The organism is Actinoplanes sp. NPDC051346 (genome assembly GCF_040682215.1).
Taxonomy (GTDB): Bacteria; Actinomycetota; Actinomycetes; order Mycobacteriales; family Micromonosporaceae; genus Actinoplanes.
The window spans coordinates 1-55,726 of sequence record NZ_JBFBAJ010000020.1; the positions used below are offsets into that span (position 1 = coordinate 1).

General features: G+C 71.9%; 57 protein-coding genes (1 of these 57 cut by a window edge). 17 read left to right on the plus strand and 40 right to left on the minus strand.

The genetic code is table 11. The features are described from left to right. Positions 1–111: 111 nt before the first annotated feature. The 7 genes from AB0M36_RS33930 to ftsY all read right to left on the minus strand — a co-directional run bounded on the left by AB0M36_RS33930 (position 112) and on the right by ftsY (position 10,088). Positions 112–1,155 (minus strand): class I SAM-dependent methyltransferase, encoded by a 1,044-nt coding sequence (locus AB0M36_RS33930; RefSeq protein WP_364166228.1) that lies wholly within the window; start codon positions 1,153–1,155, stop codon positions 112–114. Positions 1,156–1,219: 64 nt separating this feature from the next. Next, the gene (locus tag AB0M36_RS33935; RefSeq protein WP_364166230.1) at positions 1,220–3,730 is read right to left on the minus strand and encodes a glycosyltransferase; all 2,511 of its coding nucleotides are present in this window, start codon (positions 3,728–3,730) and stop codon (positions 1,220–1,222) included. A gap of 72 nt (positions 3,731–3,802) precedes the next feature. Further along, positions 3,803–6,028 (minus strand): [protein-PII] uridylyltransferase, encoded by a 2,226-nt coding sequence (locus tag AB0M36_RS33940; protein WP_364166232.1) that lies wholly within the window; start codon positions 6,026–6,028, stop codon positions 3,803–3,805. A gap of 19 nt (positions 6,029–6,047) precedes the next feature. Next, positions 6,048–6,386, minus strand: coding sequence for a P-II family nitrogen regulator (locus tag AB0M36_RS33945; protein WP_071805723.1), 339 nt, complete (start codon positions 6,384–6,386; stop codon positions 6,048–6,050). 25 nt (positions 6,387–6,411) lie between these two features. Then, complete coding sequence (locus AB0M36_RS33950) at positions 6,412–7,803, minus strand: ammonium transporter (RefSeq protein ID WP_364166234.1); 1,392 nt, start codon at positions 7,801–7,803, stop codon at positions 6,412–6,414. Between the two features lie 211 nt (positions 7,804–8,014). Beyond that, complete coding sequence (locus AB0M36_RS33955; protein ID WP_364166235.1) at positions 8,015–8,827, minus strand: aminoglycoside phosphotransferase family protein; 813 nt, start codon at positions 8,825–8,827, stop codon at positions 8,015–8,017. 70 nt (positions 8,828–8,897) lie between these two features. Beyond that, positions 8,898–10,088, minus strand: a complete 1,191-nt coding sequence (gene ftsY, locus AB0M36_RS33960) for a signal recognition particle-docking protein FtsY (protein WP_364166237.1) — start codon at positions 10,086–10,088, stop codon at positions 8,898–8,900. Between the two features lie 35 nt (positions 10,089–10,123). Here ftsY and AB0M36_RS33965 point away from each other — a divergent pair, with 35 nt between their 5' ends. From AB0M36_RS33965 to AB0M36_RS33980, 4 genes are all read left to right on the plus strand, one after another. After that, entirely contained in the window at positions 10,124–10,324 is a 201-nt protein-coding gene (locus AB0M36_RS33965; protein ID WP_364166239.1) for a hypothetical protein, read from the plus strand. Then, on the plus strand, positions 10,321–12,009 hold the full coding sequence (locus AB0M36_RS33970; RefSeq protein WP_364166241.1) for an alkaline phosphatase D family protein: 1,689 nt from the start codon (positions 10,321–10,323) through the stop codon (positions 12,007–12,009). Before AB0M36_RS33965 ends, AB0M36_RS33970 begins: the two co-directional genes overlap by 4 nt. An 89-nt stretch (positions 12,010–12,098) precedes the next feature. Beyond that, positions 12,099–12,383, plus strand: coding sequence for a hypothetical protein (locus tag AB0M36_RS33975; protein ID WP_364166243.1), 285 nt, complete (start codon positions 12,099–12,101; stop codon positions 12,381–12,383). Next, a complete protein-coding gene (locus tag AB0M36_RS33980) occupies positions 12,380–12,799 on the plus strand; it encodes a hypothetical protein (RefSeq protein WP_364166245.1) in 420 nt (139 codons plus the stop codon). The genes AB0M36_RS33975 and AB0M36_RS33980 overlap by 4 nt, the downstream gene beginning before the upstream one ends. 96 nt (positions 12,800–12,895) lie before the next feature. Here the strand turns inward: AB0M36_RS33980 and AB0M36_RS33985 are convergent, their stop codons facing one another. The 4 genes from AB0M36_RS33985 to AB0M36_RS34000 form a co-directional block, all read right to left on the minus strand. Next, positions 12,896–13,462 carry a nitroreductase family protein gene (locus AB0M36_RS33985; RefSeq protein WP_364166247.1) on the minus strand — a complete coding sequence of 189 codons (567 nt, stop codon included), beginning with the start codon at positions 13,460–13,462 and terminating at the stop codon, positions 12,896–12,898. Positions 13,463–13,516: 54 nt separating this feature from the next. Then, positions 13,517–14,134 (minus strand): HAD-IA family hydrolase, encoded by a 618-nt coding sequence (locus AB0M36_RS33990; protein WP_364166248.1) that lies wholly within the window; start codon positions 14,132–14,134, stop codon positions 13,517–13,519. 123 nt (positions 14,135–14,257) lie between these two features. Continuing rightward, complete coding sequence (gene smc / locus AB0M36_RS33995; RefSeq protein WP_364166250.1) at positions 14,258–17,839, minus strand: chromosome segregation protein SMC; 3,582 nt, start codon at positions 17,837–17,839, stop codon at positions 14,258–14,260. Between the two features lie 317 nt (positions 17,840–18,156). Beyond that, positions 18,157–18,351 carry a hypothetical protein gene (locus AB0M36_RS34000; protein ID WP_071805696.1) on the minus strand — a complete coding sequence of 65 codons (195 nt, stop codon included), beginning with the start codon at positions 18,349–18,351 and terminating at the stop codon, positions 18,157–18,159. A gap of 373 nt (positions 18,352–18,724) precedes the next feature. Between AB0M36_RS34000 and AB0M36_RS34005 the strand changes: the two genes are divergently transcribed. The 5 genes from AB0M36_RS34005 to AB0M36_RS34025 all read left to right on the plus strand — a co-directional run bounded on the left by AB0M36_RS34005 (position 18,725) and on the right by AB0M36_RS34025 (position 23,249). After that, on the plus strand, positions 18,725–18,985 hold the full coding sequence (locus AB0M36_RS34005; RefSeq protein ID WP_364166251.1) for a hypothetical protein: 261 nt from the start codon (positions 18,725–18,727) through the stop codon (positions 18,983–18,985). Positions 18,986–19,091: 106 nt separating this feature from the next. Next, a complete protein-coding gene (locus tag AB0M36_RS34010; RefSeq protein WP_364166253.1) occupies positions 19,092–19,886 on the plus strand; it encodes a CAP domain-containing protein in 795 nt (264 codons plus the stop codon). Between the two features lie 131 nt (positions 19,887–20,017). Then, positions 20,018–21,505 (plus strand): DUF3492 domain-containing protein, encoded by a 1,488-nt coding sequence (locus AB0M36_RS34015; protein ID WP_364166255.1) that lies wholly within the window; start codon positions 20,018–20,020, stop codon positions 21,503–21,505. Further along, a complete protein-coding gene (locus AB0M36_RS34020; RefSeq protein ID WP_364166257.1) occupies positions 21,502–22,668 on the plus strand; it encodes a hypothetical protein in 1,167 nt (388 codons plus the stop codon). The genes AB0M36_RS34015 and AB0M36_RS34020 overlap by 4 nt, the downstream gene beginning before the upstream one ends. Then, positions 22,665–23,249, plus strand: coding sequence for a spherulation-specific family 4 protein (locus tag AB0M36_RS34025; RefSeq protein WP_364166259.1), 585 nt, complete (start codon positions 22,665–22,667; stop codon positions 23,247–23,249). Before AB0M36_RS34020 ends, AB0M36_RS34025 begins: the two co-directional genes overlap by 4 nt. Here AB0M36_RS34025 and mutM read toward each other — a convergent pair. The 9 genes from mutM to rsmD all read right to left on the minus strand — a co-directional run bounded on the left by mutM (position 23,185) and on the right by rsmD (position 29,677). Next, positions 23,185–24,039, minus strand: coding sequence for a bifunctional DNA-formamidopyrimidine glycosylase/DNA-(apurinic or apyrimidinic site) lyase (gene mutM / locus AB0M36_RS34030; RefSeq protein ID WP_364166261.1), 855 nt, complete (start codon positions 24,037–24,039; stop codon positions 23,185–23,187). The two genes, AB0M36_RS34025 and mutM, sit on opposite strands and share 65 nt — an antisense overlap. A gap of 10 nt (positions 24,040–24,049) precedes the next feature. Next, on the minus strand, positions 24,050–25,255 hold the full coding sequence (locus AB0M36_RS34035; protein WP_364166263.1) for a hypothetical protein: 1,206 nt from the start codon (positions 25,253–25,255) through the stop codon (positions 24,050–24,052). Beyond that, entirely contained in the window at positions 25,252–26,079 is an 828-nt protein-coding gene (rnc, locus tag AB0M36_RS34040; RefSeq protein ID WP_364166265.1) for a ribonuclease III, read from the minus strand. The genes AB0M36_RS34035 and rnc overlap by 4 nt, the downstream gene beginning before the upstream one ends. After that, positions 26,076–27,068 carry a phosphate acyltransferase PlsX gene (locus AB0M36_RS34045; RefSeq protein ID WP_364166404.1) on the minus strand — a complete coding sequence of 331 codons (993 nt, stop codon included), beginning with the start codon at positions 27,066–27,068 and terminating at the stop codon, positions 26,076–26,078. Before AB0M36_RS34045 ends, rnc begins: the two co-directional genes overlap by 4 nt. A gap of 103 nt (positions 27,069–27,171) precedes the next feature. Continuing rightward, on the minus strand, positions 27,172–27,345 hold the full coding sequence (gene rpmF, locus AB0M36_RS34050; protein WP_364166266.1) for a 50S ribosomal protein L32: 174 nt from the start codon (positions 27,343–27,345) through the stop codon (positions 27,172–27,174). 5 nt (positions 27,346–27,350) lie between these two features. Next, the gene (locus AB0M36_RS34055) at positions 27,351–27,956 is read right to left on the minus strand and encodes a DUF177 domain-containing protein (protein ID WP_364166268.1); all 606 of its coding nucleotides are present in this window, start codon (positions 27,954–27,956) and stop codon (positions 27,351–27,353) included. Between the two features lie 80 nt (positions 27,957–28,036). Further along, positions 28,037–28,534, minus strand: coding sequence for a hypothetical protein (locus AB0M36_RS34060; protein WP_364166270.1), 498 nt, complete (start codon positions 28,532–28,534; stop codon positions 28,037–28,039). Between the two features lie 91 nt (positions 28,535–28,625). Then, complete coding sequence (gene coaD / locus AB0M36_RS34065; RefSeq protein WP_364166272.1) at positions 28,626–29,105, minus strand: pantetheine-phosphate adenylyltransferase; 480 nt, start codon at positions 29,103–29,105, stop codon at positions 28,626–28,628. After that, complete coding sequence (gene rsmD, locus AB0M36_RS34070) at positions 29,102–29,677, minus strand: 16S rRNA (guanine(966)-N(2))-methyltransferase RsmD (protein WP_364166273.1); 576 nt, start codon at positions 29,675–29,677, stop codon at positions 29,102–29,104. Before rsmD ends, coaD begins: the two co-directional genes overlap by 4 nt. A 618-nt stretch (positions 29,678–30,295) precedes the next feature. On the opposite strand from rsmD, the gene AB0M36_RS34075 reads away from it, so the two are divergent. Continuing rightward, complete coding sequence (locus tag AB0M36_RS34075) at positions 30,296–31,780, plus strand: LPXTG cell wall anchor domain-containing protein (protein WP_364166275.1); 1,485 nt, start codon at positions 30,296–30,298, stop codon at positions 31,778–31,780. Positions 31,781–31,837: 57 nt separating this feature from the next. Here the strand turns inward: AB0M36_RS34075 and AB0M36_RS34080 are convergent, their stop codons facing one another. From AB0M36_RS34080 to AB0M36_RS34105, 6 genes are all read right to left on the minus strand, one after another. Then, entirely contained in the window at positions 31,838–32,872 is a 1,035-nt protein-coding gene (locus AB0M36_RS34080) for an aldo/keto reductase (RefSeq protein ID WP_364166277.1), read from the minus strand. After that, a complete protein-coding gene (locus AB0M36_RS34085) occupies positions 32,869–33,285 on the minus strand; it encodes a MerR family transcriptional regulator (protein ID WP_364166279.1) in 417 nt (138 codons plus the stop codon). The genes AB0M36_RS34080 and AB0M36_RS34085 overlap by 4 nt, the downstream gene beginning before the upstream one ends. After that, positions 33,279–33,797 carry an isochorismatase family protein gene (locus AB0M36_RS34090; protein ID WP_364166280.1) on the minus strand — a complete coding sequence of 173 codons (519 nt, stop codon included), beginning with the start codon at positions 33,795–33,797 and terminating at the stop codon, positions 33,279–33,281. Before AB0M36_RS34090 ends, AB0M36_RS34085 begins: the two co-directional genes overlap by 7 nt. 74 nt (positions 33,798–33,871) lie before the next feature. Continuing rightward, positions 33,872–34,219: a DUF952 domain-containing protein gene (locus AB0M36_RS34095; RefSeq protein ID WP_364166282.1), complete on the minus strand. Its 348-nt coding sequence runs from the start codon at positions 34,217–34,219 to the stop codon at positions 33,872–33,874. After that, entirely contained in the window at positions 34,216–36,420 is a 2,205-nt protein-coding gene (gene recG / locus AB0M36_RS34100; RefSeq protein ID WP_364166283.1) for an ATP-dependent DNA helicase RecG, read from the minus strand. Before recG ends, AB0M36_RS34095 begins: the two co-directional genes overlap by 4 nt. Continuing rightward, positions 36,417–38,138 (minus strand): DAK2 domain-containing protein, encoded by a 1,722-nt coding sequence (locus AB0M36_RS34105; protein ID WP_364166285.1) that lies wholly within the window; start codon positions 38,136–38,138, stop codon positions 36,417–36,419. The genes recG and AB0M36_RS34105 overlap by 4 nt, the downstream gene beginning before the upstream one ends. Positions 38,139–38,325: 187 nt before the next feature. Between AB0M36_RS34105 and rpmB the strand changes: the two genes are divergently transcribed. Continuing rightward, complete coding sequence (gene rpmB, locus AB0M36_RS34110; protein WP_023561910.1) at positions 38,326–38,517, plus strand: 50S ribosomal protein L28; 192 nt, start codon at positions 38,326–38,328, stop codon at positions 38,515–38,517. A gap of 77 nt (positions 38,518–38,594) precedes the next feature. Here the strand turns inward: rpmB and AB0M36_RS34115 are convergent, their stop codons facing one another. After that, on the minus strand, positions 38,595–39,056 hold the full coding sequence (locus AB0M36_RS34115) for a GNAT family N-acetyltransferase (protein WP_364166286.1): 462 nt from the start codon (positions 39,054–39,056) through the stop codon (positions 38,595–38,597). 22 nt (positions 39,057–39,078) lie between these two features. Then, on the minus strand, positions 39,079–40,017 hold the full coding sequence (locus tag AB0M36_RS34120; RefSeq protein ID WP_364166406.1) for a thiamine-phosphate kinase: 939 nt from the start codon (positions 40,015–40,017) through the stop codon (positions 39,079–39,081). A 273-nt stretch (positions 40,018–40,290) separates the two neighbouring features. Here AB0M36_RS34120 and AB0M36_RS34125 point away from each other — a divergent pair, with 273 nt between their 5' ends. Further along, the gene (locus AB0M36_RS34125) at positions 40,291–40,524 is read left to right on the plus strand and encodes an Lrp/AsnC ligand binding domain-containing protein (protein ID WP_071805731.1); all 234 of its coding nucleotides are present in this window, start codon (positions 40,291–40,293) and stop codon (positions 40,522–40,524) included. Position 40,525: 1 nt separating this feature from the next. Continuing rightward, positions 40,526–41,173, plus strand: a complete 648-nt coding sequence (locus AB0M36_RS34130) for a DUF3515 family protein (RefSeq protein ID WP_364166287.1) — start codon at positions 40,526–40,528, stop codon at positions 41,171–41,173. An 86-nt stretch (positions 41,174–41,259) separates the two neighbouring features. Here AB0M36_RS34130 and AB0M36_RS34135 read toward each other — a convergent pair whose 3' ends face one another. From AB0M36_RS34135 to AB0M36_RS34170, 8 genes are all read right to left on the minus strand, one after another. Continuing rightward, complete coding sequence (locus AB0M36_RS34135; RefSeq protein ID WP_364166288.1) at positions 41,260–42,363, minus strand: D-alanine--D-alanine ligase family protein; 1,104 nt, start codon at positions 42,361–42,363, stop codon at positions 41,260–41,262. A 146-nt stretch (positions 42,364–42,509) separates the two neighbouring features. Next, positions 42,510–43,175: a hypothetical protein gene (locus tag AB0M36_RS34140; RefSeq protein WP_364166290.1), complete on the minus strand. Its 666-nt coding sequence runs from the start codon at positions 43,173–43,175 to the stop codon at positions 42,510–42,512. Further along, on the minus strand, positions 43,172–44,038 hold the full coding sequence (locus AB0M36_RS34145; RefSeq protein WP_364166291.1) for an ABC transporter ATP-binding protein: 867 nt from the start codon (positions 44,036–44,038) through the stop codon (positions 43,172–43,174). Before AB0M36_RS34145 ends, AB0M36_RS34140 begins: the two co-directional genes overlap by 4 nt. Next, entirely contained in the window at positions 44,035–44,391 is a 357-nt protein-coding gene (locus AB0M36_RS34150) for a GntR family transcriptional regulator (protein ID WP_364166293.1), read from the minus strand. The genes AB0M36_RS34145 and AB0M36_RS34150 overlap by 4 nt, the downstream gene beginning before the upstream one ends. An 83-nt stretch (positions 44,392–44,474) precedes the next feature. Continuing rightward, the gene (locus AB0M36_RS34155) at positions 44,475–44,834 is read right to left on the minus strand and encodes a hypothetical protein (RefSeq protein WP_364166295.1); all 360 of its coding nucleotides are present in this window, start codon (positions 44,832–44,834) and stop codon (positions 44,475–44,477) included. 16 nt (positions 44,835–44,850) lie between these two features. Then, the gene (locus AB0M36_RS34160; RefSeq protein WP_364166408.1) at positions 44,851–45,948 is read right to left on the minus strand and encodes a cystathionine gamma-lyase; all 1,098 of its coding nucleotides are present in this window, start codon (positions 45,946–45,948) and stop codon (positions 44,851–44,853) included. Positions 45,949–46,118: 170 nt separating this feature from the next. Continuing rightward, positions 46,119–47,114 carry an NAD(P)H-dependent glycerol-3-phosphate dehydrogenase gene (locus tag AB0M36_RS34165; protein WP_364166297.1) on the minus strand — a complete coding sequence of 332 codons (996 nt, stop codon included), beginning with the start codon at positions 47,112–47,114 and terminating at the stop codon, positions 46,119–46,121. Beyond that, a complete protein-coding gene (locus AB0M36_RS34170) occupies positions 47,111–47,839 on the minus strand; it encodes a lysophospholipid acyltransferase family protein (RefSeq protein ID WP_364166299.1) in 729 nt (242 codons plus the stop codon). Before AB0M36_RS34170 ends, AB0M36_RS34165 begins: the two co-directional genes overlap by 4 nt. 136 nt (positions 47,840–47,975) lie before the next feature. Here AB0M36_RS34170 and cofC point away from each other — a divergent pair, with 136 nt between their 5' ends. From cofC to AB0M36_RS34190, 4 genes are read left to right on the plus strand one after another with little or no spacing between them, the layout of a single operon-like run. Then, positions 47,976–48,641 (plus strand): 2-phospho-L-lactate guanylyltransferase, encoded by a 666-nt coding sequence (gene cofC, locus AB0M36_RS34175; RefSeq protein ID WP_364166300.1) that lies wholly within the window; start codon positions 47,976–47,978, stop codon positions 48,639–48,641. Between the two features lie 10 nt (positions 48,642–48,651). Next, positions 48,652–48,849 carry a cold-shock protein gene (locus AB0M36_RS34180; protein ID WP_364166302.1) on the plus strand — a complete coding sequence of 66 codons (198 nt, stop codon included), beginning with the start codon at positions 48,652–48,654 and terminating at the stop codon, positions 48,847–48,849. Positions 48,850–48,895: 46 nt separating this feature from the next. After that, complete coding sequence (locus AB0M36_RS34185) at positions 48,896–51,169, plus strand: RNA degradosome polyphosphate kinase (protein WP_364166304.1); 2,274 nt, start codon at positions 48,896–48,898, stop codon at positions 51,167–51,169. Positions 51,170–51,174: 5 nt separating this feature from the next. Beyond that, positions 51,175–52,056, plus strand: coding sequence for an NUDIX hydrolase (locus AB0M36_RS34190; protein WP_364166306.1), 882 nt, complete (start codon positions 51,175–51,177; stop codon positions 52,054–52,056). Here the strand turns inward: AB0M36_RS34190 and AB0M36_RS34195 are convergent. From AB0M36_RS34195 to leuC, 4 genes are all read right to left on the minus strand, one after another. Next, positions 52,013–52,519: a hypothetical protein gene (locus tag AB0M36_RS34195; protein ID WP_364166308.1), complete on the minus strand. Its 507-nt coding sequence runs from the start codon at positions 52,517–52,519 to the stop codon at positions 52,013–52,015. The two genes, AB0M36_RS34190 and AB0M36_RS34195, sit on opposite strands and share 44 nt — an antisense overlap. A 108-nt stretch (positions 52,520–52,627) precedes the next feature. Further along, positions 52,628–53,437, minus strand: a complete 810-nt coding sequence (locus AB0M36_RS34200; protein ID WP_364166309.1) for an HU family DNA-binding protein — start codon at positions 53,435–53,437, stop codon at positions 52,628–52,630. A gap of 259 nt (positions 53,438–53,696) precedes the next feature. Further along, complete coding sequence (leuD, locus tag AB0M36_RS34205) at positions 53,697–54,284, minus strand: 3-isopropylmalate dehydratase small subunit (protein ID WP_364166311.1); 588 nt, start codon at positions 54,282–54,284, stop codon at positions 53,697–53,699. Between the two features lie 16 nt (positions 54,285–54,300). Next, a protein-coding gene (leuC, locus tag AB0M36_RS34210; protein ID WP_364166312.1) for a 3-isopropylmalate dehydratase large subunit crosses the window boundary here: on the minus strand, positions 54,301–55,726 show its 3' portion. 20 nt of this gene lie beyond the right edge of the window; the window shows 1,426 of its 1,446 coding nt (coding positions 21–1,446); the start codon falls outside the window, past its right edge — the gene reads right to left on this strand; it ends in the stop codon at positions 54,301–54,303.

Genomic DNA, 55,726 nt, shown 5'->3' on the forward strand with positions numbered 1-55,726 from the left:
GCAACCCGTACTACACGCAGGAGTTCGGCAGCCGCTGACCCCGCACCGAATGCTTTTCCCGCCCCCCGAAAGACCGGCCGGCATGCCCCCGCATGTCGGCCGGTCCTACTTTCACACGGGTACGGAGGCAGGCGCGCCGCTGCGCGAGTACGACAGCACGGCGTGCCGCCCCAACAGCTGCGGCTCGACGGTCAGACCGCTGACGTTCTCGGTCCAGCGCCGGACTGCGTCCTGCTCGTCAGGCCGGTTGACGTCGTCGAGCACCACCGTGGCCACCGCGGCCAGGCGGCTCTCGCACGCGTGCAGCGCCGGGTAACGCGCGTCCGGCCCGGTCGACGCGGGCGGGCCGTCGATCAGCAGCAGGTCGATGTCGCGCACGTCGGCGAGCTTTTCGACGTCGTACCAGCGATAGCTCGTGCCGTCCACGGACAGATCCGCCAGCGGCGCGGTGCGCACCTCCGCCACGGCCGACAGCCCGTGCGCGTCGAGCTGCTCGCGGGTACGCCGCGCGTAGTCGGCGTCGTGGTCGAGCGAGACGAGCCGCCCCCCGATCGACTCCAGGGCGTACGCGAGCCACACCGTCGACGTGCCGCTGCCGAGCTCGACCACGAGCTGCGGCCGGCGCAACCGCACCAGGTGCAGCAACTCGAGCAGGTCCGTCGGGTTGAGCGCGAAGTCTCCGGACGACGGCATCGGAGCCCGCGGCCTGAACTCGGCGAAGAGCTGGAACATCGCCTCGATCTCCCGGCTCTGCGCGCGCAGCAGCAGGTCGTTGCCGTGCCCGTGCTGGCGCAGGCCGCGGGTGAGGATGCGGGTCAGCTCCTGGTGCCGGTCGCCGGCGGTGAGCCGTTCCTTCTCGACGCCCGCCACCACCCGGCGCTGCATCTGTTCCACGACGATCCTCAGGTCGCGGTGTGCGGCCTGGTTGGCGCGATAGAGCCCGGCCATCCAGCGCGACAGGTGCAGGATGCCGAGCAGCACGCCGAGCAGCAGCACCGCGACGAGCGAGGTGGCGAGGCCCGCGTGGCCGGAGCCGGCCGCCGTCCAGATGCCGGCGACGAGCGCCAGCACCGCCATGAGCACCACCGCTTGCGGGCGGGTCAGGCTTCGCAGCCGTACCGCCAGCCGACCGCCGAACCGGGTCAGGCCGCTCATTCGCTCAAACCTCCGATGTGCGCGCGTCTCAACACGTCCCCTAACTCCGGCGCCTCCCCACCCGTTACGCACAGGAGGGCTCGGGTGTGCGCTGACTGGGCGTCGCGTGGTGCGGCGCGTGCACCAGGCTCGCTATGCGGTCCACGTACGCTTGCGGGTGGTGTGCGTTGGCCACGACGGCCCGGGCGCGGCGGCTCTGCTCGGCGAACAGCACCCGGTCCCCGGCGTAACGCTTGATGAGTCCCGCGACCTCGGTCGGCGCACAGTAGACGGCGGCGTCGCCGAAGACCGCGGCATGCCGTTCCTGGGTGACCACCACGCACCCCTGCGCCGCCGCCTCCATGGCGGGACGCGAGAAGGTCTCCACCGTGGCCGGGTGCGGGAAGTGCAGATAGAAGTCGAGCTGGTGCAGGAAGGTCCGAAGGTCCAGGTCGCCGGCCTCATAGACCAGGTGCGCGCGCGGACCGCTGAGGCTCACGTCGACCCTCGGCCAGTCCGGCAGCCGCAGCCGCACGTCCACCCGGCGCAGGTCGTCGAAGACGTACAGCGAGTCCCGGGTGTCCCGCGGCCACACTCCCTGATCGCACAGGTCCGTGCCGGCCACCGGGACGTCGCGGGTGGCGGCGTCGCGCGGCGCCGTCCACCGGCCGGGGCCGATCGCCACCGGCAGGTCGTAGGACGTCAGCTCGATCGACGGGTACGCGCGCAACGCGGCCCGGATCTCCGGATCCTGCGGGCACCACTCCACGGGCGCCTCGAACAGCCGCGCGGCCGTCCGCGTGCACGCCACCGGCTCGTAGCGGTGGTCGAGGTCGTCGCCGCGCACCGGCGCCTGGTCCGCGACGATCAGCACCCGCCGCGGCCGCAGCAGGCACTCGTCGTCCGACGCGAACTGCAACGCCGCCGCGTGCCGGACGACGACCAGCGCCGCCTTGTTGACGTCGCCGGGCAGCACCTGGGTGATCCGGCCCGCGTTGATCAGCCGCTGGATCGGGCCGGCGAGCGGGTGGCGCCGCCGGGCCATGGGCCGCAGCGATTCCAGGTGCAGCACGGCCACACGCAGTCCCCGGTCCGCACACGCGACCATCTCCTCCACGGCCGAGAGCTGCGGGCCCTGCAGGAATCGCCAGTCGCCGGCCATCACCACGTCGAACTCCGGGCGTGGCGGTGCCTCATCCCGGGCGTACCGGAGGTGGTCGGGTGCGGCGAACGGCCGGTCGCCGCCCTCCCTCGGCAGGTAGGGCTTCGCGGCCCGGGCCGCGATGCGGCCGTGCCACAGCTGGTACGCCGAGGAGTACGCGACCCGTGCCGGATGCATCCAGTACGCCCGGATCTCCGAGCGCGACAGCGACCCCTGCGACAGCCGGATGAGCGCGAGCGGCTCGGAGTCGACGTGGCGAACGGCCCGCTCTCCGTAGACCGCCCGCATCCGTCCGATGTACTCGGAGTCGGCCGCCTTGCGAACCCCGTCGAAGTAGCCGATCCGGTCGAGCACGAGCTGCCTGCGGAACATCAGCGATGACGGGTTGAAGCGGCCGCGCCGCACCGCCGGACGGGTCAGCACGAGCTGCTCGGTCACGGCGAGCCCGTCCGTGGTGGTGGCGACGATGCGGGCGTTCTCCAGCATCGGCCGCACCTGGAGCTCGAGGCGGCGCGGATGGGACCAGTCGTCGGAGTCCTGGAAGGCGATGAACTCGCCCTCGGCGGCATCGAGCCCGGCGTTGCGCGCGGGGTAGGTGCCCTGGTTGTACGGCTGCTTCACCACCCGGATCCGCGGGCCCAGCGCCGCCGCCCGCTGCAACACCTCGTCGTATTCCGGCGGCGAGGCGTCGTCGACGATGACGATGTCGACGTTGCGCCAGGACTGGGCGAGGATCGAACGGACCGCGGTGATCAGGCCCTCGTCGGGGTGGAACGCGGTGACGATGACCGAGATCCGGTGCGGTTCGTCGACCGGCACCGGCTCGGCGGAGACGGTGAGCCGATCGAACGGTGTCAGCCCGTTGGCCGGGTCGAGCGCCAGGTAGGGCTTCGGCATGAGCCGCTGGAACGCCGCGAGCCACGGCGCCACCGGCAGTTCGCCGTCGCCGGCGAACGGATTCGCCACGTCGATCTCGAGGTCGGCGCGGACGGCCTCGCTCATCCCCGGGTACGCGCGCAGCAACGCGCCCGCCGCCACCGCTCCCCGCCAGGTGTACGTGAGCTGTGCGTGCAGCCCCTGGTGCGCGCCCGGCAACGCGTGGGCGCCCAGCGCATCACGGACCAGGTCGTAGATGGCCAACGCGTCGGTGCGGTCCGCCGGGAGCATGTCCTGCAACGCCAGCGTCTGCGCCAGCCCGGCGAGCACGGACGGGCGGACGTCCCGCCTGATCCGTCGCAGCCATCGCGTGTCACCGCCGCGGGCGGCGGCGAGCAGATCCGCGTACGTGGTCCCGGTTCCCCGCAGCGCGGTGTACGCCAGCAGCCCCCGCATCTCCAATGAGCGCAGCCGGATCGCCGTGGGCGGCACGGCCCGCTGCACGTGGTACCGGGCGATCCTCAGGTAGTCGTCGAGCAGACCGGCTGGTTCCCCCATGCGGCAACAGACCTCTTCTTAAGCCCGGAGAATGTCACTAAGGCAACGCCGCCGCCGCGCGGGAGGTGACGGTCAGGCCACGGCCAGCACGGCCGCCTCGACCCGGGCCCGTGCCTGCGGGTCCGCCCAGGCGCCGACGAGGTAGAAGGCGTCGACCACGTCGCCGCCGAGCGTCGAGATGCGCGCGGCACGCACCTCGGCCCCGGCCTCGTCCAGCGCCCCGGCGACCCGGTGGAGCAGTCCGGCAGAGTCGGCCGCGCGCAGCTCCAGCACCACCGCGTCGGTGGCGGCGGCGCGCAACCAGACGACCCGCGGGGCGGCGCCGTCGCGGGCCGGCGCCGGACGGGTCCGCAGCCGCTGGGTGACCGACACGTCGCCGGCGGCGACGCGGCGCAGGTCGGCCGCGAGCGCGAGCGGGTCCGCCGGCGAGCCGTACCGGGGCTGGGTCACGAACTCGACGATCGCCCGGCCGTCGACGGTCGTCGCGTCCGCCGCGACGACGTCGAGGCGGTGCAGGGCGAAGCAGGCGGCGACCGCGCCGAGCAACCCCCGGCGGTCGGCCGCGGCCACGGCGACCCGGTCGCCGTCGAGGTGCACGGCGGGCAGGTCGCCCGTACGCAGCTCGGGACCGGGCTCCGGCGGCGCGGGCAGCTCCCCGGTGTCGAGCGCGGTGTGCACCCGGCGGACCAGCTCCGCCATCAGCCGCCCCTTCCAGTCCGACCACGCGGCCGGTCCGGTGGCGTGCGAGTCGGCGCGGGCGAGAGCGTGCAGCAGGTGCAGGGTCGCGGTGTCGCCGACCTTCTCTGCCACCGTGGAGATGGTCACCGGATCGCTCAAGTCGCGCCGGGTGGCCTCGTCCGGCAGCAGCAGGTGCAGCCGCACGAGCCGCTCGACGGTCGCGACGTCGGCGCCCGGCAGGCCGATCCGGGCGGCGATGCCGGCGGCGATCGGGGCGCCGACCGTGCTGTGGTCGCCGGGCAGCCCCTTGCCGACGTCGTGCAGGAAGGCGCCGATCAGCAGCAGGTCGGGGCGGTCCACCTCGCGGGCGTACGCGGTCGCCTCGTAGGCGGCCTGCACGAGATGCCGGTCCAGGGTGAACCTGTGCACCGGGTGGTGCTGCGGCAGGCTGCGCATCCGGGCCCATTCGGGCAGCCAGGCGTCGATGAGGCCGTACCGGTCGCAGGTCTCCCAGGTGGGCAGCAGCCCCGGCCCGGAGCCGAGCAGCGAGACCAGCGCGGAGCGGGCGGCGGCGGGCCACGGCGTCGGCAGCGGCGGGCAGAAGGCGGCGAGCCATTCGCAGGTCGCGCGGGCGATGGGCAGCCGCACGGCCGCGGCCGCGGCGGCGACCCGCAGCGAGAGGGTCGGATCCGGCACGGGACCGATCGCGGTCCGGGCGAGCACCAGCTCACCGTCCTGCTCGACCACGTCCCGGGCGACGGGCCGCCGCACGGGTGCGCCGGGGGCCGTGCCACGCCGGCGGACGCCGCGCAGCCGGTCGGCGGCACGCCAGGCGTCGTCGAGGGCGTGCGCGATGGTCCGGGCGTCGCCGGAGACGCGGCGCAGCAGCGCGTCGGCGTCCTCGACGTCCAGCAGAGCGGCCACGGCCGCGCGTTCCTGGGCGACCAGCCGGTCGACCCGGCGACCCGTCGCCAGGTGCAGGGCGTCGCGGGTGTCCCGCAGGTGCAGGGCGGCGGCGCGCACCGCCGGCCGCAGCGTGTCGGCGAACCCGGCACGGCCGATGCCGCGCAGGATCGTCAGGTCGCGAAGCCCGCCGGCGGCTTCCTTGAGATCGCCCTCGAGCAGGAACGCGAGCTCGCCGTGGGTCGCCCACCGGGTCGCGGTGAGCTCCCTGAGCTGCGGAAGCAGGCGTACGACGGTGCGCCGCCACTGGTCGCCGGCGGCCGCGATCAGCTCGGCCGAGAGGGCGGCGTCCCCGGCGACGTGCCGGGCGTCGAGCAGCCCGAGCGACACCTTCACGTCGTCGTGGGCGACCGAAAGGGCCTCGGGCAGCGTGCGCACCGAATGGTCGAGGCCCAACCGCGCGTCCCAGATCGGATACCAGAGCGCTGCGGCGATCCGGTCGACCCCGGCCGTGCCGCGATGCAGCAGCACCAGGTCGAGGTCGCTGTGCGGTGCGACGTCCCGCCGCCCCAGCCCGCCGACCGCCACCAGGCTGACGCCCGGCACATGGCTGGGGAACACGGAGGTGAGCCACGCGTCGAGCGCCGCGGCCCGGGCATCCCGGGCCGCGGCGCCCACGTGTCCCCGGAGATCATCCGGCGAACCGCCGGACGGCACCCGAGGCGCCGCCGGCGACTCAGAGCGCGTCGAGGCCGCGTTCACCGGTACGGACCCGGACCACGTCGTCGACCGACGTGACCCAGACCTTGCCATCGCCGATCTTGCCGGTACGGGCGGAGTTCACCACCGCGTCCACGACCTTCTCGACGTCGATCTCGTCCGTCACCACTTCGACCTTGATCTTCGGTAGGAACTCCACCGTGTACTCGGCACCCCGGTACACCTCGGTGTGGCCCTTCTGCCGGCCGTATCCCTGCACCTCGCTCACGGTGAGCCCGGCGACGCCCAGGGCGTGCAAAGCCTCCTTCACCGCGTCGAGCTGGTATGGCTTAATGACCGCGGTCACCAGCTTCATGCTCAGTCCTTCCATGTCAGAGAACTTAACCGGCGACCTTCTCCGCCGACGCCGTCTTGCCGTCGACGTCCGCTGCTTCGGGCTTGGTGCTGGTGAGCCCGGCCATCGCGAAGGCGCCGCCGCCGCCCGCGCCGCCGCTCGGGGTGAGCTCGTAGCCGGTCTCGCCGTGGTCGGCGATGTCGATGCCCGAGATCTCGGCCTCCGTGGAGACCCGCAGGCCCTTCGCCGCCTTGATGATCAGGGCGATCGCCGCGGCGATGGCGAAGGAGTAGAGCGTCACGACGAGGCTGCCCAGGGCCTGGCGGCCGAGCTGGGTCACGCCGCCGCCGTAGAACAGGCCCTCGCTCGCGTTGAGGATCTTGGGATCGGTGATGCCGGCGTTGACCTGCGCGGTCGCGAAGAAACCGATCGCCAGCGAGCCGATCCAGCCGCCGACGAAGTGCACGCCGACGACGTCGAGCGAGTCGTCGTAGCCGAGCCGGTACTTCAGCCCGACCGCGAGGGCGCAGACGGCACCGGCGATCAGGCCGATCAGCACCGCCGGCACCGGTGCGACGAAGCCACAGGCCGGGGTGATCGCGACCAGGCCGGCGACCGCGCCGGAGGAGGCGCCGACGAGCGTGGGCTTGCCGTCGCGGATCCACTCCACGACGACCCAGCCGACCAGGGCGGCCGCCGTGGCCACCTGGGTGTTGATGAAGGCGAAGACGGTGGTGCCGTCGACGGTGAGCTCGGATCCGGCGTTGAATCCGAACCAGCCGAACCACAGCAGGCCGGCGCCGAGGGCGACGAACGGCACGTTGTGCGGGCGCATGTTCTCCCGCGGCCAGCCCACACGCTTGCCGAGGATGAGGCACAGCGCCAGCGCGGCGGCACCGGCGTTGATGTGGACCGCCGTGCCGCCGGCGAAGTCCAGCGCGCGGATCTTCGAGCCGATGAAGCCGCCGCCCCACACCCAGTGGGCGACGGGGACGTAGACCAGGGTGAACCAGGCCAGCGCGAAGATGACCCAGCCGGCGAACTTCATGCGGTCCGAGACCGCGCCGCTGATCAGGGCGACGGTGATGACGGCGAACATCATCTGGAAGCCCATGAAGGCGTAGGTGGGGATGCCGGTGGAGGCGCCGAAGAACAGCCACTCCTCGGTGATCCCGTCGGTGCCCGTACCGAAGTACGAGAAGTTGCCGATGACCGTGTTGAGACCCTCGCTGCCGTTGACCCCGAAGGCCAGGGTGAAGCCGTAGAGAACCCAGAGGATGGAGATGAGCCCGATGCACGAGAAGCTCATCATCATCATGTTCAGTACGCCCTTGGACCGGTTCAGGCCACCGTAGAACAGCGCGAGACCCGGAGTCATGAGCAAAACGAGCGCAGACGACAGGAGCAACCAGGCGGTATTGCCGGTGTTGATCTCCACGCTGCCTCCTCTCGGATAGGTGTCCTTCAGCGCTTGCCCACGGCGCGGGGGCCGTGCGGGCAACGCGGGTCCGGCTCCGAGGCAGCGTTGCGCCGGTCGACCGGTGTGTGGCGCAGCCTTCCGGTCGGCTGTTTCGCGCAGGGTCAACGCGCGATTTCCAGCAGGTCACCGTTTGTTTCGTACGTGTGAAGAAACTCTCACAAGCGGCGGCTCACCGCAGGGCGTACTCCAAGGTGTGACGCTCGTAGTCGAGCAGGCGGAGGTCCCGCATCGGGCGCCGCAGATGCCCCTTGTGCACGATGCGCACGAAGGCCGGGTCGCCGGCGGCCGCCATCCTGCGGATGCCCTCGACATGGTCGACGATCCGCTTACGGATGGTCCGCACCAGGCGGTGCCGGTCGCGCGGGATCAGACCGTACGCGTCGGCGAAGAGCCGCAGCCGCCGCGGCCGGTTGGGCCGCTTCCACCCCAGCGTGTAGGAATCCCGGTCGCTGAACAGCGGCACCCAGGTCCAGGCCGCGTACGCGACGTCGTAGATCCGCGCGCCCGGCGAGGCCAGGTCGAAGTCGATCAGGGCGAGGGTGCCGTCCGGCCGCCAGACCACGTTGTGCGGTGCGGCGTCGTGGTGGCAGATCACCTCGGTGTCCGGCGGGGGCGGGCCGAAGCTGCGCCAGACCGCGCCCGGCGGCGGCTGGAAGCCGTACTGCGCGTCGTGGAACATGCGCAGCATCGTGGCGACCGTGACCAGCGCCTCCTCGGTCGTCCAGTGCGGGGCGAGCGGGTATTCCCCGCACTCACCGTCCAGGTACGACAGGACCTCGCGGCCCTTCTCGTCCATGCCGAGGGCATGCGGAGACCCCGTGAAACCCACCTGCTGCAAGTGGTTCAGCAGCGAGTGCACGGCCGGCGTCCACGGCCCGGCGTTTCGGCGCACCGTGTCGCCGAGCTTCGAGACCGTGCTGACGTTGCCGCCGTGCAAGGGGATCTCGCGACTGCTGTCGGGAGCGCTGCGCTCCTGCGTCACCCACGACCTCCCCTGGAAGTTCCCCGTCTCACGGGCTTGCCGCCCCTTCACGGGCTCACCGCTCTCGAGCCTACGCGTCGGCGCCAAGCAGGGCCTCGACGAAGGCGGCGGGCTCGAACGGCGCGAGATCGTCCGGGCCCTCGCCCAGACCGACCAGCTTGACCGGGATGCCCAGCTTGCGCTGCACGGCGATGACGATGCCGCCCTTGGCGGTGCCGTCGAGCTTGGTGAGCACGACGCCGGTGACGTCCACCACCTCGGTGAACACCCGGGCCTGCTCGAGGCCGTTCTGGCCGGTCGTCGCGTCCAGGATCAGCAGGGTCTCGTCGACCGGGCCGTGCTTCTCCACGACCCGCTTGACCTTGCCCAGCTCGTCCATCAGCCCGACCTTGTTCTGCAGCCGGCCGGCGGTGTCGATCAGCACGGTGTCCACGCCGACGTCGATACCCCGTTTGACGGCGTCGAACGCCACGCTGGCCGGGTCACCACCCTCGGGTCCCCGCACGGTCTCGGCGCCGACCCGCTCGCCCCAGGTGGTGAGCTGGTCCGCGGCGGCGGCCCGGAACGTGTCGGCGGCGCCCAGCAGCACCGTGCGCCCGTCCGCGACCAGCACCCGGGCGATCTTGCCGCAGGTGGTGGTCTTTCCGGCGCCGTTGACCCCGACGACCAGCACGGTCGCCGGACGACCGTCGTGCGGCGCGGTGCGCAGACTGCGGTCGAGGTGGGGGTCGAGCGCGGCGGTCAGCTCCTCGGCGAGCTGCTCCCGGACCCCGGCGACCGTCCGCGTGCCGAGCACCCGCACCCGCTCGCGCAGGCGCTCCACGAGGACCTGGGTGGCCTCGACGCCCACGTCGGCGGTGATCAGGCTGTCCTCGATCTCCTCCCAGGCGTCCTCGTCCAGGTGGTCCCGGGAGAGCACGCTGAGCAGCCCGCGGCCGAGGACGCTCTGGGAGCGGCTGAGCCGGGCCCGCAGGCGCACCAGGCGGCCGGCGGTCGGCTCGGGCTTCTCGAGGGCCGGCTTCGCCTCGACGACCGGCTCCTCGACGACCGGCGGCTCGACGGGACGCTCGACCAGCGGCGGCAGCGTCTCGGTTGCCGGCGGGACGCCGGGACGCTCGAGCGTGGTCGTACCCGTCCGGCTCTCGGGCAGGCTCTGCCCCGGAGGCGGGAGCTCACGCCGCCGCAGCCGCGGCACGACGAGACCGACGGCCCCGACGATGAGCACCGCGAGCAGAATCAGGGAGGCGACCACGTATTCCATGTACGAAATCCTGACAGATGGGCCGGAGGCGCGTGGTGCCACCCGTCCGTGTCGCCGGACACGCCGTGACCCCGCACCCGCCGGTCGCCGTCGCCCTCCGCGCGGACCTGGGGCGCCGCCCCTCCCCCGCCCCGCCGGATACGCCCGGTGATCATGAAGTGGCCGAAAGCTCGCTGGCGAAATCCCGGGTCGGTGAGGAGGATGGCAGCATGGCTCTCACCACGGCGGCCCTGTGACCGCGCACCTGCTCATCGGGCCGGTGCTGCGCCGAGTCGTCGGCGACAAGGCGACCTTCTGGGTGGAGACCACCGGCCCGGCCCGGGTGCGGGTCGAGGCCGACGGCGGGGGCGCCGGGTCCGCGCTCACCTTTTCCGCGTACGGGCACCACTACGCGATCGTGATCGTCGAGGGCCTGCGCCGCGGCGAGGCGAGCGAATACGCGGTGTGGCTCGACGACCGGCAGGTGTGGCCGCAGCCGGACTCGCCCTACCCGCCGAGCGTGATCGTGACCCGCCCTGCCGAGGACTCGGACCACCCGGTCAGCATGATCTTCGGCTCCTGCCGCGAGGCCACCCCGCACGCGACCGGCCGCAAGCTGCCACCAGACGCCCTGGACGCGTACGCCCGACGGCTGATGACCGATCCCAGCAACCCGCGGTTGCGCCCCGACCTCGTGGTGCTCCTCGGCGACCAGGTCTACGCCGACAAGACCTCGGCCAAGGTACGGCGCTTCCTGCGCCGCCGCCGCGCGGCGGGCCAGGACGGCCCGGCCGACGAGGTCGTCTCGTTCGACGAGTACACCAAGCTCTACCTGGAATCGTGGCGCGACCCGGAGGTCCGCTGGCTGCTGGCCACCGTGCCGAGCGTGATGATCTTCGACGACCACGAGATCATCGACGACTGGAACACCTCGGCGTCCTGGCGCTCGGACATGTCGGCGCAGCCCTGGTGGGCCGAGCGCATCGCGAGCGGCCTGGCGTCGTACTGGGTCTACCAGCACCTCGGCAACCTGAGCCCGGACGACCTGGTCGCCGATCCCCTGCTCGCGAAGATCACCGCGGTCCCGGACGCGACAGACCTGCTGCACGACTTCGGCATTTCGGTCGACTCGCCGTCATCGGCGGAGAACACGGACCGGCCGTACCAGTGGAGCTTCGCCCTCGACCTGGGCCGCACCCGCCTGGTGATGCTCGACAACCGCTGCAACCGCGTCCTGACCCCGGCACGCCGGGAGATGCTGCCGGCCGCGGAATGGGCCTGGTTCGTCGACCAGGCGCACGGCGACTACGACCACCTGGTGATCGGCTCGTCCCTGCCCTGGCTCATGCCGCCCGCGATCCACCACGTCGAAGCCTGGAACGAAAAGCTGACGTCCAAGCCCGGCACCCGTCGCGCGATCCTCGCGGAGATCATCCGCAGGGCCGTCGACCTGGAGCACTGGGCGGCCTTCTCGCGCTCCTTCGACGCCCTGACGGAGCTCTGCCGCCGCCTGGGCGAAGGGGGCGAGGGCGCACCCCCCGAGCGCGTCGGAGCGGGCGGCGCGTACGCACCCCCGGCCACCATCAGCGTGCTCTCCGGCGACGTGCACCACTCGTACGTGGCCAGGGCCCAGCTCGGGCCCGCGGTCCGCACCCCGGTGCACCAGCTGACATGCTCGCCGATCCACAACCAGGTGCCGGCGCCGATGCGGCCGCTGATGCGCCTGAGCTGGTCCCGCGTGGCAGCCCGGGGTATGCGCGCCCTGGCCAGGTCGGCGGGCGTGAAGCGGCCCCCGCTGACCTGGAAGAGGCTGGCCGGGCCGTACTTCGGCAACGCGGTCAGCACCCTGCGCCACACGGATGCCCGCGCGGAGGTCGAGGTCGAGGGCACGACCAAGGACGGCAACCTCTTCACGGTGGCCGCGGTCCGCCTGACGGACTGATCCCCAATCCAGTTCGGACTTGGCACCTTCATCACTGCGTTGTATTGTCCCTACATCCCTACTTCCTAGGGTCAGAGTATGATTCGAGTATGACAAGGCGGATCACCGTGAGTCTCCCCGACGACGTAGCCACCTACCTCGCCCAACACCCCAACAGTTCCGCGATCGTCACCGAGGCGGTGCGCTCCCATATGCAGCGCAGCGCCGCCACCAGAGCAATGCTGGAAGCGGCGGGTTTCACCATCACCGATGAGGGGGTGGCCCGCTGGCGCGACAAGCTGCGCCGCCCCACGGAAGCTCAGCGCGCCGAGAGCCGTCGCAGGCTCGACGCGATCGAGGCCGGACGCTGGCCCGACCAGGAGCCGACGGCATGAACGACCAGCAGAACGAGATCCGGGCCGTGCTCGACAGTTCCGCGATCCGGTCCTATGCCAAGGGCCACGTCCATGTCGGCGAGGTGATCACTGAGGTCGCTGACGAACGCGCATTCGTCGGCATTCCGGCGACCGCTCTCCTCGAGGCTCTCGGGCACTGCGAGGGTGACAAGATCGCCCGCGCCCGCCTCGACATCCTGGTTCACCTGCCCGGCACCCTGACGCTCGACCTGACGGCCGAGACCGCGGGCCGCGTGGCCGGCACCGTCGCCTTCACCGGCGGCGACCTGGCACGTTCGCATGCGGTGTGGGCCTCCCTCGAGCACTCGGCCGCCTACCTGACGGCCGAACCGCAGAAGTCCACACGTCTCATCGCCGAAGACCGGATCATCATCGTCCCGGCCGAAGACGCATAACCGAGACGACATTGTCGTAGGCGCGGTCCACTATGGCGGGGTGGCTTCCCGGACCGCGCCCACGGCGCAGGTTTTCTCTCGCCGGCCGACGCGTGGCTAGGCGCCCATCCAGAGCAGCTCGGCGACCGAGCGTCGTTCACGGGCCGAGGGAATCGGGTGTTCGAGCGAGCCGGCGCCGGCCGGCACCCGGCCGATCGCCGACATGGTGGTGACCTCCCAGTGGTCGGGCACGCCGAATTCGGCCGCCACGCCGTCGCGGTCGAACGCCCGGAACTGCCGGACGAACAATCCGAGGGCCTGGGCCTGGATGGTCATGTGCGCGACCGCCTGGCCGAGGTCGTACTGCGCGAACTCCGAGTAGTCCCAGTCGGTGTCCTCGACATACCGGTGGGCGAGGTTCACCACCAGGAGGCTGGCCGCCGGCGCCCAGCGTCCGGAGCTGGCGGCGAGGTGACGCACCAGCCGCCGGTGCGTGTCGTCGCCTCGGCGGCCGATCACGAACGCCCAGGGCTGCGAGTTCCCGGCGGAGGGGGCCCAGCGTGCCGCCTCCACCAGCAGCTCGACCTGTCCCGGGTCGGCCTCGAACTCGGGATCGAACGTTGTCGGGCTCCAACGCGCGGCGAGCATCGGATGCAGCCCGGGCGGGATCAGGTCGTCCGGCATCCGCACAGCCTGCCACAGGGGCTTTCGTGGGTGAGGGCCGCCGGGCGCGGGGTGTCAGGCGGGGAGGGCGAGAGCCTTGCGCAGGTAGGGCAGGTCATGCGACCCCGTCCACCGGTAGCCGAGCAGCTTGGCCGCCCGGGCCCCCCGGATCACCCGGTCGTCGTCGTCCACGAAGAGCACCCACGGCGCCTCGGTGTTGAGGGCGGCGCTGGCCTGGGCGAAGAATTCCGGGGCCGGCTTGTGGATCTTCAGTTCCCACGAACTGATCACCGCGTCGAACTCGTCGGCGAGGCCGAGCGACTCGAGATCTGGCCGGAGCCGGTCCGTCGCGTTGGTGGCCAGAGCGACCGGGCGGCCGGCGGCGCGGGCCTCCCGGACGAACGCCAGCACCTCCGGGTCCACCGTGCCTCGATGCTTCTGCCACTCGGCGACAGCAACGGCAGCTTGGTCCTCGGGGAGGGGCAGGCGCTTGGCGACCAGGAGCATCCACTCCGCGTCGGTGATCTCTCCGGCCACGGCCGGGCGGAGGAGGTCCCAGGAGAACGCCGTCTGCGACAGGGAGCCTGCCGGCAGGGAGTGTTCGGCCTCGACCGCCGAAGCGACGGCGGGATCCCAGCGGCGGACCACGCCGTCCAGGTCGATGAGCATGGCCCGGGCGGGTTGGCGCAGCATGCGGCGAACGATCCTCTCTCGACGACTTCCCCTGAGCGGCGGCGCGGCAGTGGAGGCACGCGGTGCGGCCACTCAGACGCCCAAGATTACGCCGAGCCCGAGCGTGCGTGACCCGGCCCTCGCTCAGTCCTCCAGCTCCCGGTTCAGCCGCTGGCTGATCACCTGGGTGACGCCGGAGCGCATCGTGACGCCGTACAGTGCGTCGGCGACCTCCATGGTCCGCTTCTGGTGGGTGATGATCAGGAGCTGGCTCTTCTCCCTGAGCTGCTGGAACAGCGTGATCAAGCGCCCGAGGTTGACGTCGTCGAGGGCCGCCTCGACCTCGTCCATGATGTAGAAGGGGCTGGGGCGGGCGCGGAAGATGGCGCAGAGCATCGCCACGGCGGTCAGGGACCGTTCTCCACCCGACAGCAGCGAGAGACGCTTGATCTTCTTGCCGGGCGGGCGGGCCTCGACCTCCACGCCCGTCGTCAGCATGTCCTCCGGGTCGGTCAGCACCAGGCGGCCCTCGCCGCCGGGGAACAGCACCTGGAAGACCGTCTGGAACTCGCGGGCGGTGTCCTCGAACGCCGACGCGAAGACCTCCAGGATGCGGTCGTCCACGTCCTTGACCACGGTGAGCAGGTCCTTGCGGGTGGCCTTGAGGTCCTCGAGCTGGTCCGACAGGAACTTGAACCGTTCCTCCAGCGCCGCGAACTCCTCCAGGGCGAGCGGGTTGACCTTGCCGAGCAGGGCGAGGTCGCGTTCCGCCTTGTTGGCGCGCTTCTCCTGGGTGGGGCGGTGGAACGGCACCGGCTCCGGTACGTCCTTGCCGTCCTTCTCCGCCAGCGCCACCTCGGCCTGCGTCGGCGGCACGAGCTGGTCGGGCCCGTACTCGGCGACGAGGGTTTCGACGTCGAGGGAGAAGTCCTCGGCCGCCTTGGCCTCGAGCTGTTCGATGCGCATCCGCTGTTCGGCGCGGGCCACCTCGTCGCGGTGGACCTCGCTGGTGAGGCGGTCGAGCTCGGCGACGAGGCGCTTGGCGGAGGCGCGTACCTCCGACAGCTCCGCCTCTCGGGCCGTACGCGCGCGGGCCAGCTCGTCGCGGACCTCGACCGCGGCGGTCAGCGAGACCGCCACCCGGGCCAGCGCCGACGCCGCGCCCAGCGCGACCGCCTTGGCCACCTCGGCGCCGCGGGCGCGGGCCGCCCGGCGGGCCGCCGCCCGTTCGCGGGCCTGGCGCTCGGCGTTGGCCTGGCGCAGCAGCGAGTCGGCCCGGCCGGCGATCGAGGAGACGCGCTCCTCGGCCGTACGCACGGCGAGCCGCACCTCCATCTCGTTCTGCCGGGCCTGGGGCACGAGCGCGGCGAGCCGGTCGCGTTCCTCGGTGGACGGCTCCTCGTCGATCGGGGTGGACTCGGCGAGGCGCAGCCGTTCCTCGAGTTCGGTGAGGCCGGCGAGGTCGCGGTCGCGGTTGGCCTCGGCCTTCGAACGGGAGGCGCCGAGCCGCTCGGACTCGGCCTTGGCGGAGCGCGCTGCGGCGCCCAGCTCGGCGAGGCGACGGGCGGCCGCGTTGCGTTCGCCCTCGGCGGCGCGCTTGGCGGCGGCCGCGACGTTGACCGCTTCCTTGTGCGTGGCGACCTCGGCGCGGGCGTCGGCGAGCCGCTCCTTCAGTTCGCCGATGGACTGCTCGGCGGCCTCCCGGTGGGCGTGTGCCTCGTCGACGGCGGCCTGCACCTCGATGTAGCTGGTGGCCTTGCCGGAACCGCCGGCCGCGGCGTGGGCGCTGAGGACATCACCGTCGGGGGTGACCGCACGCAGTTCGGCGTTCTGGGCGACGAGCCGGGTGGCGGCGGCGAGGTCCGGCACGAGGACGACGTCGCGCAGGGCCCGGTGGAGCGCCGGTCGGATCGTCTCGGGGCAGTCGATGACGTCGGGCGCCCAGGTGGCGCCCTCCGGCAGCGACGGCCGCAGGGAGTCGAGCGATCCCTGCATGCCCGGCGCCGCGGGGCCCGCGACGACCAGGGCGGCGCGGCCCGCGTCGGCGATCTTGAGCGTACGCATGGCCTCGACGGCCTCGTCGATCCCGCTGAGGGCGACCGCGTCGGCGAGCGCGCCCAGCGCCGCGGCGAGGGCGGCCTCGTGTCCGGGCCGGACGGTCAGCATCGACGCGAGGCTGCCGAGCAGGCCGGGGACCTGGTCGGCCTTGCCGAGCAGCGCGCCGGCGCCGTCCTTGCGCTTGAGGCCGAGGGCGAGCGCCTCCTCGCGGGCCTTCCAGCTCGCGGCGTCCTTCTCGGCCGTGCGCTCCGCGTCGGAGAGCTCCTTGACCACGGCGGCGGCCCGGTCGTGGGCGGCGACCGCGTCGGCGTGACGGGCGTCCAACTCCACGTTGTCCCGGTCCGCCTCGGTCGACTCCGCGGAGACCGCGTCGACCTCGGCCTGGGCGGCCTCGGCGCGGGTCAGGGCGTCGGTGTGCGCGGTGGCGAGGCGTTCGATCTCCTCGGCGGCGCTTCCGGTGCGGGCCCGGGCCGCGTTCACCTGCCCGGTCAGCTTGGCGAGGCCCTCGCGCCGGTCGGCGATCGCCTTGGCCGCCGTACGCAGGGCGCCCTCGGCCGCGGCCAGCTGGCGTTCCAGCTCCTGGCGGTGCTCGACCGCCTCGGCCAGCCGCATCTGGTCCTCGGTGAGGGCCTCCCGCAGCTCGTCTTCCTGCTCGCGGACCCGTTCGGCCTCGGCGACGAGCTGGTCGGGGTCGCGGCCGGTGCGTTCCTCGTCGCCGGGGGCGGCGAGGTGGCGCAGCCGTTCGGAGGCGAGCTGCTCGGTGGAGCGGAACCGCTCCTGGAGGGTGGACAGCTTGTACCAGGTGTCCTGGGCCGCCTGCAGCAGCGGGGCGTCCTCGGCGTGCTGGGCTTCGAGGTCGGCGAGCCAGCGCTGCACCTCGCGGTTCTCGTCCTCGACCTGCTGGCGGCGCTCGCGCATCGCCGACTCGTCGGCGATCTCCTTGTCCAGGGTGGTACGCAGCGTGTGCAGGTCGTCGGCGAGCAGCCGCAGCCGGGCGTCGCGCAGGTCGGCCTGGATGCCGGCGGCGCGCCGGGCGACCTCGGCCTGCTTGCCGAGCGGCTTGAGCTGGCGGCGCAGCTCGGCGGTGAGGTCGTTGAGGCGGTTGAGGTTGGTCTGCATCGCGTCGAGCTTGCGGATCGCCTTCTCTTTGCGCTTGCGATGCTTGAGGACGCCGGCGGCCTCCTCGATGAAGGCGCGGCGGTCCTCCGGCTTGGCGTGCAGCATGGCGTCGAGCCGGCCCTGGCCGACGATGATGTGCATCTCCCGGCCGATGCCGGAGTCGCTCAGCAGTTCCTGGATGTCGAGCAGGCGGCAGGAGCTGCCGTTGATCTCGTATTCGCTCTCGCCGGAGCGGAACATCCGGCGGGTGATCGACACCTCGGTGTAGTCGATGGGCAGGGCCCCGTCGCCGTTGTCGATCGTGAGGGTCACCTCGGCGCGGCCGAGCGGCGCGCGCCCGGCGGTGCCGGCGAAGATGACGTCCTCCATCTTGCCGCCGCGCAGCGCCTTGGCGCCCTGCTCGCCGAGAACCCAGGCGATGGCGTCGACGACGTTGGACTTGCCGGAGCCGTTGGGGCCCACCACACAGGTGATGCCCGGCTCCAGCCGCAGCGTCGTCGCGGAGGCGAAGGACTTGAAGCCCTTGACCGTCAGACTCTTGAGGTGCACGGGACTCCGGGGGTCGCGGTTTGCTCTCCGGCAGGAGGTTACCCGCAGGTGCGGGCCATGTCCGTGCACGCCGCGCGTCCCGGATCCTATCCATCTGAGGCTGTTACCACCCGCTTGTCGTTTTTAGCGGGCGAATTCGCGGTCGAGACAGGCGCGCAAAGCGACGAAGCAGGCGCGAACAGCAATAAGGATGATGCGGATTTGGCACGCATCTCAAAAAAGTGCGCGCCGCCACTATGTGTGGAGGCGCGCTTTTCTGTGTGCGTTACGTGGTACGAGGGGGACTGCGGGCACCCGATCACGGCGCCACGCGGAGCTCAGGTCAGCGCGGGCTCGGTCAGCCGCATCAGATCGTCCGCCTCGGCGGCCGCCGCCGCGAGCCGGTCGTTCTCCGCCCGTAGACGGGTGATCTCGAACTCCATAGCCTGCACCCTGGAACGCAGCCGGGTGACCTCGTCGAGCAGGCGCCGATCGGGCGCCGCACCTACGTGGCCGTAGAGGGCCTTCGCCATGACTTCTCCTTGTGAGACACTGCGTCTCTTGTGTAAGCGCTGCCGAAAAGGCCGGCCAAACGCGCGCCCAGTGGTTTCCGCACCTGCTCCCACGGACACGCGTGAGGCGCAGTAACCTGCACCCGTTAACGTATGTGGGTTGCAGAGTTATCCGCGCTCAGGACTCGACTGAGCACAGATGGGCGCGACTGGCGACTCTTCTATGGTGCGCCGATGACCAGGCTCCGTCAAGCCGTGGACAACGCGCCGACCCCCGTCTACCAGTGAATCACGCCACCTTGGCACGCTACCCGGGCTTCGATCAAGCATTTTCGCCGTCCGAGCGACACTCACCCAGGTCGGTGGCCACTTGGTGCCACGCGACGGTGACGGCGTGCAGCAGTTGATCAAAAGCGGAATCCATCGCCGCGAGGACCGCTCCCGTCCGATCATCGCCGGCGAGTCGATCAAGGAGCACCTGCTGGCGCTCCAGATACCGGTCGCAGTCGTGCAGCAGTTCGAGATGTCTCTGGTCGAGCATGCCCGTCCGCGTACCGGGTTGGGAGGCGCGGCAAACGCCGCCGAGCGCCTACGGACCGTGCGGCGCCCCGCCCGCACCGAAGGGCCGAACCCGAAATGGTGGGTCTCTACCTGAAGGGAGCCTTAGATCTTCCTTAGCTGGTTTGCCGCGTATCGACCGGACTGCTTACCGTCGCCCGGGTCGAATTTCCTCGATCCCTTCCGACGACGGAGGCAGAACGTTGCGCGGGCCGATCGAGCAGACCGACACCGAACAGCAAGGACAGGCCGGACGGCATCGGCGGCAGTTGCCGGCGGCGCTGCGTGTGGCCCTGCCGGTCGGCGGTGTGCTGGCCGCCATCGGCGTCGGCGCGGCCCTTCTCCCCTCGGACTTCACCGGCTCGGGCTCGGTCGCTGAGCGGCCTGTCGCCGCCGTGGCGCCGGCCGCCGGCGCCGGGACACCCGGTGCCGGGAGTGGCACCGCCGGCTCGCCCAACGCACCGGGCACCTCGGCAGCACCGGCACCCTCTTCGAAGCCCCCCACCACCAAGCCCGCGGCGAAGAAGACCACGGCACCGCCGGCACCGAAGAAGGCTCCGGTGAAGACCCGCAAGGCGACAGTGCGCAATGCCGAGGTGGCGCCCGGCCTCGCGGGCCAGGAGTCCGAGGTCATCCGATTGGTCAACGCCGAGCGGGACCGGGCCGGCTGCGGCCCGGTCGACCTGGACACCAAGTTGCGTACGGCGATGCGCCTGCACGTCCAGGAGCTCGGCACCCACGACGACCTCTACATCAGCCACGTCAGCGACGACGGCCGTGACTTCGGCCAGCGGGCGCGGGAGCAGGGCTACGACGATCCAGGCGGCGAGAACGTGGCCCGGGGGCAGAGCGACGCCGCCGATGTCATGACGGCGTGGATGAACAGCCCCGGCCACCGCGCCAACATCCTCAACTGCGACTTCAAGGCGATCGGCGCCGGCGCGGTCAAGGGCGTCGATGGCACGATCGTGTGGGGCCAGCTTTTCGGGCGTTCCTGACCCAGGAGTCCGCAAACCCGACAAAAGGGTCAAAGATCTGTCGGCTAGTCGACAGCCTCCCCTTCGTTCGCACCGCTGCGTCGTTGCAGCCTTCGTGATAACGCCCCCGACGCGCCCGCAGTGCTGACCGCATGCGCATCTGTCTGCTCACCGGGGGCGGGTATCCGTTCCGCCGGGACGCGCTAGGCGGCTGGTGCCGGACCCTCGTCGACGGTCTCGGCCGGTTCCGCTTCGACCTGGTCACCGTCTCGGACCGCGAGCCGCCGGGAGGTCCGGCGTATCCGCTGCCCGCCCACGTGACGTCCGCGCGGACGGTGGCGCTGCCCCGCGAGACAACGCGGCGCGAGGGCAGGGACGAGAACGCCACCGCCGCGGCCGTGATGCTGTGCCGAGGGCTGGTCCTGGAGCAGGACGACCTGTTCGCCCGGGGCCTGATCGGCCTCGCGGGGCTGGCCGAGGGCGGCAGCCTGGCCGCCGGCACCCCGCTGAACGCCGTACCCCTGGCGGACGTGCTGCTGGAGGCGTGGCGGGCCGGGCGGACCTCGGGCGCCGACGAGCGGTTGCCGCGGCTCAGTCTGCGGGACGCCCGGACGGCGGCGACGCTGCTGCGCCACGCTGCCCGGGCGCTGGCCGTACCGCTGCCGCCGGTGGATCTGGTGCACTGCGTCGGCGGCACGACCCCGCTGCTGGCCGCGCTGGCCGGCCGCTGGCGTACCGGCACGCCCTTGCTGCTCACCGAGGCCCGGGCGCCGGTGGCCAAGCTGCGGGCGAACGAGGAGCGGCTGTCCCCCGCTGTGCAGACCGTCCTGCGCCGCTTCCGCCGGGCCGTGGCGCGCACCGGGTACGCCGAGGCCGGGCTGATCGCGCCGCTCAGCGAATACCACCACTCCTGGGCGCTGCGGCACGGCGCCGAGCCGGGCCGGCTGGTTCCGGTGCCCGCCGGCGTCGATCCGGTCGACTTCCCGTGCGCGCCGGAGTCCCGCAATCCGCCGGCGATCGTGTGGGCGGGCAACGGCGGACCGGAGAGCGGCCTGGCCTGCCTGCTCGCCGCCTTCTCCCGGATAGCCGCCGCCGTGCCGGGGACGGTGCTGCACCTGGTCGGTGTCACCGCCGCACACGAGGACCACTGCGCCGAACAGGTCGAACGCACCGGGCTCGGCCGGGCCGTCCGCCTGCATCCGCTACCCGCCGACCCGCGCGACCGGTACGCGGTGGGCCACCTCGTCGTGCACCTGCCGGGACCGTCGGACCCGCCGTACCGGTTGATCGAGGCCATGATGTCGGGCCGCGCGGTCGTCGGTGCCGACGTCGGACCCGTCGCCGAGACGCTCGGGGACGCCGGCGTCGTGGTGCCCCTGGATCCCGAGGCCCTCGCGGACGCGTGCACGGCCCTGCTCACCGCGCCGGCCCGGCGGCGCGCTCTCGGCGACGCCGCACGTCGCAGGGCCCTGGCCTGCTTCACCGCGGACCGGGTCGTCCGCGTCTACGGCGCGCTCTACACCGACCTGGCCGGCCCGGCGCCGGCTCCCTCCTACGAGCTGACCCTGGCCGTTCCCGCCCCGCGCGACGCGCGCCCGGCCACGGTGCGATGGCTCGCCGGCGCCGGGGAAGACCGGTGACCGCCGACCTCGCGCTGCGCGGCGGCAGCCTGCGCGCGCCGGCCTTCGGCGCCACAGTGCTGCGCTGCGCGCTCTACCTGGGCCCGCTGAGCGTCGCCGTGGCGGCGGCCGGGCCGCTCGCTCGGGTCTCCCGGCCGGTGACCGCTGGGACGCTGCTGCTCGGCTGGAGCGTCGCGCACGCCCTCTCCGGTGTCGGTGCCGTGGTCGCCCGGCGCTGCGGGCGGGGTCCGGCCGCCACGGTCGTCGCGCGAGGATTCGCCGCCGCGGCCGCGTTCTGGGTGGTGCTCGTCCTCGTCGCGCCCGCCGGCCTGGTCGGCGCGGACCGGGGACTCGCCGTCACGGTCGGTCTGTGCGGGCTGCTCTCCCTGGGTACGGTCACCGTCGCGCTGGTGACCCGCACCGAGGCGACGGTGCTCCGATGGAGTCTGCCGTGCTGGTTGCTCGCCGCCGTCGGCATCGCCGGACTGGTCGGCGACACGCTGGCCGAGACGGTGCCGGTCACGGTGCTGATCCCCTTCGCCGTGGCGCTGGCCGCCGCCCGCGCCTTCCGGCCTGTTCTCGGTTCCTCGCCGGTGGGCCGCCTGCGCCCCGACGACCTTCGGTACGGCGGAATCCGACTCCTGCTCGGCGCGGCACAGGCGGCCTGCGTCGCGCTGCTGTGGCACGTGGGCCCGCCGGCCGCCGCCTCGTTGGCGGTGATCCCGGTGCTCGCCGCCGGACCGGTCCTGGAGGCGCTGATCGGCTGGCACCACCGGCAGGTTCAGGCGGGACTCGACGTCTCGGAGAGCGACGGGGAATTCCGCGCGCACCTGAGCGACGTCACCGTCGTGACCGTCGCCGCGCTGCTGCCGCCGCTCGCCGTCGGTACGGCCCTGGCCGCGGCCGCGCTGCGACTGCCGGGCGGGACACGCGCCGCAGTGCTCGTCTTCGCGGGCGGGATCCTGCTCAGCGGCGTCCTGGCGATCACCCTGCTGCTCGGCTGGCGCGGGCGTACCGGGGTCGCGACCCTGCTCGCCATGGCACCGCCGGCCGGGGCGCTCGTGGTTTCCCGGGTCCTGCCCGCCGAGCCGTTGTCCGCCGTCGTCGCCCTGCTGGCGGCGACCCACCTCGCCGGCCTGCTCATCGTTGCCCGTACCGCCGCTGACCCCCGGAGGACGCCGTGAAGACCCTGTTCCCCCCGTACGCGCAACCGTCGCCCGACCTGCCCGTGGATGTCGACACCTGGATCGTGCAGGAACGACCCGGCCCGACCCGGTCGGCACACCAGCGGCTGGGCCGCGTCGACCTCGACTGGGGTGGGCGCTCGCTCGCGGACGTGCTCGCCGACGTGGACGCCTGGCGGGAGGACGGCGTCCAGGGCCTCTTCCTGGACCGGGCGCCGGCCGGGTCGAGCGGGGTCGGTCCGGTGGCGCTGACCGTGCGGCTGGCCGCCCGCCGGGGCCTGCACCGCGTCGTGCTCAATCCGGGCGTGCCCACCCATCCGATGTACCGGGAACTGGGCGTGAAGATCTGCACCTTCGACGGACCCTGGTCGGCCTATCAGGGCTGGGACGGCGACGGGGTCCGGCCCGGCGACGGCCACCTCGTGCACGGGGTGCCGCCGGAGCTGCTGACCGCGGCCCGCCGGCTGATGGGCCGCCGCGGCGCCGGGTTCGGGCTCGCCACCGACGCCGGACCCTTCAGCGCAGCGGCTTCCGGGGGCGGGGCTGGCAGCGGGGGCAGCTGTACGACGAGCGGTTCATGAACTGCTCGCGGCGCATGGCCGCACCGCACCGGTGGCACGGCTGGCCCTCACGGCCGTACGCGTTCAGTGCCCGGTCGAAGTATCCGCTCTCCCCGTTCACGTTGACGTAGAGCGCGTCGAAGCTGGTCCCCCCGGCGACGATCGCCTCGGCGAGGACGTCGCGCACGTGGCCGAGCAGCCGCCGCACCGCCGGCGCGGTCAGCGCGTCCGTCGGGCGGGCACCGTGCAGCTGGGCCCGCCAGAGCGCCTCGTCGGCGTAGATGTTGCCCACCCCGGAGATCAGCGTCTGGTCCAGCAGAGCCCGCTTGACCTCGGTGTGTTTGCGCCGCAGCGCCGCCACGAACGCCTCGTCGTCGAAGAGCGGGTCCATCGGGTCACGGGCGATGTGCGAGATCTCCGCCGGCAGCTCGGCGCCGCCGGAGGAGACCGACAGCCCGCCGAACGTACGCTGATCGACGAAGCGCAGCTCCGGGCCGTCATCGGCGAACTCGACCCGGACCCGCAGGTGGGTCTCCTCCGGGGCGTCGGCCGGTTGCATGAGCAGCTGGCCGCTCATGCCGAGGTGCGCGATGATCGCGTCGCCGGAGTCCAGCGGCAGCCACAGATACTTCCCGCGGCGGGAGACGTCGGTGATCGTGCGCCCCGCGAGCACCGCCGCGAAGTGCACGTCGCCGGGCAGGTGCCGGCGGATCGCACGAGGGTGTCGCACCTCGACCGCCTCGATGCGGCGGCCGGCCACCCACTTGGCCAGGCCCTGACGGACGGTCTCGACCTCGGGAAGCTCGGGCATCGCTCTCCCTTTAGATGGTGTAGGGCCACACGGCCAGCAGGTACGCGCCGTACCAGAGGCCGAAGGCGGCCCAGGCGGCGATCGCGCACATGGCGACGCGGGGGCGGGCCCGGGCCGCCGCGGCTGCGGCCGGCAGGAGCGTCAACAGTACGGGCAGGAGCAGGCGCGGCTTGGAGTGGTAGTAGCCCGCCTGGCCGTACACGAGCACCATCGCGACCACGCCGTAGACGGTGAGCGGCAGCCAGGGACGGCCGGCGAGCGCGGCGGCCGCAGCGGCCGCCGCGACGAGCAGGATGAGCGCGACACTCATCGGCACCCAGCCGTCGCCGACGGTCAGCGTGGCGGTGAGGAAGCCCAGCGTGCTGGAACCGAAGTCGAAGGACGTGCCCCAACCGGCGGTCTGGATCCGGAACCAGGCGTCGGCGTCGCCCACCCGCCATCCGACCCAGCCGAGGAACGCCGGGACCCCGGCGAGCGCGACGCCGGCCGCGAGGAGCGGCGGCCACTTCCTGGCCGGATCGTGGCGGACCGCGACGACCGCGGCGACGGCCAGAGCCACCGCGGCCGCGGCGCCGGTCGGCCGGGTCAGGGCGCAGCCCAGGCCGAGAAGCCCGGCGGCCCACCACACCTTGCGGTGCGCGGCGACGAGCATCCCGGCGACCAGGGCGAGGAACAGGCTCTCCGAGTACGCCATGGAGAGCACGACCGACATCGGCGCCGTGCAGCAGATCGCGACCAGGGCCCAGCCGCCGCGGCGCCCGTACAGGCTCGTGCCGAGCAGATGCAGGGCGACGGCCGCGGCGATCGAGGCGAGCCAGCTCACCGAGAGCGCGGCGGTGCCGGGGTTCAGCCCCAGGTGGGACAGGCCCCGGATGAGCATCGGGTAGAGCGGGAAGAACGCGAGCTCGTTGCCTTCCAGGGTGCCGTCGGCGGCGTACGTGTAGCCCCGCGGATAGCCGGCGGCGGCCCTGACGAACCAGCCGCCGTCCCAGACGAGCAGGTTGGCGCGCAGCCCGGCCGGCTTCTCGGTGGCCCGGTCCAGGCCGACGAGCAGGGCGAGCTGGATGATCCGCGAGAGCGCCAGGATGCCGGCCGCGACGGCAACGCCGTGCCAGCCCCCGGCGGCGTCCCAGAGACGCTGGTTCCGAGCGGCGGCGGGTGCCGCATCCCCGTCCGCGGCCGGGGCGTCGTCCGTGCTGGAGGCCGCCACGCTCACCGGCCGGCGGCGCTTCTGTCGTCGGCCTCGGCGGCGGCGTTGCGGCTGTCGGCCGGCGACAGCTCCGCGTGCCCGCCGCCGGCGACCGCGGGCGGTGGGGTCTCCGCCTCGGCCCGCTCGGTGAGGGTGCGCCAGGCCGCGGCGGCGGCCCGCTGCTCCGCCTGCTTCTTGCTGCGCCCGTCGGATCCGCCGTAGCGCTCCCCGGCCACCACCACCCAGGCGGTGAAGGTCTTGGCGTGGTCCGGGCCGGCGTCGTCGATGACGTAGTCCGGCACGCCGAGGCCGAGCGCCGCGGTCAGCTCCTGGAGGCTGGTCTTCCAGTCCAGTGCGGCGCCCCGGCCGGCCGACTCGGCCATCAGCGGGTCGAACAGCCGGTGGATGACCTCGCTGGCGGTGTCGAGCCCGTGCTCGAGGTAGATCGCCCCGAGCAGCGCCTCCAGGGTGTCGGCGAGGATGCTGGCCTTGTCCCGGCCGCCGGTCGTCTCCTCGCCCTTGCCCAGCAGCAGGTGCGGTCCGAGGCCCTGCGGTCCCAGGGTGCGGGCCACGTCGGCGAGCGCGTGCATGTTGACGACGCTGGCGCGCAGCTTGGCGAGCTGGCCCTCGGGCAGGTCCGGGTGGTTGTGGAACAGCGCCGAGGTGATGACCACCCCGAGGACCGAGTCGCCCAGGAACTCCAGGCGCTCGTTGGTGGGCAGTCCGCCGTTCTCGTACGCGTACGAGCGGTGGGTGAGCGCCCGCTCGAGCAGCTCCGGCTCGAGGGGGACCCCGAAGGCCTCCTCGAGCGGCTCGGTCGAGGGTCGCGGCCGCCGCTTGTCGTTACTCATGAACCACCTCTTGCGCTGTGCGGATCCGGGTCGTGTGGTCCTTGGCCGGGTCCTGGGGAACCGGTGATCAGATCGGCTATGGCCGCGACGGCGGCCTGGCGGTGCAGGGTGGCGGCGAAGCCGATGCCCGCGGCGATGTCGGTGCCGGACGCGGCACCGTGGCAGACGACGACGGTGCCGCCGACTCCGAGCAGCACGGCCGCCCGCGGCGGGACCGCCCCCGAGTGCGGGGCTCCCAGCAGCGCGTACGCCGTTTCGAGGCCTTTGAGCAGAACGTTGCCGGTGAAGCCGTCGGTCACCACGACGTCGGCCGACGCGCCCACGACGACGTCGTTGCCCTCGACCAGGCCGGCGTAGCGGCCACCGGCGGGCAGGTCGAGCTGGGCGAGGACGGCGGGGGCCGCGCGGCGCAGGCGGTCGCCCTTGCCGCGCTCGGTGCCGATGGTGAGGAGCCCGACGCGGGGGGCCGCGACGCCGTGCACCACCGAGGCGTACGCGGCGCCGAGTCGCGCGTGCATGGCCAGGGTCGTCTCGTCGGGGTCGACGGACGAACCCACGTCGAGCAGGACGAGCCGGCCGGCGGCGCTGGGCAGGACGGCGGCGAGGGCGGGACGGCGCACCCCGGGCCAGCGGCCGAGACCCAGTGCCGCGGAGGTGACGGTGGCGCCGGTGTTGCCGGCCGAGACGACGGCGTCGGCCAGGCCCTGGGCGACGGCCAGCACGGCCGAGCGCACGCCGGACTCGACGCTGCTCACGTCCCGGTCCTGGGCCTGCGGGCCGGTCGGTGCCGCGACGGCGCGGACGCGGTCACGGTCTCCCGGGCCCAGGGCAGCGAGAACCGCGTCGGCCGCTTCCACCGGGCCGACGAGCAAAAGTTGAAGGGCCGGATCGGCCTGGCAGGCGCGCAGAGCGCCGTCAACCACGACGGCGGGAGCTTGGTCCCCGCCGAGGAGGTCGACGGCGATCCGCGCGGTGCCCGGCTCCCGCACAGCGCCGGCCGTGAGGCCGGCCTGCGTCGGGCCCGGGGCACCGGACGTTCGCCGCTGCTCAGGCTCGACCCGCCCGATAGTCGGGCGTGTCACTCCTCGAGGCTCAGACCTCGAGGACCTGACGACCGTTGTAGGTGCCGCAGACCGAGCAGGCGGTGTGCGGCAGCTTCGGCGACTTGCACTGGGGGCAGGACACGGTCGAGACCGCGGTCGCCTTCCAGTTCGCCCGGCGGGACCGGGTGTTGCTGCGCGACATCTTGCGCTTGGGGACGGCCACGGTACCTACTCCTCGATCCGGTTTTGCTGATATTGCGGCGAAGCCGCAGTCGGCTGCTCAGCCGACATGGTGCGCAAAGCGGCCCAGCGGGGGTCGACGTCCTCGTGGCTGTGATCGGCCGGGAGGTCGTCGAGATGCACCCCACACTCGGGGCACAACCCAGGGCAGTCCTGGCGGCAGACCGGGTTGGTCGGCAGCGTGAGCACCACCGCGTCGCGGACCGCCGCCTCCAGGTCGATCAGGTCGCCCTGCATCCGGCCCACCTCGTCCTCGTCCGTCGTCTCCTCCGTGGTGCTGTCCTCGTAGGCGAACAGCTCGGCGAGGGAAACGTCGAACGATTGGGAGATCTCGTTGAGGCAGCGCCCGCACTCACCGGAGAGTGAGCCGCGCACGTTGCCGCTGACATACACGCCCTCGGAAACCGACGTCAAGCTCAGATCGAGCTCGAGGTCGGAGCCCACGGGCACCGAGATCAGCTCAAGACCGAGGTCCGCCGGCGCCGGGACGACCCGCTTCAGGGCACGCGTCGACCCGGGCCGGCGCGGGAGCTTCGTCGTGTCGACGACCAGCGGCTGCCTGGGATCGAGGTGTTTCTGCGGTGACTTGGGCATCGTGAGTCCTCAGCCTTGGGATAGGCCGACAGGAAAGGTTACCTGAGCAGGGTCCGTAGCGTCGAATCGACCCCGGCCGCTCAGAACGGCAGGGGGCGTTCGCTGTCCTCGCCCTGGAAGGTGCCGATCTCGCGCAGCGCGTGCATCTTGTCTCGGCCACGCTCTATCGACGCCAGGGCCCGGGTGAGGAACTGTTCGAAGTTGGCCAGCGCGGTGTCGACGTAGTCGTCGACCTCCTCCCGCAGGCGCTGTGCCTCCGCGCGGGCCTCGGAGATGATCCGGGCGCCCTCGTGCTCGGCCGAGACCGTGATCTCGTTCACCGAGACGAGCCGGGCGTGCTCCGTCTCGCCCTCGCTGATGATCCGGTCCGCCTCGCGCTTGCCCGCATCGATGATCTTGTCGCGCTCCTCGAGGAGGGCGACGGCACGGCGCAGGTCGCCGGGGAGCTCCGAGCGCAGCTCGTCCAGGAGCGCCACCATCTCGGCGCGGTCGAACATGAAGTTGGTGCGGGACATCGGGACGGACCGTGCCTGCTCCACCATGGAGATGATCTCGTCGATGCGGTCGAGCGGATCCACCGGCGCCTCACTCCTGTCAGACAGCACTCACGCTGAGTGGTGCGATCACGTTACTGCCGAACCCGGCGACGAGGTCGAGAAGGCCACGCCGTCAGTTTTGCCGCAGCCTCGTCACGAGCCGCTCCCCGACGAAGTCGGGCACGTACGCCGACGCGTCCCCACCCCACTTGACCACGTCCTTGACCAGACTGGAAGAGAGGAAGGAGTAGAGCGGGTTGGTCGGCATGAACAGGGTCTCCACGCCGGAGAGCCCGATGTTCATCTGCGCCATCTGCAATTCGTAGTCGAAGTCGCTGACCGCGCGCAGACCCTTGATCACCACGGCGGCGTCCTGCGTCCGGCAGAAGTCGACCAGGAGGCCGTGGAACGACTCGACGCGGACGTTGCCGTACTTGGCGGTCGCCTCGCGGAGCATGCCGATCCGCTCGTCGACGCTGAACAGGCCGGTCTTCGAGTGATTGATCAGCACTCCGACGATCACCTCGTCGAACAGCCGGCTGGCCCGCCCGACGATGTCGAGGTGGCCGTTGGTGACGGGATCGAAGGATCCGGGGCAGACCGCTCGTCTCATGATCGGCGACCGTACCAAAGTGTGGTCTCGCCGTAGCGGCGACTGCGCTCGTCGGTGATGCCGTCCACCCACCCCAGCGGCTCGCCGCGGACCGCCGTCCGCGAGGAGCGCTCGAAGGTCACCACGGCGTCCGGTGCGAGCCAACCGTGGTCCAGGAGCAACTGCTGCACCTCGGCGACCTCGTCGTCGGTGACCGCGTACGGCGGATCGGCGAACACGACGTCGTAGGGCCCACCCTCCGGAGGGGCGGCGATCACCTGGGCGACCTTGCCGGTGACCAGCCGCGCGGCGTCGCCGACGCGCAGCGCCACGATGTTGTCGCGGATGACCCGGGCCGCCTTGCCGTCCGCCTCGACCAGCAGCGCGTGCGCCGCGCCGCGCGACAGCGCCTCCAGGCCGATCGCGCCGGAGCCCGCGTAGAGGTCGGCGAAGCGGGCGCCCTCCAGGTCGACCATCGTGCCCAGGGCACTGAAGTACGCCTCCCGCACCCGGTCGGCGGTGGGTCTGGTGAGCGAGCCGGGCGGTGCGGCCAGCCGGCGACCGCCATGGGCGCCGGCGATGATCCTGGTCATGCGGCGTCGCGCGAGAGGTCCGATAGCACGCTGCGACGCTACGCCACCACAAAGCACCCACCACTGCGGAGTGAACTTTTCCCTCCGAAATGGCACCCGGCGCATCGACGCAATTGCCATCCGTATAGAGAAGATTGCGAATGCGCATCGCACTCCCCTGAGGCTTATGCGCTATTTTCCCGATTGGTCCGCGTGGGTGCCGACCGGACGGTGCCACAGTGGATCTTCTGCCGCTCCCGACGGCCCGAGGACGTTGCGACCCGACTGACGGATCGGGGCCTGACCAGGGCAAATGCGCAATTTTTCGGAGCGCGTCGACCGTCACGGTAGGCACGCCGGCCACTCGTCTGGGTGACGAATACGGTGGTCGATTTATACCCGCCGCATCGGTCGAAATGCTCTCCGTGGAGCGATGATCTCGGATCCGCAACAAGAGCCTTAGCTGATTCTGAGCCCCTTCCCAGATTTTTCTCAGTCGCTAAGGTCAGCCGCGCCGACGACACGCTGTCGGCTCGACGACGCGGGGAGGCGTCGTCTCCGGCCCGCCGTCGCCCGGCGCGAGCCGCCGCCTCCATCGACGTCGTGGCCCCCCTCGTTTCACCGCCCTCAGGAGTAAGCGTGAAGTTGAACTCCCCGCTCCGCCGCGCCGCGACAGTGCTCGCCGGCGCGCTCATCGGCCTGGGTGGCGCCGCGGTCGTCTCCGCGCCCGCCAGCGCCCACGCCTCGAACGTCCACGGCACGGCCGTCTGCGACACCGCCACCGGCACGCGGATCGTGACCTGGACGCTCACCAACGACTACCCGACCGCCGCCACCGTCGCCGACCTGACCGCCGCGCCCACCGCCGTCGAGAAGGCCACCGAGGGCAATCCCACCATCCCGCCGGCGACCAGGCGCGACGGGGAGCTCACGCTCACCCAGCGGGTGACCGGCAACGAGAAGGAAGCCACCATCTCCTTCCGGTCGATCTGGTCCTCCGACGGCTACGTCGACGAGAACAACGAGGGCCGGGTCGACCTCAGCGAGCCCTGCGCGCCGGTCGAGACGCCCTGTGTCGAGGCGGGCGAGGCCGCGTTCCACCACACCTTCGGCGTGAACGGCAAGGCCTCCACTGCGACCGTGTCCCTGGACGACGGCGTCAAGCTGTGCGAGGGCGAGCCCGTCACGCTCGTGTCCTACTTCGCGCCCAAGCCGCAGGTCTCGGTGCCGCTGTACGCCTTCGACAGCGACACCGACAAGATCACCAACGAGCAGCGCTCGGTGACGCTCACGGTCAACGTGCCGGACTGCAACACCCAGGTCGACCTCTTCTTCGGCGGCGCGGAAGAGATCATCACGGAGATCACCAACGCCGGGCCGCGTTACGGCGACAAGATGCTCGGCGGCGAGAACGGCCTCGGCGGCCGGTCGACGGGCCCGCTGGGCCGGTTCAACGGCGGCTCCGCGAGCTGTCACACCCCCAAGGTGCAGCCGCTGTCGCAGTGCGACGGCACCGTCGCGCTCAACCTCAGCAACGACGGGCTGACCGACAAGTACCCGGTCGACTTCACCATCAAGGCCGGCGAGTTCAGCAAGACCGTCACCGTGAAGACCGGCAAGGGCGAGACCGTCGAGGTCCCGGCCGGCTCGGGCACCATCACGGTCACCGCCGAGGGCATGGACAACGTCGTCTACGACTGGACCCTGCCGGAGGACTGCGACCTGCCCACGGTCATCGTCGAGAACGACTGCGACACCGTGACGATCACCGTCGAGAACCCCAAGGGCGTCACCCCGGCGACCGCGAAGATCACGTACGGCGACAAGACCGAGTCGCTGACCACGGCCGCCGGCACCTCGGAGAAGGTCTCCTTCAAGGCGGGCAAGGCGACCTACGCGACGATCGACTTCCCCGGCATGGACGTGGAGCCGATCAAGGCCACGCTCGAGAAGCTCGACTGTGACAACGGCGGCGGAGGCGGTGGCGGCAAGGACGACGAGCCCACCCTGCCCCTGACCGGCCCGGTCGCCGGCAGCATCGCGGGCGGCGCGGCCCTGCTGCTGATCCTCGGTGGCGTGCTGTTCGTCATGGCCCGCCGTCGCAAGATCACCTTCACCGCGTAACACCGCACGACGAAAGAGGGCGCGCCGGCACCTGCCGGCGCGCCCTCTTCCCATTTCTCACTCGCGGTCCGCGGAGATCCAGTCCCGGGGCATGAAGGTCAGGTTGCGGTCGCCCTCGACGAGGTCGGCCGCGCTGTCCAGGCGGGCCTTCTGCGCCGGGCTCAGACTCACCCGCAGGGCGGCGGCGTTCTCGGTGACCCGCTCCGGTGACCGCGTGCCGGGGATCGGCACGACCGCCAGCCCGAGGGCCTCGCCCTGGGCCCACAGCCAGGCGAGCGCCATCTGCGCCGCGGTCGCCCCGTTTTCCCGGCCGATCTCCCGCAGGAGCTCGACGACCCGCTGGTTGGCCGCGAAATGCTCGACGAACCGTGGCTCTTCGCGCAGCATGCCGGCCGCGATCTTCTCCGGCGTCATGGCCCCGGTCAGGAAGCCCCGCCCCAGGGGGCTGTAGGGCACGAATCCCGCCCCGACCTCGCGCGCCGCCGGTACAACCCGGGCCTCGACGTCGCGGGACCAGAGGCTCCACTCGCTCTGCACGGCGGCGATGGGATGCACCCGCGCGGCGGCCCGAAGTTCGTCGGCCGTCACCTCCGACAGGCCGAGGTGCCGAACCTTGCCCTCCGCGACGAGCTCGGCCATCGCACCGACGGTCTCCTCGATCGCGATGTCGAGCTGGCGACGGTGCAGGTAGTAGAGGTCGATGACGTCGGTTCCCAGCCGCCGCAGAGATGCCTCGCAGGCCGCGCGGACGTAGTCGCGGTCGCCGCGGGCCGCCTTGGCGCCGGGAACGCCGACCGCGCCGGTGATGCCGAACTTGGTCGCGATGGTGATCTCGTCACGCCGGTCCGCCAGGAGCTTCGCGATCAGCTCCTCGTTGGTCCCGGCCGGCCCGGTGCTGCCGTCGCGTGGCTTGCCGTAGACGTCCGCGGTGTCGATGAACGTCACTCCCTGGTCGACCGCGTGATGAAGGGTCCGCAGGGCGGCGTCGGGATCGGTGCCTCCGTAGACATGGCTCAGCGCCATGCCGCCAAAGCCGATCTTGCTGACGGACAACCCGTCGCCGAGCGCGACGGTGGGTACGGTGGCGGTCATCCCAAGCTCCTCCCGCTCACTTCCGAGGCGGCGCAGTCGCGCCCCTCGGCGATGAGTCCGACATAGTGATCGATCTTGGATTCGATGGCGTGGAGGTCACCCTCCAGTTGTTCGAGGTGCGCGCGCACGCGATCGCGATGCTCCTGGAGCAGGGCCAGCCGCCGCCCGTGGGTGGCCGCGCCCTCCCGGGTCATCGCGACGAAGTCCTTGGTCTCCCGCACCGGCATGCCGGTGCGTCGCAGCCGGACGACGAGGTCGATGATCCGGACGGCGGCGTCGTCGTACGTCCGGTAGCCGCTGGCGTCGCGGCGCACGCTCGGTATGAGGCCCTCCGCCTCGTACCAGCGCAGCGTGTCCTTGGAGAGACCCGTTCGCTCGGCGACCTCGGCGATCGTGCTGCCGGGGCTCACCACGTCGCCACCTCGTCGGCGCCGACGATCTCGATGCCGGCCGCGCGGAGCTCGGCCAGAGTCTGGTCGTGGGCCCGGGCGCTGGTCGCCGCGCAGGCGTCGGCGACCACGGTGACCGCCCAGTCGCGGGCGGCGGCGCTGATCGCCGCCAACGCGACCCCGTGGTCGGTCACGAGACCGGTGAGCAGCAGGCGGTCGGTGTGCAGCCGGGCGAGCAGGGCCGGCAGCTCCGCAACGTCGAAGATGTCGCGATCATGCTTGGTCACGACCGGGTCCCCCGGCTCCGGCCCGAGCCCGGCGAGGAAGGACGCGTCCGGGCTGTGCGGGTCGGCGCGCGACCGATCGGCCGGATCGGCGGAGAGATATCGGCTGCAGATCACCGGCCAGCCCCGGGCACGGGCCGCGGACCGGACCGTTCGCGCCCTGACGGCGGCGCGGGAGTCGTGTCCCATCTCGGCGATCCAGGCCTGCCAGTCGATCTCCAGCAGGGTGGTGTTTCCGGCTTGCTTCCCCATGGCGCCGACGCTACGGGTTGGAGTGCACTCCAACGCAAGCGGGAAGATCGAAAACGCAAGCGGGGAGATCGAGATCAGGAACGCAGATCCGGAGGCTGGAAGGAGCCGTCGGGCTCCGGACGCCACTCGTGCACCGCCGTGACCGCCTCCACCGGGATGGGGGCGTACAGGTGCGGGAATTGCATGCCGCCCGGATCCGGGGGATCACCGTCCTCCCACACCACGGGTGCCCGCAACAGCTTCTCGTCCAGTATCAGCAGCACAAGGTCCGTGCGGCCCCGGGCGAGCAGGGTCGCCGGGATGTGCACCTGCTCCGGTGTGGAGCAGTGGATGAAGCCCTGCGTGTCCAGGGACGCGGCGCGGTAGGTGCCCGCCGCGACCGCCGCCTCCCACTCGGCGCGGGGGCAGAAGTGAAGGATCATCCCTTCTCCAAATACTCGGCGCGTTCCTCGTCGACCAGGGCGGCCACGGAGGCGGCCAGCGCCGGGTGCCGGGCGAGGGTGGGATCGTCACCGACCAGCTCGGCGGCCTCGGCGCGGGCGTCGGTGATGAGCTTGCTGTCGCGCAACAGCGACAGCAGCCGCAGGTGACTGTGCCGGCCGGACTGTGAGGCGCCCAGCACGTCGCCCTCGCGGCGCTGCTCCAGGTCGAGCTCGGCGAGCTTGAAGCCGTCCGTAGTGGACGCGACCGCGTCGAGACGCTCGCGGGCCGGGGTGCCCTCGACCGCCTCCGTGACCAGCAGGCAGATGCCGGGCGCCGAGCCCCGCCCGACGCGGCCGCGGAGCTGGTGGAGCTGGGAGACGCCGAACCGGTCCGCATCCATGATGATCATGACGGTGGAGTTGGGCACGTCCACGCCGACCTCGATCACCGTCGTGGCGACCAGCACGTCCAGGTCGCCGGCGGCGAAGCGGCGCATCACCGCGTCCTTTTCCTCGGCGGGCAGCCGCCCGTGCAGCACCCCGATCCGCAGGCCGTGCAGCGGACCCTCCTCGAGGATCGGTGCCACGTCGAGGACCGCCAGCGGCGGGCGCCGAGCGGGCTCATTGTCAGATGGCGGTTCGCCGTCGTCCTCGGCGCCGGCCGCGTCCCCGATCCGCGGACACACCACGTATGCCTGATGACCGGCTCGGACCTCCTCCTTGACGCGCTGCCAGGCGCGGTCGAGGAAGGCCGGGCGCTCCGGCGGCACGACGTGCGAGGCGATCGGCGACCGGCCGCGGGGCAGCTGGGACAGGGTGGAGGTCTCCAGGTCGCCGTACACGGTCATGGCGACCGTCCGGGGGATCGGCGTGGCGGTCATGACCAGGACGTGCGGGGGTTGGGCGGCCTTGGCCCGCAACGCGTCGCGCTGCTCGACGCCGAAGCGGTGCTGCTCGTCCACGACCACCAGGCCGAGATCGCGGAAGTCGACCCCTTCGTACAGCAGAGCGTGCGTGCCCACGACGATGCCCGCGCTGCCGTCGCCCACCCGGGCGAGCGCGGCGCGCCGCGCCGCCGCGCCGAGCGACCCGGTGACGAGGGTGAGCTGGGTGCCCGCCGGGTCGCCGTCGAGCTCGCCGGCCCGGCCCAGCGCACCGAGCTGGGCGCTGATGCTGCGGTGGTGCTGGGTGGCGAGCACCTCCGTGGGAGCGAGCAGCGCCGCCTGCCCGCCGGCGTCCACGACCTGGAGCATCGCGCGCACCGCGACCAGGGTCTTGCCCGAGCCGACCTCGCCCTGCAACAGCCGGTGCATCGGATGGGCACGCTCCAGGTCCGCCGAGATCTCCTCGCCGACCCGCGCCTGACCCTCGGTCAGCTCGTAGGGCAGGCTCGCGTCGAACGCGGCCAGGATCCCGTCGTCGCGTCGTGGTCGAGACCGTCCGGGAGCGGCGGCCGCGCGCGCCTTACGCTGCACGAGCGTCAGCTGTACGGCGAAGGCCTCGTCCCACTTCAATCTGTACTTCGCCTTGTACAGCTCCTCCTTGGAGCTGGGCCGGTGGATCTCCCGCAGCGCGACGCCGATCCCGACCAGGTTGCGATTCGCTCGGACCGCACCCGGCAGCGGGTCGGCGGGCGGCTCGAAGGTGTCGAGCACGGTCCGCACGCACTTGGCGATCGTCCAGGTCGGCACGGCGGCCGCGGCCGGGTACACGGGGATGAGCGCGCCGGCGAACTCCTCGATCTCCTCGGCGGCCTCGTCCTGCGTCGCGTCGGCCCGCAGCAGCTGATAGGCGGGCCCGTTGAGCTGCCGCTTGCCCCGGAAGTCGGTGACCTTGCCGGCGAACAGTCCCCACCGTCCGGTGCGCAGCTCCCGTTCACGCCAGGCCTGGTTGAAGAAGGTGCAGGTCAGGGTCGCACCCGACCCGTCCCCGACGGTGATCTCCAGCATGGTGCCGCGGCGCTGGCGCATCGGGCGTACGGTGGCGCTCTTGACCTGCGCGAGCAGGGTGACCTGCTCGCCCACCTGGAGCTGTCGCAGGTCGGTGTGTTCGCCGCGCTCGTCGTAGCGGCGCGGGAAGTGGTAGACCAGATCGCCCGCGGTGTGCAGGTCGAGATGCGTGGCCAGCGCCTTCGCCGTCCGTTCCCCGAGCACCTTGCCCAACGGGGTGGCGGTCGTCGTCGCCGTGGTGGTGTCGCTCATTCCACTCCTGCCAGGAGGTGGTATCGGGGCTGGCCGCCCGTATAACACTGCACCTCGACGAAGGGCCACGCCTGCGCGACATGCGAGCGCAGCGTCTCCTCGAGCGCGGCGGGGGCGTCGGCGCCGAGCACGAGGGTGACCAGCTCGCCGCCGCCGCCGAGCATGCGGTCGAGGAGCTGACGGCAGAGGTCGGCGAGCGCCTGGTCCGGCGCCGTTCCCTCCTCGGGACCACTGATGACGTGGACCTCGCCGTCGACCAAGCCGAGGAGATCGCCGGGATGGCAGCGGCCGGCAACGGTCAGCGCCTCGCGTGCCGCGGTCGTCACCTCGCCGTAGCGGCAGGCACCGGCGGCCTCGGCCATCGCGATGACGTCGTCGTCGAAACGCCGCTGCGAGTCGCGCACCGCGAGCGCGGCGAGGGCCTGCACCGGCGACCGGGTCGGCACGACGATGACCCGGATGCCCGCAGCGTCGGCCTCCTGGGCGGCGGAGACGGCGACGGCGTGGGTGTTCGCGTCGTTCGGCAGCAGCACGACCCGCCGCGCGCCGGTCTCCGCGACCGCCGCGAGCATCTCCGCGGTCGAGGGATTTCGGCCGACCACGACCGTTCCCTCGTCGACGAAGAGCGAGGTCAGCCCCTCCCCGGCGGCAACCACGACGGCGCCCCGGTCCCCGGCCTCCCATCCGCCGGTCTCCGCGTGCTCCTCGCCCCCGGCCGCGGCGATCCCGGTCGCGGCCGCCTCGGGCCCGGGCCGGACGGCCACGTCGGCGGGGCGGCCGTGGGACCGGTCCTCGAGCCGGTTCACCGAGATCCGGTGCGGGCGGCCCGCGACGACCCCGGCCTCGATGGCGGCCCCGATGTCGTCGACGTCCACGTGGACGTGCACGTTCCAGGTGGGCGGTTGCCCCTCGCCGGTGCCGACCACCACCAGCGAGTCCCCCAGAGCGTCGAGCGTTCGCTTCATGGCCTCGACCGGCGCCGGATCGGCATCGAGCAGGAACTGCACCTCGTAGCCGAACCCGGATCCCTCATCGGGCGCGGTCTCGCCGTCCTTCGCACCGCACGTCGCGGCCGGGGCGACCGGCGTCTCGCCGTCGATGATGGTGGTGGTGGTGCTGACCGCCTCGACCAGCGCGTCCAGCAGCAGCACCAGGCCGCGGCCACCCGCGTCCACCACCCCGGCGCGCGCCAGCGCGGGCAGCTGCTGCGGCGTGCGGGCCAGTGCCTCGGCCGCCGCCTGGGCCGCCGCCCGCGCCACCGCCAGCAGGTCGTCGGACTTGCCGCGTCCCGCGCCGTCGGCCGCGGCGGCCATCACGGACAGCACGGTGCCCTCGACGGGCCGGGCGACCGCGGCATAGGCGGCCTCGCTCGCCGTCCGCAGCGCCGTGGCGAGTTCCGTTCCCCGGACGGACAGCGCCGTGGCGAAGGTGTCGGCCATGCCGCGCAGAATCTGGGAGACGATGACGCCGGAGTTGCCGCGAGCGCCCAGCAGCGCACCGCGAGCCATCCGACGCATCACCTCCCCCAAGAGCGACGAATCGGGCCCCTCCAGCGCCTCCTGGGCCGAGGTCAGGGTCAGGACCAGGTTGGTGCCGGTGTCACCGTCGGGCACCGGATAGACGTTCAGCTCGTCGATTTCGTGCTGGTGAGCGCGCAACGCGGCGAGCCCCGCACCACACCATCGGCGCACGGCCGCGGCATCCAGGGTTTCCAGCACTCGAAAAGCGTACTAACCGCCTACGACAAATGCCGGATCCGCCGGGGCGAGAGGGCGATTGGCTGTTCGCCCGGGCCATCGGGTAACCTGGCCAGGTTGCCCGAGCGCAGTCTGCCCGGGGCACCCTCAGTTCGCAGCCGGTTCTCGGGCCAGTCCCGTCCCGGCGTATCAATCCCAGGAGTACCCCGTGGCTAGCGTGTGCGACGTCTGTGGCAAGGGACCGGGCTTCGGCCACAACGTGTCCCACTCGCACCGGCGGACCAACCGCCGCTGGAACCCGAACATCCAGTCGGTGCGCACCCCGGCCGGTGGCGGCAACACCAAGAAGCTCAAGGTCTGCACCTCGTGCATCAAGGCCGGCAAGGTCGTCCGCGCCTGACCGCCGGCTCTCTTCGGCTTTTTCCATAGCCGCCGGGTCCTCGTGACCCGGCGGCTATGCGTGTCTCCCGGCCAGGATCAGAGAACCCGGGCGTACGAGAGCACCCCCGGCTCGTCCTTGTAGTAGCCGAAGTCCTCGATCCGCTCGTAGCCGCTCTTCTCGTACAGGGCGATGGCCTCGGGCTGCTTGTCGCCGGTCTCGAGGATCACCCGCTTGCGGCCTCGCGCCCGCGCCGACTCCTCGATCGCCGCCAGCACCTGGCGGGCCACCCCGCGGCCCCGAGCCGACGCGCGCGTGAACATGCGTTTCAGCTCGGCGTCCTCGCCGTGCGCCCGCCAGCCCCCGCAACCGATCAGGCGGCCCGACGCCTCCCGCGCGACGAAGAACGCCCCGTTCGGCGGGGCGAACTCCGCCGGCGCCACCGGGGTGTCGTCGCCGCTGCCGCCGTACCTGCTGCTGAGCTCGGCCATTGTCAGGCCGATGAGTTCCTGCACCGCGGGATCGTCGAAGCGGGCCTCGCGGATTTCGATCTTTTCCACGGGGCAACGCTAGCCCGGCCGCTCAGCGGAAGTGGTCCCAGCCCGTCCCGCCCTGCCAGGGCTTGCGGTCGACCGTCACCCCGGTGCCCTCGTGCACGCTGCCGATCACCCGCCACGCCGGCGGCAACGTCGTGCCCGCCGGGAACGTCGCGGCGAGGGCGTGGTCGTCGCCGCCGGCCAGGAGCCAGCCGTACGGGTCCACGCCCAGCGCCGAGGCCGCGTCGCGCATCTGGTCCGGAACCTCGAACGCGTCCCGCCTGATGTCGATGCCGACCACGCTCGCCGTCGCCACGTGACCCAGATCCTGCAACAGCCCGTCCGACACGTCGATCAGGGACGTCGCGCCGAGTTCCGCCGCGGCGGGGCCCTCGGAATACGGCACGGAAGGCCGACGGTAAGCCTCCACCAGCACCTTCGGCGTCCGGAAGCCGCGGGACAGGACCGTGTATCCCGCCGCCGCGTAACCCGTACGCCCGGCGAGCGCGACGACGTCACCCGGCTGAGCCCCGCTGCGCACGACCGGTGGCCGCCCGCCGAGATCACCCAGCGCCGTCACCGCGATGGTCAGCGTCGGGCTCGACGACAGGTCGCCGCCCACCACTCTGGCCTCGACCAGGGCCGCCTCCGCGGAGAGCCCCCCGGCCAACTCCTCGACCCACGCGACGTCCAGGTCCGTCGGCACGCAGAGCGCCACCAGCAACGCCGTCGGCACGGCGCCCATGGCCGCGATGTCGGCCAGGTTGGCGGCGGCCGCCCGGTGGCCGACGTCGGCCGCGCTGGACCAGTCCCGCCGGAAGTGCCGGCCCTCCACCAGAACGTCCGTCGATGCCACCGTCCGGCCATCCGGCGCGGGCACCACCGCGGCGTCGTCGCCCGGGCCGAGCAGGCCGGCCGGGCTGTCCCCGAGCCGCGCGACGATCCGGGCGATCAGCCCGAACTCCCCCGCCTCCGCGATGCTCACGTCCACCGTTCCCTCGTTTTCCCCGTCGCGGTACGCCCGATCGGCCCGCGCCGTCATGTTGAAACCCGCCATCAGCCCGCCAATATGGTGATGCCCGCCGGCGGGCGGCGCCCGACGGGGGTGCGGCCCGCTGGATGGAGCGGTCCGCCGAATGGAGCAGGCCACCGGACGGGGACGTCCCCCCGACGAGGAGCCTGCGATGCGTGCCGCCAGGACCGCGCTCCGTACTGTAGTTTCACGTTCGGGTAGCCGGCGGCGGATAGGAGTCGGATCGTGGTCCAGGCATACATCCTCATCCAGACGGAGGTCGGAAAGGCCCGTGACGTGGCCGCCGCGATCGACAAAATTCAGGGAGTGGTGCGCGTCGACGCGGTCACCGGGCCTTACGACGTGGTCGTCCTGGCAGAGGGGCACAGCGTCGATGAACTCGGTCGGATGATTGTGAGCAAAATCCAGTACGTACCAGGCATCACCCGGACCGTGACGTGCTCCGTGGTAAATCTCTGACATGGTTGACGTGGAGACCCGCACCGAGCCGAAGCCACCCACCCGGGATCCGGTGACACGCAGCGCCGCGTTGTGGGCGACGGTCGTCGCCGTGCCGGTGGCGATCCTCGTCGGGCTCCTGATCTTCTCCCAGCTGCGGCCCGGCGACGCCGGCGGCACGGCCGCTCCGGCGGCGAGCGCGACCCAGCCCGCGGTCGCGCCCAGCACGCCGGTGCAGATGGCCGCGCCGAAGCTGGCCGCCCGGACCGCGCAGGTCTGCCTGGCGGTCACGTCCCAGCTTCCGACGCGGGTGCGCGACCTCGCGCCCCGCAGGGTCAGCGCCGGCCACGAGCAGAACGCCGCCTACGGCGAGCCGCCCATCACCGTGGCCTGCGGAGTGGCGCAGCCCCGGCTGTGCAAGTCGCTGACGGAGACCGGTTCGGGCTGCGTGCCCCTGGACACCGAGCTGATGACCATGAACCGCGTCTGCTGGTACGCCAACCAGCAGGCCACCGCCACCACGTTCACCACCATGGACCGGGAGGTGCCGGTCCAGGTCACCGTGCCGAAGCAGTACCCGCAGGCGGCTCAGTGGGCGAACGAGTTCTCCGACACTGTGGTGAAGACCGACAAGTCGCTCACCGAGGGCCTGCCCACCGGCTGCGCCTGACCCGCGTCGGGGCGGGCCCCGGCGGCCTTTGTGCCGCCCGAGCGGACCCCGGCGGGCCTTGCCGCCCGAGCGAACCCCGGCGGGCGTTAGTGCAAGCCGACGCCGCGGCGCAGCGCGGTGCGGATCAGCCGGTCGACGACCTTCGGATAGTCGAGGCCGGTCGCGGCCCACATCAGCGGGAACATCGACGTCGGCGTGAAGCCCGGCATCGTGTTGATCTCGTTGAGGAAGATCTCGTCGTCGGCGGTGACGAAGAAGTCGACGCGGGCCAGTCCGGCGCAGTCGAGCGCCGTGAAGGTGCGGCAGGCGTACTCCTGGACCTGGCGGGCCACGTCGGGCTTCAGGTCGGCCGGGATCTGGTACGGCGTGCCGTCGCCCAGGTATTTCGCCTCGAAGTCGTAGAACTCGTCGTCCGACGTCGTGACCATGATCTCCGCCAGCAGGGAGGCCTCGGCCCCGCCGGCCGTCTCGCCCTCGAGCACGCCGCATTCGATCTCGCGCCCGACGATGGCCGCCTCGACCAGCACCTTGGGGTCGATCCGGCGGGCACCGGCGATCGCGTCGTCGAGCTGGGCCCAGTCGGTGACCTTGCTGATGCCGTAGGAGGAGCCGGCACGCGACGGCTTCACGAAGACCGGCAGCCCGAGCCGCTCCTTGTCCGCCTCGGACAGCGACTGCCCGGCCCGCAGGACCGCATAAGGCCCGACGGGGATGCCTTCAGCGGCGGCGAGCTTCTTGGTGAACTCCTTGTCCATGCCGGCCGCCGAGGCGAAGACGTTCGCGCCGACGTACGGAATCCCGGCCATCTCCAGCATCCCCTGGATCGTGCCGTCTTCGCCGTACGCACCGTGCAGGACCGGGAACACGACGTCCACCCCGGCGAGGACCGCGACCCCGTCGGCCGGGTCGACGACCATGAGCCCGGACGAGGTGGGGTCGGGGGGAAGCACCACGGCCCGGCCCGACTCGAGGGTGACCTCCGGCAGCCGTCCGCCCTCGATGGCGAGCTGTGCCGGGTCGCCGCCGGCCAGCACCCAGCCGCCCTCGCGGGTGATTCCGACCGGCACCACCTCGTACTCGTCGGGGTCGAGCGCGGCCAGGATGCCGCCGGCGCTGACGCACGAGATGGCGTGCTCGGTGCTGCGACCGCCGAACACGATCGCCACGCGGGTTCTGCGAGGGGTCGTCATGGAAAGGGCTCCTCGTTGCCGGACGTAAGGCTGCCTGCCGCTGGCATGCCGGGAAGACCCTACTCTCCGTAGGGCACTTTCCGGCTACGGCGGGCGCCAGCTCGACAGATGCCGACGCAGCGTCGATGACGCCGGCACCGAGCGTGTCAGCCCGTGGCCGGGCGGCGGATCGCCACCTGGCGGACCAGCCAATGGCAGAGCAGGGCACCGAGCAGCGTCACCGCCAGCGAGACCGCCAGCCCGGCCGCGTACGGCAGATCGGATCCGTCGAGGCGGAGCAGCTCCTGCGCCACCAGCATCGGCAGGATGGCGGGCACCGCCACGAGCAGGCCGCGCCACGCGCCGAAGCGGTAGAAGCCCGCGGCGATCGTGGCCCCGGTGACCAGGAAGGCGAGGCAGACCGGCAGCACGTGACCAAACTCGCTGACCGCGACGGCCGAGTGCCACTGCGGGTAGTCCTCCGAGACGTCGTCCAGCAACGCCTCTTCGAGGCCGTGCCCCAGCGGCACGACCGCGGCAGCGACCAGTGCCAGGAGCGCACCCATGGCCGCGCCTCCCGCCAGGACGGCGCGGCGGGTGAGACCCGCCGCCATGAACTGGCGCAGATGGGAGGCAACCAGCAGGACACCGAAGGTGCCGAGCCAGTATTTGACCGCCGAACCGGCCACCATCAGCCAGGGGCTGGCGTCGGCCGGATCCGTCACGGATCGGAACACCAGGGCGGTGGCCACCAGGCCCGCCACCAGAATCAGGCCGACGAACAGCAGGGGGAAGCGGTACCGGTGGAACAGGGCGCGGAACACGGCGGTCATCGGGCGGCCTCCGAGGTGAGGTGGACGAAGAGATCCTGGATGGCGACCGGGGCGATGCTCAGGCCGGCCGTCTCGGCGCGCCGCCTGTCGTCGGCGCTCAGCGCGCCGTAGAGGGTCGCCTGGCGGACACTGCCGAGGCTTTGCTCGCTGAGCACCGTACGCCCGGAAGTGAAGATCTCCACCGCCTCGGCCGGACCGGCGACGGCGACCCCGCGCGATCGGAAGGTGTCGGTGTCCTCCCGGACGACCAGCCGTCCGCGGTCGATGATGACGACCTCCTCGAAGAGGTCGGCGACCTCCTGGATCAGGTGGGTGGAGAGGACGATCGTGCGCGGGTGGGCGAGGTAGTCGTCGAGCAGCTCGCGATAGAAGGTGGCCCGGGCGCCGGCGTCCATGCCGAGGTAGACCTCGTCGAGCAGGGTGAGCGGGGCCCGGCAGGCGAGTCCGAGCACGACGCCGAGACCGGACCGCTGTCCCCGCGACAGTGTCGACACCCGGGCACGGCGGCTCAGGCCGAAGGCGTCGAGCAGGTGTTGCGCGTATGCGGCGTCCCAGCGCGGCCGCAGCCGGGCGTGGAAGTCGAGGACCGTGCCGATCCGGTCGCCCGCGGGCACGTCCAGCGTGTCGCGAACGAAGACGGTGTCGCGCATGAGCCCGGCGTTCTCGAAGGGGTCGACGCCGTCCACCCGCACCGAGCCGCCGTCGGCCCGGCGGTAGGCGGCGAGCACGCTGAGCAGGCTGGTCTTGCCCGAGCCGTTGCGGCCCAGCAGGCCGTAGATCTTGCTGGGCGCGAGGTCGAGGGTGAGGCTGTCGACGGCGGTCGTGGCGCCGTACGTGACCGTGAGGTCGCGGACCGAGATCATGGCTTTCCTCCGTCGATGTGCTTCCTGATCTCCTCGACCGAGACGCCGATCATCCGGGCCTCGGCGAGCATCGGGTCGACGACGTCGGCGAAGAACCGCTCGCGCCGCTGGTCGCGCAGCTTCGCGCGGGCGTCGGGACTGACGAACATGCCGATGCCGCGCTTCTTGTAGAGCACGCCCTCGTCGACGAGCTGGGCGAAGCCCTTGGCCGCCGTGGCGGGGTTGATGCGATAGAAGGCCGCGTACTGATTGGTGGACATGACCTGCCCGTCCTCCTCGAGGGCCCCGCTCAGGATGTCGTTCTTGATGCCATCGGCGATCTGCACGTAGATCGGGCTCCGGTCGTCGAACACGCGGAGCCTCCCTAGTTCAGCGGTTCATTACCCATGTAATGAACCATAGAGCCACGACGGCCCGGAAGGCAAGTGTGGAAAGCTCAGGCGGCCGCGAACGTCTGCGGCAGGACGCCGTCGTCCCACAGCCGGTCGAGATGGGCGAGGAAGCCGACCAGGCTGCGCTCCAGCTCACGCCGCTCCCCCGCGCCGAGCGTCGCCAGCGGGTCGGAAAACACCAGGCCCTCGGGGTGCTTGGCCCGGGTGCCCACGAACCGGTGGCAGGCCGAACACCAGACGTAACTCACCAGAGTGGGCCGGCGGGCGTTCTCCGGAACATTCACGTACGCGCGCACACTGCGACAACCGCAGGCGGGACACTCCCGTTCACCAGGGGCGGCGAAGAAGCTCTCCCCCCGCGCCAGCGCGGTGACCTCGGCGCCGTTGAAACTGCTCCACTCCATGGAAGAGAACCGTAGATCAGGCCTCGTCCAGGGCCGCGGTGAGATCGGCCAGCAGGTCGGCCGCGTCCTCGATGCCGCAGGAGAGCCGGACGAATCCCGGCGCGGTGTCGTCGCCCCACTGCGCCCGCCGGTCGGCCGTGGTGTGCAGCCCGCCGAACGACGTCGCGGCGAAGACCAGCGCCGAGGCGGCGAGGAACCGGGCCACCCGCTCCGCGCTGCCCAGGTCGAACGAGACGATGCCGGGGACGCGACGCATCTGCTCCCTCGCGATCGCGTACGACGCGTCGGTGGCCAGGCCCGGCCAGCGCAACCCGGTCACGTCGGCGCGCCCGGCGAGCAGGCCGGCCACCGCGGCCGCGTTGGCGCTCTGCCGGGCCAGCCGCAGGTCCAGCGTGGCCAGCGAGCGGTGGGCCAGCCAGCAGTCGAAGGCGCCGGGGATGCCGCCGGTCTGCGCCCGCCACGTCGTGGCCCGGGCGAGCAGCTCGTCGTCGCGGGTCGCCAGGTAGCCGAGCAGCAGGTCGGAGTGGCCGGTCAGCGCCTTGGTGCCGGAGGCGACCACCACGTCGGCGCCGAGCTCGAGCGGGCGTTGCCCCAGCGGCGTCGCGGTGGTGTTGTCCACCGCGACGAGCGTCCCCGCCGCGTGCGCGGCCACCGAGACCGCGCGCAGGTCGCAGACGTCCAGCCCCGGGTTGGCCGGGGTCTCCAGCAACACCAGGCGCACCCCCTCGAAGGACGGGTACGGCCCGGCTGTCGGCGCCAGAACCGTGTCGACGCCCAGCTCCCGCAGGGTGCCCTCGGCGAACGCGCGGACGGTGAAGTAGCCGTCGGCGGGCAGCATGACCGTGTCGCCGGGACGCAGCACCGACAGCAGGAGCGCGGTGATGGCGGCCTGGCCGCTGGCGAACGCCCGGACCGCGCCGCCCTCCAGCTCCCCGATCGCCGCCTCCAGCGAGCGCCGGGTCGGGTTGTCGGGGCGGCCGTAGCCGTCCTCCCCCGGCCCCTCGACCGGATCCAGGTGGTAGGGCGCCGCGAACACCGGGCCGGGCAGGAACGGCCGCCCCGGCACGGGCGCGGGCAGGCCGGCGTGCACCACCCGCGTGCCGTCACCGGTCATTCCGAGCCTCATGGGAATGCCCTCCTGGCCCTCACCGTCACGGCCGTCGGACCGTCCCGGCAGGCGTGGCTCGGTGCAGTCGGTCATTCCGAGCCTCATGGGAATGCCCTCCTGGCCCTCACCGTCACGGCCGTCGGACCGTCCCGGCAGGCGTGGCTCGGTGCAGTCCGTCATTCCGGCTTCATCTCACGGCCCATCAGCAGCTTCACCGCCACACGCGGGTCGACACCCTCGTGGCAGACCCGCTCCACCTGTTCGGTGATCGGCATCTCGACGCCGTGGGCCCGGGCCAGGTCCCGGATCGCCAGGCAGCTCTTCACGCCCTCCGCGGTCTGCTTGGTCGAGGCCTGCGCCGCCTCCAGCGACTCGCCGCGGCCCAGGTGCTCGCCGAACGTCCGGTTGCGCGACAGCGGCGACGAGCAGGTCGCCACCAGGTCGCCCAGCCCGGCCAGCCCGGCGAAGGTCATCGGGTCCGCGCCCAGCGCGACGCCCAGCCGGGCCGTTTCGGCCAGTCCGCGGGTGATCAGCGAGGCCTTCGTGTTGTCGCCCATGCCCATAGCCGTCGCCATGCCGTAAGCGAGCGCGATGACGTTCTTGACCGCGCCGCCGAGCTCGCACCCGATGACATCGTCGCTGGTGTACGGCCGGATGTAGGGCAGCGCGAGTGCCTGCTGCACCAGCTGCGTCCGCGCCGGATCGGTGCCGGCCACGACGGTGGCGGCGGGCTGCTCGGCGGCGATCTCCGGGGCCAGGTTGGGGCCGGAGACCACCACGACCCGGCCGGGCAGCACGCCCGCGGTCTCGATGATGACCTGGCTCATCCGCTTGGTCGTGCCGAGCTCGATGCCCTTCATCAGCGACACCAGCGTGGCGTCGGCCGGCAGGTGCCCGGCCCAGTCGGCGAGGTTGCCGCGCAGGGTCTGCGACGGCACCGCCAGGAAGACGAACTCGGCCCCCGCGACGGCGGCGGCGAGGTCGCTGGTGGCGTCGATCCGATCGGGCAGCTTGACGCCGGGCAGCGCACTCTCGTTGACGCCGTGCTCGCGGATGGCGGCGGCGACCGTCTCCCGGCGCGCCCAGATGGTGACGTCGGACCCCGCGTCGGCCAGGATCTTGGCGACCGCCGTGCCCCAGGCACCGGCGCCCAGCACCGCTGACCGGCTCATGCCGACGTCTCCGAGGTCGGGCCCCGGCGGGAAGGCGCCTCGAAGAGCCCCGCGGGTGGCGGCTCGTCGCGCAGCTCGGCGAGCAGGTCGCGGCTGGCGAGCTGGATCGTCTCGGTCATCTGCTCCAGCACCGTCCGGGTCGGCGCCTCACCCTGCCAGCGGCTCAGGTCGACCGGCTTACCGGCGATGACACTGACCTTCCGGCGCGGCCTCAGCGAGATCTTCTTGGTCCGTACGTCGTGCACCTGCTGCGACCCCCAGGTGGCCATGGGAATGACCGGAGCGCCGGTGAGCAGCGCGAGCCGGGCCGCGCCGGTCTTGCCGCGCATCGGCCACAGCTGCGGGTCGCGGGTCGTCGTGCCCTCCGGATAGATCACCACCGCACCGCCCTGCTCGATGGCGGCGACGAGCGTGTCCAGCGACTTCACCGCCTCCACACTGCCGCGTTCCACCGGAATCTGCCCGGTCTTGCGCAGCATGAAGCCCACGAACGGCACCTTCCAGACGCTGGCCTTGCCCAGGAAACGGGGCCACCGACCGGCCGCGTAGATGTAGTGGGCCACGAGCAGCGGCTCGAACTGCGACATGTGGTTCGGCGTGATGATAATGCCACCGGAGGGCAGATTCTCCATGCCGTACCAGCGTCGCTTCGTCCAGAACCACATGGTCGGCACCACCAGCCCGACCGCTAGCCGCCGCCAGAACCCCAGCCTGCGCTGCGCCACGGTAACTCCTCCATCCCCACACCCTGGGACGAAATCATGCCTGCTCGCGGTCGTCGGAGCCAGCTCGGGTCATATCGAAGCGAGCCGGGAGCGTGGGCGGCGAGCGGGCGGGCACGGCGATGGCAGGATTGTCGGCGTGTCAGCAGCGGACTGGACGGCGGTTGTTCCCGTCAAGCGCCTCAGCGCGGCCAAGAGCCGGCTGCGTGGTGCCGTCCCCGCCGCGTGGCACGAGGAGCTGGCGCTGGCCATGGTCCGCGACACCGTCACGGCGATCGCCGGGTGTGAGCAGGTCGGCGACGTGGTCGTCGTGACGGACGATCCGGCGGTGGCCGCCGCCGTGGCCGCCCTCGGCGCCCGGGTGGTGGGCGACGTCGGCGGCGGGCTGAACGAGGCTTTCCGCTTCGGCACCGAGGTGGTCGTGGGTACCCACCGCCGACGGGTGGCCCTCGCCGGCGACCTGCCGGCGCTGCGCCCGGACGAGCTCGGCGCCGCGCTGCTGGCCGCCGGCGACACCCGCGGCTTCGTCGTGGACGCCGCCGGCTCGGGAACGGTGCTGCTGACCGTGGGACGGGGCGGCGCCCTGGATCCCCGGTTCGGCACCGGCTCGGCGGCCGCGCACGCCGGCTCGGGCGCCACGGCACTGGCCGGCGACTGGCCGGGGCTGCGGCAGGACGTGGACACTGCGGCGGATCTGCGGACGGTCCTGGAGCTGGGCGCCGGCGACCACACCTGCGCGCTGCTGCACGATCTCGGACTCTCAGGGTGCGGCTCTTCCCGTGTGCCGGCGGGACCGCCCCGGTAGCGTGCAACCTATGCAGGGAACGGTTGCGACCTTCGATCCCCAGACCCACACGGGCACGTTGCTGCTCGACGACGGCAGCGAGCTGACCTTCCCCGCCGAAGCGTTCCACGCCTCCGGCCTGCGCTTGCTGCGCCTGGGCCAGCGGGTCGGCGTCGAGGCGGCGCCGGACGGCCAGGTGACCAGGGTCCACCTTCCCGGAATCTCCTGAGCTTTGTTCATTTCCCGTACACCGGCGGACGGGCAATGATGGGGTGATGGCCACCCCGCCCCGGACGCCCCGCGCCGCCATGCCCGCGAGCAGCGCACGGCGGCGCGGCGCGGACGGGCGGTTCCTGGGATCGACCGCGACCGAGCCCTCGACCACCGGAACGACCACGACCAGACCGACCGCTATCGAGCCGACGGAGCCTGCCGTGACGACCGCCGCACCGCACCCCGACGACACCGCCGTGGAGCGCGACGAACTGCCCGACGACCGTTTCCTCAACCGCGAGCTGTCCTGGCTCGACTTCAACGCCCGCGTCCTGGCCCTCGGCGAGGATCCGGGGACGCCCCTGCTCGAACGGGCCAAGTTCCTGGCGATCTTCGCGAGCAACCTCGACGAGTTCTACATGGTCCGGGTGGCCGGCCTGAAGCGACGGCTCAAGGCGGGCCTTCCGATGCGCGGCGGGGACCGCAGCTCGCTGCGCAACCAGCTGGAGATGATCACCGAACGGGCCGCCGACCTGGTGACCCGGCACGCCGCCTGCTTCGCCGAGGAGGTCAGGCCGAAGCTGCAGGCCGAGGGCATCGAACTGGTGAGCTGGGCGGAGCTCGACGCGCCGGAGCGCGAACGGCTGCGCACCTTCTTCCGCGAGAAGGTCTTCCCGGTGCTCACGCCGCTCGCCGTGGACCCCGCGCACCCGTTCCCCTACATCTCGAGCCGCTCGCTCAACCTCGCCGTGGTGCTGCGCGATCCGGTCGACAGCAGCGGCGAACTGTTCGCGCGCATCAAGGTGCCCAACAACGTGCCGCGTTTCGTGACGGTGCAGAACGACAGCCGGGGTGTGCGCTTCCTGCCCGTCGAGGAGCTCATCGCCGTCCACCTGGATCAGCTCTTCTCCGGCATGCAGATTCTGGAGTGGCATCTGTTCCGGGTGACCCGCAACGCGGAGGTGGAGGTCGACGAGGACCGCGACGAGGACCTGCTGCAGGCCCTCGAGCGGGAGCTGGCCCAGCGGCGCTTCGGCCCGCCCGTACGCCTGGAGGTGGCCGCCTCCATCAGCGACCACGTCCTGGACCTGCTCGCCCGGGAACTCGACATGGACGACGACGACGTGCTGCGGGTGCCCGGCCTGCTGGACCTCGCGTCGCTGTGGCAGGTCTACGGCGAGGCCGACCGCGACGACCTCAAGGACCGCCCGTTCGTGCCGGCGACGCACCCGCACCTGGCCGACGGCGAGGTGCCGCGCAGCGTCTTCAACCGGCTGCGGGAGTGCGACATCCTGGTGCACCACCCCTACCACTCGTTCTCCACGAGCGTGCAGCGCTTCATCGAGCAGGCCGCCGCGGACCCCGACGTGCTGGCCATCAAGCAGACGCTCTACCGCACCAGCGGGGACTCGCCGATCGTCGACGCGCTGGTCGACGCGGCCGCCGCGGGCAAGCAGGTGGTGGTGCTGGTCGAGGTCAAGGCCCGCTTCGACGAGGTCGCCAACATCGGCTGGGCCCGCACCCTGGAACGGGCCGGCTGCCACGTGGTCTACGGCCTCGTCGGCCTCAAGACGCACTGCAAGACCGCCCTCGTCGTGCGCCAGGAGGGCAACCAGATCCGCCGCTACTGCCACATCGGCACGGGCAACTACCACCCCAAGACCGCCCGACTGTACGAGGACTTCGGCATGCTCACCGCCGATCCGGAGATCGGCGCGGACGTCACCGACCTGTTCAACGTGCTGACCGGTTACAGCCGCCAGACCGCGTTCCGCCGGCTGCTGGTCGCGCCCCACGGCGTCCGCAGGGGCCTGATCGAGCGGATCGGCGAGCAGGCCAGGATCGCCCGCGAGGGCGGCGAGGCGCTGGTGCAGTTCAAGGTGAACTCGCTCGTGGACGAGGAGACCTGCGACGCCCTCTACCGGGCCTCACAGGACGGCGTGCGGGTCGACCTGGTGATCCGCGGCATGTGCGCCCTGCGGCCTGGCGTACCGGGGCTGTCGGACAACATTCGGGTCCGCTCGATCGTCGGCCGTTTTCTGGAACACTCCCGGGTGTTCCGGTTCGGCGCCGGAGACGAGGCCGAATACTGGATCGGATCGGCGGACCTCATGCACCGCAACCTCGACCGCCGGGTCGAGGCGCTGGTGCGGGTCACCCTGCCGTCCGCACAGCAGGACCTGCGCAATGTGCTGGAATTGGCCATGAGCGACGAGAGCGAGGGCTGGGACCTGACGGGCGACGGCACCTGGCACCGGCGGTCCTCGAACCCGTCGCAGCCGCACAGCCATCTGCAGGAGGCGCTGCTGCGTCGGATCATCGGCAAGGCGGCCTGACGTCCGTGGAGCCCATTGTTCGCGCCGCCGGCGGAGTGTTGTGGCGTCCGGCCGGCGACGGGATCGAGATCTGCCTGGTGCACCGCCCGTACCTGAAGGATTGGAGCCTGCCCAAGGGCAAGCTGGACGGATCCGAGCACTCGCTCGTCGCGGCGGTGCGCGAGGTGTGGGAGGAGACCGGCGTCCGCGCCGAACCGCAACTGCGGCTGCCCGAGGTCGCTTACACGATGCCGGGCGGCGTACGAAAGACGGTGGATTTCTGGTTGATGCGGGCCGGCGACGGACCGGCCGCGAGTCCGCAGGATCCGACCGAGGTCGACACGGTGCTGTGGCTGGCGCCGCGCGAGGCCGTGGCCCGGCTGAGCTATCCGGACGACCGCCGCCTCGTCGAGCACGTCCTGACCCTGCCGCCGGTGACCGGGCTGACGCTGCTGATCCGGCACGCCCACGCGGGCAGGCGCAAGGATTTCGCCGGCAACGACGCGCTGCGCCCGGTCGACGACCGGGGCCGGGCCGAGGCGGAGACGGTCAGCGCCGCCGCGGCCCTGTTCGCCCCCCGGCAACTGGTCTCGGCCACGCCGCTGCGGTGCCGGCAGACGCTTGAGCCCCTGGCCACCCGGCTGGGTCTGCCGATCGTGACGGACGCGGCCTTCGCCGAGCCCGCCGATCTCGACGAGATCCCGGCGCGGGTGAAGGCCGCCGCGGCCCGGCTGGTCGAGATGCGCGACGGGCGTCGCACGGCGATCTGCAGTCAGGGCAAAGTCATCCCGGGCCTGTTGGCGCTGCTCGCCGGCGCGGACGACCCCACGCCCTACAAGACGCCCAAGGGCGACGGCTGGGTGCTCACCTGGTCGGGCGACCGGCTCGTGGCGCTGAGCCGGATCTGACCCTCCCGCCGGCGGGACGGCGCGGCAGGGGCGGCGGCAGCGGGTCCGCGCGCCAGAAACCGATCAGATCGCCGGTGAGCCACCGGGCCCGCCACAGCTCGTCCTCGCGCGGTTCCCAGTCGCGCAACGGCAGCAGCGCGATGCGCCAGGCCAGCAGGCTGGTGAGATACCAGCCGTAGATCGGCAGGAGCCCGAGCACGGCGTCGCGACGCCGGTACGAACCGTACGGCGCCAGCAGGAACACGGCCACGCCGGACGACGCGCAGGTGACGAGCCAGTCGAGCAGCCCCCAGCCGGTCCAGCGTTCGGCGGCGTCGCCCAGGGCCCAGCCGGGCAGCACCGCCGCGGCGAAAACGGCGGCGGCGATCAGCGACCGGCTCACCAGACCACGCGGCCGGAGCGGATCCCGCGGCTCCCCGGAGTCCTGCGGTGCGGTTGCGGGGCGAGCGGTTCTGCGGTCCATGCAGCGGACCGTAGGCTCAGCGGCCGCTGTGGCGCCGGAACACGCGAAAGGCGTCCACCGGACGGGTGGACGCCTTTCGTCTCGTCAGCGTGCCGCTGAGCGGTTGCGTCAGCGGGTCTTGCGTGCCGGCGTGGTGCGCGCCGTGACCTTGGTGGCCGGAGTGGCCTTGGCAGCCGCCGTGGTCTTGCGGGCAGCCGTCTTCTTGGCCGGAGCCGCCTTGGTGGCGGCCGCCGTCTTGGTCGCGGTCTTCTTCGCCGGCGTCGTCTTGGCGGCCGTGGTCTTCTTGGCCGCCGCCGTCTTGGTGGCGGCCGCCTTGACCGGAGCAGCCTTGGTGGCGGTCTTCTTCGCCGCCGTCGACCTGGCCGCGGTGGCCTTGGTGGCGGTCGACTTGGCCGCGGTGGCCTTCGTCGCCGTCGCCTTGGCCGCCGTGGTCTTCTTGGCCGCCGCCGTCTTGGTGGCGGCCGCCTTCGTGGCGGTGGCCTTGGTGGCGGTCTTCTTCGCCGCCGTCGCCTTGGTAGCAGCCGCCTTCGTGGCGGTGGCCTTGGTGGCGGTCGCCTTGGCCGCGGTGGCCTTGGTGGCGGTCGCCTTCGTCGCTGTGGCCTTCGTGGCCGCCGTCTTCTTCGCGGCTGCCGCCTTGGCAACCTTGCCGCTGGCGACCATCTCCCGGAAACCCGTGCCGGGCTTGAAGGCGGGGACGGAGGTCTTCTTCACCTTGACTGGTTCGCCGGTGCGCGGATTCCTAGCGGTGCGCGCGTTTCGCGCCCGCTTCTCGAAGACACCGAAACCGGTGATGGCAACACGGTCGCCCTTGGTGACGGCGGTCTGCACCTCGCTGATCACCGCGTCCAGCGCCGCTGTCGCCGTCTTCCGGTCCCCCAGTCGGGCGGCGAGCGCCTCGATGAGCTCGGCCTTGTTCACGGTTTTCCTCCCGAACGTGAGAACTGATGTTTGTTCACGACTACCTTGAGCTGCTCCCTGTGCGAGTCACACACCGGGGTCGCCATCGTCGCGTACAAGCATCACTGGCCCAATGCGAGCCATTCTGCGCGCACCGTATGCCCTCTGACCAGCAGACACAAACATTGGCCGGAAAAAAAACCGTTGTGTCGCAACGAATTCGCCCCCACCGAACGGCCGGTGGGGGCGAAAAAGCCTGTACTGCCAGGGTTTTTCGGCCTCAGACGACGACCGGCTTGAAGGAGGGACGATTCTGCTCGTACGAGGTAATCCCACTCTCGTGGCGCAGGGTCAGTCCGATGTCGTCGAGGCCCTCCATGAGGCGCCAGCGACTGAAGTCGTCGATCGGGAAGCTCCAGACGGCATCGTCCACCCGTACCTGACGCTCCGCGAGGTCCACGGTGATCCGCTTCTCCGGTTCGCTGTCGGCCATGTCCCAGAGCGCCTCGACGGCCTTCTGATCGAGCTGCACCGGCAGCAGACCCTCCTTGAGGGCGTTGCCGCGGAAGATGTCGCCGAAGCGGGCCGCGACAACGACCTTGAAACCCCAGTCGCGCAGGGCCCAGACGGCGTGCTGGCGCGAGGAACCGGTGCCGAAGTTGGGGCCGGCCACCAGGATCGAGGCGCCGGCGTGCGCCGGGTTGTTCACGACGAACGACGGGTCGTCGCGCCAGGCGCTGAAGAGCCCGTCCTCGAAACCGGTCCGGGTGACCCGCTTCAGGTAGACGGCGGGGATGATCTGGTCGGTGTCCACATCGGAGCGACGCAGAGGCATGACCTTGCCGGTGTGGGTGGTGAACTTGTCCATGACGGTTTCTCCCGGCTCAGAGGTCGGCGGGGGCGGCCAGCCGGCCCACCACGGCGGTGGCGGCGGCGACCTCCGGCGAGACGAGATGGGTGCGCCCACCCCGACCCTGCCGGCCCTCGAAGTTGCGGTTGGACGTGGAAGCGGCGCGCTGCCCGGGGCTGAGCGTGTCCGGGTTCATGCCCAGACACATGGAACAGCCGGCGAATCGCCACTCGGCGCCGGCGTCGAGGAAGATCTTGTCCAAACCCTCCTGCTCGGCCGCCTCGCGCACCTGGTACGACCCCGGCACGATCATCATCCGGACGCCCTCGTGCACCTTGCGTCCACGGATCACGTCGGCGGCGGCGCGCAGATCTTCGAGGCGCCCGTTGGTGCAGGAACCCACGAAGACCACATCGACCGGCACCTCCTTGAGCGGAGTTCCGGCCTCCAGGCCCATGTATTCCAGGGCACGGCGGGCGGCGTTGCGCTCCACCTCTTCGACGAACTCCTCCGGATCCGGCACGGCACCGTCCAACGCGGCGCCCTGCCCCGGGTTGGTGCCCCAGGTGACAAAGGGACTGAGAACGGAGGCGTCCAGGATCACCTCGGTGTCGAACTCGGCCCCGTCGTCGGTGCCGAGCGACTTCCAGTAGGCGACCGCGTCCTCCCAGTCGGCACCCGTGGGTGCGTGCTCTCGGCCTTTCAGATAGGCGAAAGTGGTCTCGTCCGGCGCGATCATGCCGGCCTTGGCGCCCCACTCGATCGACATGTTGCAGATGGTCATCCGGCCCTCCATGGAGAGCTTGCGGATGGCCTCGCCGCGGTATTCGACGATGTGGCCGTTGCCGCCGCCGGTGCCGACCTGGGCGATGAGCGCGAGGATGAGGTCCTTGGCGGTGACGCCGGGGCGCAGGTCGCCGACGACGGTGACCGCCATCGTCTTCGGCTTCGACTGCGGAAGCGTCTGCGTCGCCAGCACGTGCTCGACCTCGCTGGTGCCGATGCCGAAGGCCAGGGCCCCGAAAGCGCCATGGGTCGCGGTGTGCGAGTCGCCGCAGACGATGGTCGTGCCCGGCTGAGTGAGACCGAGCTGCGGGCCGATCACGTGCACGATGCCCTGCTGCTCGTGGCCGAGCGAGCGGATCTGCACGCCGAACTCGGCGCAGTTCTTGCGCAGCGTCTCGATCTGCGTCCGCGAGGTCGTGTCGGCGATCGTGAGCAGGTCGCCGCGGCGGGTGTTGAAGGACGGGTCCGCGTACCCCGTTGGAGTGTTGTGGTCCTCGGTCGCGAGTGTGAGATCGGTGCGACGCACCCGGCGACCCGCGAGACGCAGGCCGTCGAAGGCCTGCGGGCTGGTCACCTCGTGCAGCAGGTGAAGGTCGATGTAGAGCAGATCAGGCTCACCCTCGGCAGCACGCACAACGTGGTCGTCCCAGACCTTCTCGGCCAGGGTCCTCGGC

Coding starts and splice junctions, on each gene's coding strand:
- AB0M36_RS33930 (WP_364166228.1), bottom strand. CDS start 1,155: ATGAGCGGCCTGACCCGGTTCGGCGGTCGGCTGGCGGTACGGCTGCGA.
- AB0M36_RS33935 (WP_364166230.1), bottom strand. CDS start 3,730: ATGGGGGAACCAGCCGGTCTGCTCGACGACTACCTGAGGATCGCCCGG.
- AB0M36_RS33945 (WP_071805723.1), bottom strand. CDS start 6,386: ATGAAGCTGGTGACCGCGGTCATTAAGCCATACCAGCTCGACGCGGTG.
- ftsY (WP_364166237.1), bottom strand. CDS start 10,088: ATGGAATACGTGGTCGCCTCCCTGATTCTGCTCGCGGTGCTCATCGTC.
- AB0M36_RS33975 (WP_364166243.1), top strand. CDS start 12,099: ATGACAAGGCGGATCACCGTGAGTCTCCCCGACGACGTAGCCACCTAC.
- AB0M36_RS33980 (WP_364166245.1), top strand. CDS start 12,380: ATGAACGACCAGCAGAACGAGATCCGGGCCGTGCTCGACAGTTCCGCG.
- AB0M36_RS33985 (WP_364166247.1), bottom strand. CDS start 13,462: ATGCCGGACGACCTGATCCCGCCCGGGCTGCATCCGATGCTCGCCGCG.
- AB0M36_RS33990 (WP_364166248.1), bottom strand. CDS start 14,134: ATGCTGCGCCAACCCGCCCGGGCCATGCTCATCGACCTGGACGGCGTG.
- AB0M36_RS34000 (WP_071805696.1), bottom strand. CDS start 18,351: ATGGCGAAGGCCCTCTACGGCCACGTAGGTGCGGCGCCCGATCGGCGC.
- AB0M36_RS34015 (WP_364166255.1), top strand. CDS start 20,018: ATGCGCATCTGTCTGCTCACCGGGGGCGGGTATCCGTTCCGCCGGGAC.
- mutM (WP_364166261.1), bottom strand. CDS start 24,039: ATGCCCGAGCTTCCCGAGGTCGAGACCGTCCGTCAGGGCCTGGCCAAG.
- rnc (WP_364166265.1), bottom strand. CDS start 26,079: ATGAGTAACGACAAGCGGCGGCCGCGACCCTCGACCGAGCCGCTCGAG.
- AB0M36_RS34055 (WP_364166268.1), bottom strand. CDS start 27,956: ATGCCCAAGTCACCGCAGAAACACCTCGATCCCAGGCAGCCGCTGGTC.
- coaD (WP_364166272.1), bottom strand. CDS start 29,105: ATGAGACGAGCGGTCTGCCCCGGATCCTTCGATCCCGTCACCAACGGC.
- rsmD (WP_364166273.1), bottom strand. CDS start 29,677: ATGACCAGGATCATCGCCGGCGCCCATGGCGGTCGCCGGCTGGCCGCA.
- AB0M36_RS34080 (WP_364166277.1), bottom strand. CDS start 32,872: ATGACCGCCACCGTACCCACCGTCGCGCTCGGCGACGGGTTGTCCGTC.
- AB0M36_RS34090 (WP_364166280.1), bottom strand. CDS start 33,797: ATGGGGAAGCAAGCCGGAAACACCACCCTGCTGGAGATCGACTGGCAG.
- AB0M36_RS34095 (WP_364166282.1), bottom strand. CDS start 34,219: ATGATCCTTCACTTCTGCCCCCGCGCCGAGTGGGAGGCGGCGGTCGCG.
- recG (WP_364166283.1), bottom strand. CDS start 36,420: ATGAGCGACACCACCACGGCGACGACGACCGCCACCCCGTTGGGCAAG.
- AB0M36_RS34130 (WP_364166287.1), top strand. CDS start 40,526: ATGGTTGACGTGGAGACCCGCACCGAGCCGAAGCCACCCACCCGGGAT.
- AB0M36_RS34135 (WP_364166288.1), bottom strand. CDS start 42,363: ATGACGACCCCTCGCAGAACCCGCGTGGCGATCGTGTTCGGCGGTCGC.
- AB0M36_RS34140 (WP_364166290.1), bottom strand. CDS start 43,175: ATGACCGCCGTGTTCCGCGCCCTGTTCCACCGGTACCGCTTCCCCCTG.
- AB0M36_RS34145 (WP_364166291.1), bottom strand. CDS start 44,038: ATGATCTCGGTCCGCGACCTCACGGTCACGTACGGCGCCACGACCGCC.
- AB0M36_RS34155 (WP_364166295.1), bottom strand. CDS start 44,834: ATGGAGTGGAGCAGTTTCAACGGCGCCGAGGTCACCGCGCTGGCGCGG.
- AB0M36_RS34160 (WP_364166408.1), bottom strand. CDS start 45,948: ATGACCGGTGACGGCACGCGGGTGGTGCACGCCGGCCTGCCCGCGCCC.
- AB0M36_RS34165 (WP_364166297.1), bottom strand. CDS start 47,114: ATGAGCCGGTCAGCGGTGCTGGGCGCCGGTGCCTGGGGCACGGCGGTC.
- AB0M36_RS34180 (WP_364166302.1), top strand. CDS start 48,652: ATGCAGGGAACGGTTGCGACCTTCGATCCCCAGACCCACACGGGCACG.
- AB0M36_RS34185 (WP_364166304.1), top strand. CDS start 48,896: ATGGCCACCCCGCCCCGGACGCCCCGCGCCGCCATGCCCGCGAGCAGC.
- AB0M36_RS34195 (WP_364166308.1), bottom strand. CDS start 52,519: ATGGACCGCAGAACCGCTCGCCCCGCAACCGCACCGCAGGACTCCGGG.
- leuD (WP_364166311.1), bottom strand. CDS start 54,284: ATGGACAAGTTCACCACCCACACCGGCAAGGTCATGCCTCTGCGTCGC.